The 57,166-nt window shown below is 41.4% G+C and carries 65 protein-coding genes and 1 tRNA gene (1 of these 66 running past the window's edge); 10 read left to right on the top strand and 56 right to left on the bottom strand.

What is annotated here, in order from left to right; translation table 11 throughout:
* The 3 genes from EKM82_RS00480 to msrA form a co-directional block, all read right to left on the bottom strand.
* On the bottom strand, window positions 1-825 hold the 5' portion of the coding sequence (locus EKM82_RS00480) for a YitT family protein (protein ID WP_125766372.1). It extends 54 nt beyond the left edge of the window; only the first 825 of its 879 coding nucleotides appear in the window; it begins with the start codon at window positions 823-825; its stop codon lies beyond the left edge, outside the window.
* Window positions 826-954: 129 nt separating this feature from the next.
* Window positions 955-1,776: a ZIP family metal transporter gene (locus tag EKM82_RS00475; protein WP_125766371.1), complete on the bottom strand. Its 822-nt coding sequence runs from the start codon at window positions 1,774-1,776 to the stop codon at window positions 955-957.
* Between the two features lie 416 nt (window positions 1,777-2,192).
* Entirely contained in the window at window positions 2,193-2,714 is a 522-nt protein-coding gene (gene msrA, locus EKM82_RS00470; protein ID WP_125766370.1) for a peptide-methionine (S)-S-oxide reductase MsrA, read from the bottom strand.
* Between the two features lie 750 nt (window positions 2,715-3,464).
* Here msrA and EKM82_RS11145 point away from each other — a divergent pair.
* Window positions 3,465-3,728 carry a hypothetical protein gene (locus tag EKM82_RS11145; RefSeq protein WP_164508021.1) on the top strand — a complete coding sequence of 88 codons (264 nt, stop codon included), beginning with the start codon at window positions 3,465-3,467 and terminating at the stop codon, window positions 3,726-3,728.
* Here EKM82_RS11145 and EKM82_RS00465 read toward each other — a convergent pair.
* From EKM82_RS00465 to EKM82_RS00445, 5 genes are all read right to left on the bottom strand, one after another.
* The gene (locus tag EKM82_RS00465) at window positions 3,725-4,555 is read right to left on the bottom strand and encodes a metallophosphoesterase (protein ID WP_164508020.1); all 831 of its coding nucleotides are present in this window, start codon (window positions 4,553-4,555) and stop codon (window positions 3,725-3,727) included. The two genes, EKM82_RS11145 and EKM82_RS00465, sit on opposite strands and share 4 nt — an antisense overlap.
* A 111-nt stretch (window positions 4,556-4,666) precedes the next feature.
* Entirely contained in the window at window positions 4,667-5,374 is a 708-nt protein-coding gene (locus EKM82_RS00460) for an endonuclease/exonuclease/phosphatase family protein (RefSeq protein ID WP_125766368.1), read from the bottom strand.
* A 46-nt stretch (window positions 5,375-5,420) separates the two neighbouring features.
* Complete coding sequence (locus tag EKM82_RS00455) at window positions 5,421-6,212, bottom strand: metallophosphoesterase (RefSeq protein ID WP_125766367.1); 792 nt, start codon at window positions 6,210-6,212, stop codon at window positions 5,421-5,423.
* 9 nt (window positions 6,213-6,221) lie between these two features.
* Window positions 6,222-6,911 carry a hypothetical protein gene (locus EKM82_RS00450; protein WP_125766366.1) on the bottom strand — a complete coding sequence of 230 codons (690 nt, stop codon included), beginning with the start codon at window positions 6,909-6,911 and terminating at the stop codon, window positions 6,222-6,224.
* Complete coding sequence (locus EKM82_RS00445; RefSeq protein ID WP_125766365.1) at window positions 6,908-7,213, bottom strand: hypothetical protein; 306 nt, start codon at window positions 7,211-7,213, stop codon at window positions 6,908-6,910. The genes EKM82_RS00450 and EKM82_RS00445 overlap by 4 nt, the downstream gene beginning before the upstream one ends.
* A 182-nt stretch (window positions 7,214-7,395) precedes the next feature.
* On the opposite strand from EKM82_RS00445, the gene EKM82_RS00440 reads away from it, so the two are divergent.
* The gene (locus EKM82_RS00440) at window positions 7,396-8,250 is read left to right on the top strand and encodes a helix-turn-helix domain-containing protein (RefSeq protein WP_125766364.1); all 855 of its coding nucleotides are present in this window, start codon (window positions 7,396-7,398) and stop codon (window positions 8,248-8,250) included.
* Window positions 8,251-9,046: 796 nt separating this feature from the next.
* Here the strand turns inward: EKM82_RS00440 and aspS are convergent.
* Window positions 9,047-10,846 (bottom strand): aspartate--tRNA ligase, encoded by a 1,800-nt coding sequence (aspS, locus tag EKM82_RS00435; RefSeq protein ID WP_125766363.1) that lies wholly within the window; start codon window positions 10,844-10,846, stop codon window positions 9,047-9,049.
* Window positions 10,846-12,147, bottom strand: a complete 1,302-nt coding sequence (hisS, locus tag EKM82_RS00430) for a histidine--tRNA ligase (protein WP_125766362.1) — start codon at window positions 12,145-12,147, stop codon at window positions 10,846-10,848. The genes aspS and hisS overlap by 1 nt, the downstream gene beginning before the upstream one ends.
* A 1,132-nt stretch (window positions 12,148-13,279) precedes the next feature.
* Between hisS and EKM82_RS00425 the strand changes: the two genes are divergently transcribed.
* Entirely contained in the window at window positions 13,280-14,605 is a 1,326-nt protein-coding gene (locus EKM82_RS00425; RefSeq protein WP_125766361.1) for an N-acetylmuramoyl-L-alanine amidase, read from the top strand.
* 364 nt (window positions 14,606-14,969) lie between these two features.
* On the opposite strand, the gene EKM82_RS11140 is transcribed toward EKM82_RS00425, so the two are convergent.
* The 9 genes from EKM82_RS11140 to EKM82_RS00385 form a co-directional block, all read right to left on the bottom strand.
* The gene (locus EKM82_RS11140; RefSeq protein WP_164508019.1) at window positions 14,970-15,119 is read right to left on the bottom strand and encodes a hypothetical protein; all 150 of its coding nucleotides are present in this window, start codon (window positions 15,117-15,119) and stop codon (window positions 14,970-14,972) included.
* Window positions 15,120-15,155: 36 nt separating this feature from the next.
* Window positions 15,156-15,899, bottom strand: coding sequence for an alpha/beta hydrolase (locus EKM82_RS00420; protein WP_225419621.1), 744 nt, complete (start codon window positions 15,897-15,899; stop codon window positions 15,156-15,158).
* A 76-nt stretch (window positions 15,900-15,975) separates the two neighbouring features.
* The gene (locus tag EKM82_RS00415; protein WP_164508018.1) at window positions 15,976-16,611 is read right to left on the bottom strand and encodes an HAD hydrolase-like protein; all 636 of its coding nucleotides are present in this window, start codon (window positions 16,609-16,611) and stop codon (window positions 15,976-15,978) included.
* A complete protein-coding gene (dtd, locus tag EKM82_RS00410; RefSeq protein ID WP_125766359.1) occupies window positions 16,604-17,053 on the bottom strand; it encodes a D-aminoacyl-tRNA deacylase in 450 nt (149 codons plus the stop codon). The genes EKM82_RS00415 and dtd overlap by 8 nt, the downstream gene beginning before the upstream one ends.
* A 30-nt stretch (window positions 17,054-17,083) precedes the next feature.
* Window positions 17,084-19,312: a RelA/SpoT family protein gene (locus tag EKM82_RS00405; protein WP_125766358.1), complete on the bottom strand. Its 2,229-nt coding sequence runs from the start codon at window positions 19,310-19,312 to the stop codon at window positions 17,084-17,086.
* A 58-nt stretch (window positions 19,313-19,370) separates the two neighbouring features.
* Window positions 19,371-19,742, bottom strand: a complete 372-nt coding sequence (locus EKM82_RS00400; protein WP_125766357.1) for a hypothetical protein — start codon at window positions 19,740-19,742, stop codon at window positions 19,371-19,373.
* Window positions 19,743-19,797: 55 nt separating this feature from the next.
* The gene (locus EKM82_RS00395; protein ID WP_125766356.1) at window positions 19,798-20,586 is read right to left on the bottom strand and encodes an RsmE family RNA methyltransferase; all 789 of its coding nucleotides are present in this window, start codon (window positions 20,584-20,586) and stop codon (window positions 19,798-19,800) included.
* On the bottom strand, window positions 20,586-21,494 hold the full coding sequence (locus EKM82_RS00390; RefSeq protein ID WP_125766355.1) for a 50S ribosomal protein L11 methyltransferase: 909 nt from the start codon (window positions 21,492-21,494) through the stop codon (window positions 20,586-20,588). The genes EKM82_RS00395 and EKM82_RS00390 overlap by 1 nt, the downstream gene beginning before the upstream one ends.
* 12 nt (window positions 21,495-21,506) lie before the next feature.
* Complete coding sequence (locus tag EKM82_RS00385; RefSeq protein WP_125766354.1) at window positions 21,507-21,986, bottom strand: DUF3013 family protein; 480 nt, start codon at window positions 21,984-21,986, stop codon at window positions 21,507-21,509.
* 256 nt (window positions 21,987-22,242) lie between these two features.
* Between EKM82_RS00385 and EKM82_RS00380 the strand changes: the two genes are divergently transcribed.
* Both EKM82_RS00380 and EKM82_RS00375 read left to right on the top strand, forming a co-directional pair.
* Window positions 22,243-22,455 (top strand): helix-turn-helix transcriptional regulator, encoded by a 213-nt coding sequence (locus EKM82_RS00380; RefSeq protein WP_404802885.1) that lies wholly within the window; start codon window positions 22,243-22,245, stop codon window positions 22,453-22,455.
* Window positions 22,448-22,798, top strand: a complete 351-nt coding sequence (locus tag EKM82_RS00375) for a hypothetical protein (protein ID WP_125766352.1) — start codon at window positions 22,448-22,450, stop codon at window positions 22,796-22,798. The genes EKM82_RS00380 and EKM82_RS00375 overlap by 8 nt, the downstream gene beginning before the upstream one ends.
* Here the strand turns inward: EKM82_RS00375 and EKM82_RS11135 are convergent.
* Window positions 22,758-22,985, bottom strand: a complete 228-nt coding sequence (locus EKM82_RS11135) for a hypothetical protein (protein WP_164508017.1) — start codon at window positions 22,983-22,985, stop codon at window positions 22,758-22,760. The two genes, EKM82_RS00375 and EKM82_RS11135, sit on opposite strands and share 41 nt — an antisense overlap.
* 638 nt (window positions 22,986-23,623) lie before the next feature.
* Here EKM82_RS11135 and EKM82_RS11130 point away from each other — a divergent pair.
* Complete coding sequence (locus tag EKM82_RS11130) at window positions 23,624-23,800, top strand: hypothetical protein (protein ID WP_164508016.1); 177 nt, start codon at window positions 23,624-23,626, stop codon at window positions 23,798-23,800.
* Window positions 23,801-23,857: 57 nt separating this feature from the next.
* On the opposite strand, the gene EKM82_RS00370 is transcribed toward EKM82_RS11130, so the two are convergent.
* From EKM82_RS00370 to EKM82_RS00350, 5 genes are all read right to left on the bottom strand, one after another.
* Window positions 23,858-24,103 carry a hypothetical protein gene (locus EKM82_RS00370; RefSeq protein WP_125766351.1) on the bottom strand — a complete coding sequence of 82 codons (246 nt, stop codon included), beginning with the start codon at window positions 24,101-24,103 and terminating at the stop codon, window positions 23,858-23,860.
* Between the two features lie 25 nt (window positions 24,104-24,128).
* Window positions 24,129-25,040 carry a DMT family transporter gene (locus tag EKM82_RS00365; protein WP_125766350.1) on the bottom strand — a complete coding sequence of 304 codons (912 nt, stop codon included), beginning with the start codon at window positions 25,038-25,040 and terminating at the stop codon, window positions 24,129-24,131.
* A gap of 12 nt (window positions 25,041-25,052) precedes the next feature.
* Window positions 25,053-28,172, bottom strand: a complete 3,120-nt coding sequence (locus tag EKM82_RS00360) for a metallophosphoesterase (RefSeq protein ID WP_125766349.1) — start codon at window positions 28,170-28,172, stop codon at window positions 25,053-25,055.
* A gap of 176 nt (window positions 28,173-28,348) precedes the next feature.
* Window positions 28,349-28,436 (bottom strand) — tRNA-Ser (locus tag EKM82_RS00355).
* A gap of 66 nt (window positions 28,437-28,502) precedes the next feature.
* Window positions 28,503-29,597: a DNA alkylation repair protein gene (locus EKM82_RS00350; protein WP_125766348.1), complete on the bottom strand. Its 1,095-nt coding sequence runs from the start codon at window positions 29,595-29,597 to the stop codon at window positions 28,503-28,505.
* A gap of 432 nt (window positions 29,598-30,029) precedes the next feature.
* Between EKM82_RS00350 and EKM82_RS00345 the strand changes: the two genes are divergently transcribed.
* Window positions 30,030-30,368, top strand: coding sequence for a VOC family protein (locus tag EKM82_RS00345; protein WP_225419620.1), 339 nt, complete (start codon window positions 30,030-30,032; stop codon window positions 30,366-30,368).
* Here EKM82_RS00345 and EKM82_RS00340 read toward each other — a convergent pair.
* The 3 genes from EKM82_RS00340 to EKM82_RS11125 form a co-directional block, all read right to left on the bottom strand.
* Entirely contained in the window at window positions 30,365-30,940 is a 576-nt protein-coding gene (locus tag EKM82_RS00340; RefSeq protein ID WP_125766346.1) for a bifunctional transcriptional activator/DNA repair enzyme AdaA, read from the bottom strand. The genes EKM82_RS00345 and EKM82_RS00340 overlap by 4 nt on opposite strands.
* Entirely contained in the window at window positions 30,924-31,451 is a 528-nt protein-coding gene (locus tag EKM82_RS00335) for a methylated-DNA--[protein]-cysteine S-methyltransferase (protein WP_125766345.1), read from the bottom strand. Before EKM82_RS00335 ends, EKM82_RS00340 begins: the two co-directional genes overlap by 17 nt.
* A gap of 128 nt (window positions 31,452-31,579) precedes the next feature.
* On the bottom strand, window positions 31,580-31,753 hold the full coding sequence (locus EKM82_RS11125; protein WP_164508015.1) for a hypothetical protein: 174 nt from the start codon (window positions 31,751-31,753) through the stop codon (window positions 31,580-31,582).
* Window positions 31,754-32,382: 629 nt separating this feature from the next.
* Between EKM82_RS11125 and EKM82_RS00330 the strand changes: the two genes are divergently transcribed.
* On the top strand, window positions 32,383-32,898 hold the full coding sequence (locus EKM82_RS00330; RefSeq protein WP_125766344.1) for a hypothetical protein: 516 nt from the start codon (window positions 32,383-32,385) through the stop codon (window positions 32,896-32,898).
* Between the two features lie 67 nt (window positions 32,899-32,965).
* Here the strand turns inward: EKM82_RS00330 and EKM82_RS00325 are convergent, their stop codons facing one another.
* From EKM82_RS00325 to EKM82_RS00280, 10 genes are all read right to left on the bottom strand, one after another.
* The gene (locus EKM82_RS00325; RefSeq protein ID WP_125766343.1) at window positions 32,966-33,271 is read right to left on the bottom strand and encodes a hypothetical protein; all 306 of its coding nucleotides are present in this window, start codon (window positions 33,269-33,271) and stop codon (window positions 32,966-32,968) included.
* Window positions 33,268-33,753: a GNAT family N-acetyltransferase gene (locus EKM82_RS00320; RefSeq protein ID WP_164508014.1), complete on the bottom strand. Its 486-nt coding sequence runs from the start codon at window positions 33,751-33,753 to the stop codon at window positions 33,268-33,270. Before EKM82_RS00320 ends, EKM82_RS00325 begins: the two co-directional genes overlap by 4 nt.
* Window positions 33,754-33,812: 59 nt before the next feature.
* The gene (locus EKM82_RS00315; protein WP_125766341.1) at window positions 33,813-34,571 is read right to left on the bottom strand and encodes a hypothetical protein; all 759 of its coding nucleotides are present in this window, start codon (window positions 34,569-34,571) and stop codon (window positions 33,813-33,815) included.
* Complete coding sequence (locus EKM82_RS00310; RefSeq protein WP_125766340.1) at window positions 34,543-35,115, bottom strand: RNA polymerase sigma factor; 573 nt, start codon at window positions 35,113-35,115, stop codon at window positions 34,543-34,545. Before EKM82_RS00310 ends, EKM82_RS00315 begins: the two co-directional genes overlap by 29 nt.
* A gap of 511 nt (window positions 35,116-35,626) precedes the next feature.
* A complete protein-coding gene (locus EKM82_RS00305) occupies window positions 35,627-36,391 on the bottom strand; it encodes a PH domain-containing protein (RefSeq protein WP_125766339.1) in 765 nt (254 codons plus the stop codon).
* Window positions 36,379-36,906: an RNA polymerase sigma factor gene (locus tag EKM82_RS00300; protein WP_125766338.1), complete on the bottom strand. Its 528-nt coding sequence runs from the start codon at window positions 36,904-36,906 to the stop codon at window positions 36,379-36,381. Before EKM82_RS00300 ends, EKM82_RS00305 begins: the two co-directional genes overlap by 13 nt.
* A gap of 212 nt (window positions 36,907-37,118) precedes the next feature.
* The gene (locus EKM82_RS00295; protein ID WP_125766337.1) at window positions 37,119-37,874 is read right to left on the bottom strand and encodes a PH domain-containing protein; all 756 of its coding nucleotides are present in this window, start codon (window positions 37,872-37,874) and stop codon (window positions 37,119-37,121) included.
* Window positions 37,862-38,389, bottom strand: a complete 528-nt coding sequence (locus tag EKM82_RS00290; protein ID WP_125766336.1) for an RNA polymerase sigma factor — start codon at window positions 38,387-38,389, stop codon at window positions 37,862-37,864. Before EKM82_RS00290 ends, EKM82_RS00295 begins: the two co-directional genes overlap by 13 nt.
* A 343-nt stretch (window positions 38,390-38,732) precedes the next feature.
* Entirely contained in the window at window positions 38,733-39,044 is a 312-nt protein-coding gene (locus tag EKM82_RS00285; protein WP_125766335.1) for a DUF960 domain-containing protein, read from the bottom strand.
* 16 nt (window positions 39,045-39,060) lie between these two features.
* Complete coding sequence (locus tag EKM82_RS00280) at window positions 39,061-39,540, bottom strand: aminoacyl-tRNA deacylase (RefSeq protein WP_125766334.1); 480 nt, start codon at window positions 39,538-39,540, stop codon at window positions 39,061-39,063.
* 66 nt (window positions 39,541-39,606) lie between these two features.
* Here EKM82_RS00280 and EKM82_RS00275 point away from each other — a divergent pair, with 66 nt between their 5' ends.
* Window positions 39,607-39,840: a hypothetical protein gene (locus EKM82_RS00275; RefSeq protein ID WP_125766333.1), complete on the top strand. Its 234-nt coding sequence runs from the start codon at window positions 39,607-39,609 to the stop codon at window positions 39,838-39,840.
* Window positions 39,841-39,922: 82 nt separating this feature from the next.
* Here the strand turns inward: EKM82_RS00275 and EKM82_RS00270 are convergent, their stop codons facing one another.
* The 14 genes from EKM82_RS00270 to EKM82_RS00210 form a co-directional block, all read right to left on the bottom strand.
* The gene (locus tag EKM82_RS00270; RefSeq protein ID WP_125766332.1) at window positions 39,923-40,450 is read right to left on the bottom strand and encodes a hypothetical protein; all 528 of its coding nucleotides are present in this window, start codon (window positions 40,448-40,450) and stop codon (window positions 39,923-39,925) included.
* On the bottom strand, window positions 40,437-41,072 hold the full coding sequence (locus EKM82_RS00265; protein ID WP_125766331.1) for an ATP-binding cassette domain-containing protein: 636 nt from the start codon (window positions 41,070-41,072) through the stop codon (window positions 40,437-40,439). The genes EKM82_RS00270 and EKM82_RS00265 overlap by 14 nt, the downstream gene beginning before the upstream one ends.
* Complete coding sequence (locus EKM82_RS00260; protein WP_125766330.1) at window positions 41,069-41,788, bottom strand: hypothetical protein; 720 nt, start codon at window positions 41,786-41,788, stop codon at window positions 41,069-41,071. Before EKM82_RS00260 ends, EKM82_RS00265 begins: the two co-directional genes overlap by 4 nt.
* Window positions 41,785-42,459 (bottom strand): hypothetical protein, encoded by a 675-nt coding sequence (locus EKM82_RS00255; protein WP_125766329.1) that lies wholly within the window; start codon window positions 42,457-42,459, stop codon window positions 41,785-41,787. The genes EKM82_RS00260 and EKM82_RS00255 overlap by 4 nt, the downstream gene beginning before the upstream one ends.
* On the bottom strand, window positions 42,446-43,249 hold the full coding sequence (locus tag EKM82_RS00250; RefSeq protein ID WP_125766328.1) for a hypothetical protein: 804 nt from the start codon (window positions 43,247-43,249) through the stop codon (window positions 42,446-42,448). Before EKM82_RS00250 ends, EKM82_RS00255 begins: the two co-directional genes overlap by 14 nt.
* A 53-nt stretch (window positions 43,250-43,302) precedes the next feature.
* Window positions 43,303-43,713, bottom strand: coding sequence for a hypothetical protein (locus EKM82_RS00245; protein ID WP_125766327.1), 411 nt, complete (start codon window positions 43,711-43,713; stop codon window positions 43,303-43,305).
* Window positions 43,714-43,751: 38 nt separating this feature from the next.
* On the bottom strand, window positions 43,752-44,840 hold the full coding sequence (locus EKM82_RS00240) for a hypothetical protein (RefSeq protein ID WP_125766326.1): 1,089 nt from the start codon (window positions 44,838-44,840) through the stop codon (window positions 43,752-43,754).
* Window positions 44,818-45,345, bottom strand: coding sequence for a sigma-70 family RNA polymerase sigma factor (locus tag EKM82_RS00235; RefSeq protein ID WP_125766325.1), 528 nt, complete (start codon window positions 45,343-45,345; stop codon window positions 44,818-44,820). Before EKM82_RS00235 ends, EKM82_RS00240 begins: the two co-directional genes overlap by 23 nt.
* Before the next feature lie 242 nt (window positions 45,346-45,587).
* A complete protein-coding gene (locus tag EKM82_RS00230; protein WP_125766324.1) occupies window positions 45,588-46,751 on the bottom strand; it encodes a MalY/PatB family protein in 1,164 nt (387 codons plus the stop codon).
* Entirely contained in the window at window positions 46,748-47,620 is an 873-nt protein-coding gene (locus tag EKM82_RS00225; RefSeq protein ID WP_125766323.1) for a DUF3737 family protein, read from the bottom strand. The genes EKM82_RS00230 and EKM82_RS00225 overlap by 4 nt, the downstream gene beginning before the upstream one ends.
* 254 nt (window positions 47,621-47,874) lie before the next feature.
* Window positions 47,875-48,534: an SDR family oxidoreductase gene (locus tag EKM82_RS00220; RefSeq protein WP_125766322.1), complete on the bottom strand. Its 660-nt coding sequence runs from the start codon at window positions 48,532-48,534 to the stop codon at window positions 47,875-47,877.
* Window positions 48,535-48,687: 153 nt separating this feature from the next.
* Window positions 48,688-48,849 (bottom strand): hypothetical protein, encoded by a 162-nt coding sequence (locus tag EKM82_RS11120; protein ID WP_164508013.1) that lies wholly within the window; start codon window positions 48,847-48,849, stop codon window positions 48,688-48,690.
* A gap of 466 nt (window positions 48,850-49,315) precedes the next feature.
* Window positions 49,316-49,873, bottom strand: a complete 558-nt coding sequence (locus tag EKM82_RS00215; protein WP_125766321.1) for an AAA family ATPase — start codon at window positions 49,871-49,873, stop codon at window positions 49,316-49,318.
* Between the two features lie 85 nt (window positions 49,874-49,958).
* Window positions 49,959-50,648, bottom strand: a complete 690-nt coding sequence (locus tag EKM82_RS00210; protein WP_125766320.1) for a Bax inhibitor-1/YccA family protein — start codon at window positions 50,646-50,648, stop codon at window positions 49,959-49,961.
* 280 nt (window positions 50,649-50,928) lie between these two features.
* Here EKM82_RS00210 and EKM82_RS00205 point away from each other — a divergent pair, with 280 nt between their 5' ends.
* The gene (locus EKM82_RS00205; protein WP_164508012.1) at window positions 50,929-51,351 is read left to right on the top strand and encodes a hypothetical protein; all 423 of its coding nucleotides are present in this window, start codon (window positions 50,929-50,931) and stop codon (window positions 51,349-51,351) included.
* A 162-nt stretch (window positions 51,352-51,513) separates the two neighbouring features.
* Here the strand turns inward: EKM82_RS00205 and EKM82_RS00200 are convergent, their stop codons facing one another.
* The 4 genes from EKM82_RS00200 to lepA are packed head-to-tail and all read right to left on the bottom strand — an operon-like array spanning window position 51,514 to window position 57,076.
* Window positions 51,514-52,050 carry an adenine phosphoribosyltransferase gene (locus EKM82_RS00200; protein WP_125766318.1) on the bottom strand — a complete coding sequence of 179 codons (537 nt, stop codon included), beginning with the start codon at window positions 52,048-52,050 and terminating at the stop codon, window positions 51,514-51,516.
* 10 nt (window positions 52,051-52,060) lie between these two features.
* Window positions 52,061-54,505 carry a single-stranded-DNA-specific exonuclease RecJ gene (recJ, locus tag EKM82_RS00195; protein ID WP_125766317.1) on the bottom strand — a complete coding sequence of 815 codons (2,445 nt, stop codon included), beginning with the start codon at window positions 54,503-54,505 and terminating at the stop codon, window positions 52,061-52,063.
* 19 nt (window positions 54,506-54,524) lie between these two features.
* The gene (locus tag EKM82_RS00190) at window positions 54,525-55,187 is read right to left on the bottom strand and encodes a class A sortase (RefSeq protein ID WP_125766316.1); all 663 of its coding nucleotides are present in this window, start codon (window positions 55,185-55,187) and stop codon (window positions 54,525-54,527) included.
* A gap of 50 nt (window positions 55,188-55,237) precedes the next feature.
* Entirely contained in the window at window positions 55,238-57,076 is a 1,839-nt protein-coding gene (gene lepA / locus EKM82_RS00185) for a translation elongation factor 4 (RefSeq protein ID WP_125766315.1), read from the bottom strand.
* Window positions 57,077-57,166: the final 90 nt, after the last annotated feature.

Here is a 57,166-nt window from a genome sequence, read left to right as displayed (position 1 = left end):
GCTAACGAAAGCGTAAGGATCAGAAGCACGCATCGCGTCTTCCAAATCGTGCATCTCGTAGCGCGAAATAATCGTAAACAAAATCGTTTTCTCTTCGTGCTTGAAGGCACCCTCAGCATCATGAACAATCGTGATCCCCCGCCGCATTGAGCGTTGAATTTCATTGACCACTAACTTCGGTTGGTTGGTCACAATCATCACTTGCAACTTCTGATGACTAGTATAAACCATGTCAATTACCTGACCATTAATGAAGATGCCAATTGCACTATAAAGCGCGTGAACCCAGCCGAAAACAAATCCGGCCGCGGCAATAATGATCAAATTGAAAAAGATATTAATGGTCCCCATACTACGACCGGTTTTCTTACGCAGGACAATCCCAATAATATCCAGACCACCGGTTGAAATATCATTCTTCAAGGCCATGCCGGTTCCAAAACCGTTGATCAAACCACCAAAAATCGCACAGACAATGGGATCAAACGTAATATGAATTGACGGCATCAAATGCATCATGATCGTCGACAACAAAACGGCCACAAACGTAAAGAAGGTAAAATGATGGCCAATTTTGAACCAAGCCAGAATAAACAACGGAATATTTAAGCCAAAGTATAAGATTGGCGTGGTAATGGGAATCGGTGATTTTTCGGTGATACTGGCAATAACCTGAGCCGCACCAGTGATCCCGGAAGAATAAATCTTCCCTGGGGTCCAAAAGAAATTTAAGGCAATTGAAACCGCAATTGCATAAAAAAACGCCATGGTTAACTTCGATAAGTTAGAATGACGTCTCATCATTTTGTCAATATCTGTAAACATTGATGATTGGGTCCTCTCTAAGGTTCATAATGTGCCATTATTGTAACACAATTCGCAAAAGAATAGGCGACAACCGTCAGTTTTTTTACAGGCAACCACCTAAAACTTGGCTAGCTTTCTTAGGCAACTTTAGCCTAAGGCAACGTCGAGAACCATCATCAGAATAAAACCGCTCATCACGCCAAGAATAGCCATGTGACTATGACTAGCGGCCGATTCTTTCGCTTCTGGGATCAATTCTTCAACGACCACGTAAATCATGGCTCCCGCTGCGAAAGCCAGTGCGTAAGGCAGAATTTTGGTCATAGAGCTGACTAATAACGCACCTAGGATTCCGGCGAAGGGCTCGACTAGCCCGGAAGCCTGACCGTAAAAGAAGGCCTTTGCTCGACTAGTACCTCCCTGGCGCATTGGAATTGAAACAGCCGCGCCTTCTGGGAAATTCTGAATCCCGATTCCTAAGGCAACTGACACGGCGGCGGCCAAGGCAATTTTCGGGTCAGCTGCTTGGCTAACTGCGCCAAACGCCACCCCGACGGCCAAACCTTCAGGAATATTGTGTAAGGTAATTGAAAAGACCAGTAAGATCGTCCGCCGCAGATAATCAGGGAACCCCTGTTTACTATCGGCCGCCTGAGTGATCACCAACTTGGGCAACAACAAATCGGCGGCGTACAAAAACAGACCACCAGCCGCAAAACCGATCGCAACGACCAACCAAGGGATACTATCATTTGCTTCGGCTTGGGCAATCGCCGGATCCAACAATGACCAAAAACTGGCCGCAATCATTACCCCTGAAGCAAAACCCAGCATTAAATTCATCACATTCTGATTAATACTTTTAAAGAAAAAAACTAGCGCAGCACCTAATGCCGTCATTAAGTAGGTAAATAGTGTTCCTAACAAGGCTTGTTGCCAGGGCGCTAAACTTACGAAAAACTCGACCATCGATTCCACTCTCCTTAATTCAACTCTATCATATTCAGCGTTGAATTAACAAAGATATTAGCTGCTGGCAATCATTTAATTAGGGAATGCTAAAATATGCGTAGTCTGACTCTGTTCCGGGCTGTCTGAAGTTAAGTTTGAATCTTATTCAAACTTTGATGATTCAGGCAATTGCCGTAGAATCGCCAAAATTGATGTCATATGTGATAAACAAATCATCTAAAAAATGTTTGCCAATCTCTGATTATCAAGAGAAATTGGCAAACATTTTTTATTTGGCGCTATAACTTTTTTCGAATAGTGGGATTCATTTCGAGATTTTTCTTAGATAAAGAACAAGGTTTAAAACGACAAACTAGCCAAGCTAAACTATTGGTTAACAGCTCGTGTGAAATGGCGTCTTTTTATTTAAACTTTTACTTCGACCAATGTTCCTTAATAAACTTTTCCCGACCACCGGCTTCTTCTAATTGCATCCGTAATGGATCTTTGCGGTAGAAGTCTTGATGGTACTCTTCGGCCGGATAAAATGGCTGAGCTGATTCAATTTTTGTGACAATTGGTTCCTTGAAACGACCAGAGGCAGCTAAAGCCGCACGAGAAGCCTCCGCTTGCTGGCGCTGTTCATCATTAGCGACGAAGATCACCGGCCGATAATTATCGCCACGATCTTGGAATTGACCCATAGCATCAGTCGGATCAGTCACCTGCCAATAAATCTGCAGTAATTCGGGATAACTGATTACTTCAGCGTCAAACTCAATCTGGACAGCCTCAGTATGTCCAGTTGTGCCCGAGCAAACTTGCTCATACGTCGGATTGACCACGTGACCGCCAGTGTATCCAGAAGTCACTTTGATAATACCAGGATATTGATCAAAGGGATGAACCATGCACCAGAAACAGCCACCCGCAAAAATTGCACTTTCTTTTTTCATAAAAATGGCCTCCATCTTCGTCTAATTCTTACTTGATAGTCTTTATTAAAGGCGTCTCAACTGGAAAAGTCAATCATTTGAATTTTGCACAATCGATTTATAGTTGACTAGCTAATCTGAATCAGTTGTAGGCAGAATGGCGGACAACTCCGTTGCGGCCGTCGGGTTGTGGAACGTTGCCGGGATTGATTTGAGCTTATTGCTTTGCAACAATCTCAAATACAACCCTTCTTCTAACCGCTAAAGCGGCAAGAAGAATTTGGCGACTTACAACCCAGCGACCTCCACTGCGTTTAGAACTAATTTAGTTCAATGTAAATTTGATTGATTTCAAGTCAAATCTAGTAAAGTTACACGCCAATCACCTAGTAACCACTCAAGTAAATTAACCGCATGAAGCACTACTATTTAGAAAAATAGATGGCAGTATATTAATAAGCCTGTTTGACAATCTTTCTGGAACTAACCAAGAAAGGTGCTAGACAGACTTTTGGTATTACTATTTGTTGAAACAACAATTTGAATCAGATTGCTATACCCTCACTACAATTGCATTAAGCGCTATTAAGGATACAGTGAACCACATCAATTCCAGACGGCGTGGAGGGATCTTGGCGTCAGCCGTCAAATTATTGTTGGTGCTTTAGCACTTACAATAAGACTTGTATCTGAGACAATTTGGTTTGTAATTGGCTCAGATCAATGTCGGCAGCATTCCACGCCAAGCAGCCCGGAACAGAGTCAGAACCAATGCCGTTTTTACACTTATGTCACAACTTCAAGATTTGTATTTCAGATTTGATGCAACAAAGCCTGAAATCGATGCCGGCAGCGTTCCACAACCAGCAAGCCCGCAATGGAGTCAGAACCAATTCCGTTTCATCACTCCACACGGTTTTGTTTTTGAACTTTGACTTGTATTTAGCTTCAATCAACGTCGACAGCACTTTCTACACCAAGCAGTCGGAACAGAGCCAGAACCAATTCTGTTTCAACACCTTCATCAGTTTCTAGTGGTCAGGCTTGATATGTTCAAGCTCGACATGATAATTGTAGACGGGCTGTTTAAAGGTGGCATATTGATTGATGATCGTAGCGAACCGCAACACTGGCACAATGCCACTCTCACTAGTATGACCATCAAGATAAAAATGGCTGTGCCGATCCCAATACAAATGACCAAAATATTGCCGATCATGGGTGATTTCTTCAGTATGAATATGGCCGGCAATAATATCCTTCTGAAAATCACCAGTCGTAGCTGGATACTTCTTTGTTAAGAGGTCATCACTATCATAAGCCCAGTACTCACCTAAGTCCTCGGCAATGCCAGCATGAACAAAGATTTGCTGTTCAGTTTCATAATAGCGTTTTTCATGAAATTCGGCAGTCCACCATGCCATTAATTCAGGATTATCGTTTAAAATGCGCCGCCGCAATTCGTTCTCAAATGCTTCGTTAAGATCATCAAATGTTTGCGGGGTTCCAACTTGATGAGTGGCAGTCATTATTTTTTGCAGTTCAATTGGACTGAAGAAACTGCAGATCGTCGCCCAACCAATTTTCGAGGCATAAGCTGTGGGCGCCAATTCTGGTGTATGTAGCCATTGGTAAAACCACTCATCATGATTGCCAAAAAGAATAATAGTTTTTAAAGTCGGATCAAAATCAAGCTGATATAATTTCTCCAACACCTGCTTAGAGGACGGCCCTTCATCAACATAATCCCCCAGCAAAACTAAGGTCGAATAACTGGTCACAAACCTTAGCGCCCGGTCGAATGCATCATAATTTCCATGAATATCACTCATGGCGTAAAAACTGAACTGATTTACTGACATTTCTTGACCTCCTGTAATCTGAAGATGGCCGTTTGAATAACGAACGACCATGACTAAGCTTAGCAAGCGTACCCTATCGCCAGGATCCATCCCAATTAAAGCAACGGTTTTTTACTCATTGACCACTAAACCGGTTAAGGCATGATCCGAAAGGAAAACATCACTTCGCGAGGTCATCAGCGAAGTGTCGAAAATTTTAGTTTGCTGGTGAGCGTCACCGCGAGGAACAAAAACGAAATCCAATTTGTTGTTAAATAATGAAGTCACTTTTTCGTCGGCTAGCAAATCGCGGTAGCCGGTAATGATTGGTTGCGTCCCGCGGAGCGGATTAAAGTCGCCAGCAATCATTTTAGGCTGCAGTTGGGGCAAATAAGCCTTCAATTGTTGATCAAATTCTTCAGCATGAGCTGGTTGCGGATAATGCACCCCTAAGAACCACTGGCCAGCTAAGCGTAATCCTAATATTTTCGCTGTCTGAGCCACTTTGAAATAGCGGCCGTCCAATTGAGCTTCGACTTCTAGTGACCGCTTGACCGCTGCGACCACCCCAGCATAAGCACGGACGCTGGGCTGAAAGCCGTCAGGATAAACGAACTGATACCGATCGGCCAAGGCAGCCTCGACTTCTGCGAATACCGGACCATATTCTTCAATGAAAAAAACTACCTCAGGATCATTTTGGGCAATTTTCTGCAGGGCAATTTGGGCTCGTTCTGACACTGACAACGCACTCGTCGCCAATTGGGGATGGGCTTTTTCTAGCGGTGGCAAATTAATCGTAATTACTTTCATATTTTTACTAAGCTGCTTGATCATCATTCAGTGATGACACCCTTTCTTGATTGATTAAAGTTTTGAGCTAAATTTAATGAACATATATTTCATCGTGTAAATAAGTTTGCACAGCTGGTGCGGTGGTCCAATCAGTCGCAACAACTTCGAGCTGACCATGATCGAGCAGTAATAAACTACCATCACCATATAAATGGTTCATGAAATTGCCATGAATACTAAACGTATCAATATCAATTAACTGATCAGGTCGGTCGCTCGTCAGCGTGATTTGGCGAACCGGCGTATGGCCGACGATTTGCTTTAAAAAATGCGGATTCGGCGCGTCCAACAACTCGTGCTCATAATCAGCCCAAATCGGACTACCATTCCAATGACGGCCGCCTCGCGCTTGACCAACCCGTTCAGCCAGCATTTTAACCATGCGGAAATCCTGCGCTGTAATTGGTCGGAAATAATCAGTCTCTAAATCATTGCCCCAGCACAGTCCAGCATGGGTGATTAAAAAATCATCAATTTTCAGAGCCACTTGCAAACCTAATTGCAAAAACTGACTGCGAACCCACTCAAAACCACTGGCGATTTGTAAAGAATACGGATGAATGGTCCGGGTCAAATAAGCACTATCATGATTTCCCAGTAAGGTCACAACTTTGAAACCTCGCTGAATCATGGCCTGCTTCCACTGCAATAAATAATTCATTTCAGCCCGATACAGCGTCACTTTTTGTTCCTGATGCCACTCATCAACGTAATCGCCTAATAACACGATTTGCTGGCACTTCAAGGCCACCGCTTTTTCGGCGACAATTGGCAAAATAATTCGGTTCTTCAAATGGGTATCCCCCACAAGTAAGGTCCGCATACAAAACTCCTAACTATCAGCAGTTAGCTCAGATCGATTGGGAACTAACGGACTGATTTTTAAACTATATTTAGACTTCAGAATATTAATTGCCCATTGATCATGTTGCTGCTGCTCGACATCCTGCTCTGTTCGTGGCAGTGTTTGGATCATTGTCAAATCATGATTCAACTCAGCAAGTTTAACGATTGTCGCCAAATCATGCTCGCGCAACTTAATGAAGTAACTGCGCTGACTAAGATTGGTAGTGGAATTCAATAATGTACAAATCTGCAAAACGACTTGGGGCATTGCTTGCTGTTGTAATGCCGCCAGTTGTTTTTGAGAACTATCTTTGACGATTCCCTGCAAATAAACAACCGCCGTCAGTATCTGTTGTAGCCGCTGCTGAATTTTATCAGCAACAATAGATCCAACCAAATCGACCGGTCCTGATTGCGTATAAGGGTCAAAGTCTGGGGCTGTTTCCGTAGCCAAACTGATCCCCTCTTGAGCAAAATGTTGGCGAATGTATTCCCGATCCTGACTACGATACTCAACACTGGCCTGCAACAACCATTGAAAAAGGGTATCCGTGGTGATTAAGGTGACGATGGCCTTCAACTGTTTAATCACTGGCTGACCAAATTGATCAACTCGATCAGCATAAGCTGCCATCGCCATTTGTTGGGCCACTTCCCAATAGGCCAACTGACTCATGACCTTGCCTCTAAACCGGACTGCACATAATTAGTAATCGTCGAAATTTTCTCAGTGGGCCAAATCGCCAATTTTTCACCGCGACTTTTGGGCATAAAGATAAATAAGGCCCGGGCACCAACTCTTAAACGCTCAATACTATAAATCGGTTTAAGCTGCTGCTCTTCAATTGGCTTGTTTAACTCCTCAACGTCACAAAGATAATTCCGTTCGTGGGCCAGGTGCAAAAAATAGTGTTCGCCGGTAACTGTGGTTAATAAATAATCACCAAAACAGGCCCTGTTCAACCATTTCAAGTTCATTCGGTTGCGCCTCCTTAATTATTTTGAATTTGCTAAATTAAATACTGGATAAAATTATTCTTGACAGGATTATTTTACTATAGATTTGGTGTCGATCGTTATGCCATGAACTGACATTTTTTACTTCTTTCGTGATACAATAATGTCAATATTTTTGACGCTAATTTGAAAGGAAGCTCGTGATGAAATACCAAATCAATGCGACAGTTATCAGTACCCGCCTGCGAGCACTGCGCTTGGCCAAGCACCTCACTCAGCAAGAAGTGGCCCAGAAAATTCATTTAGGCAATGGCATCAGTCGCAACTCGGTCTCTGACTGGGAAAGCAATAGCGAATATGCTGCCAACCGACTCCCTAGCTTGCCTCAACTAATTGATCTTTGTAATTTATACGAGGTTGATTTGGATTATGTTTTAGGTGCAACTGATTTGTCTTCCCAAGACAAACAAACCATGGCGCAAACATTGCACCTTGGCGAGAAACAGCTCAATCAATTAGCTGCCAAGCCCCAGACTGCCGTGCTGATTGATCATTTAGTAGCTGACCCGCTATTGAAGGATGTCGTCCAAGGCACGAAACGCCTGAGTCAAAATCAACTCATCGCTGACGTAATCAACACCTGTCTGGCACCAAAATTTGCCAAAAAAATCCGTGGCTACTTTGAAGATTATTATTTTAACGTCTTACCACTGGACCTGAGTGAAGCTTCTTTTCAAGCCTATCTTGCTGAGAAAATAACCCTTAAAAAAATGAAGCAACCAACAACATTTCTCAAAACAAATTTTCTCAGTGATGGTCAGTTATTTGTCCGCAATCAATTTGATGAGTTTGATCAACTGCCGAATTGTCAGCAATACGAGGCGATTATCAGTAGCATTGCCGCAATTGTCTATGACTATAGTGTTAGTGCTAAAGTCGTTATTTTGGCCAAGCAACAATTAACCGACAAATTTGGGCAAATCTTGGATCACACCATCAACCAATTAACGGCTGAATACCACGATAGAATCCAGGCGCAATTACACAAAAGCGAGTAGTTGGTTAACAACAGTATTACTGATTTAAGCTAAGATTGAGTGCAGAAACGGAATCGGTTCTGCACTTCATTCCGGGCTTGCTGGTTATGGAACGCGGCCGACGCTGATTGAAGCCTTTCTATCGAAAGTCTCCAATACAGGTCTTATCGTAAGTGCTAAAGCACTAACGATAATTTGGCGGCTGACAACCACGCCCTCCATTCCGTCTGGAGTCGATTTACTGCGCTCAATCATTGCTAGAATTTAAGGCTGTGTATGTGGGATAACTCAACTAAATTTGAATTGTTGTCATATTGGATAGTGGACTCAAATAGTTTGATTGCAGTTGTCAGGTTTACTAAGATAACTTGTCAATAAGGTATGTTCATTATCCTAAACAAATAGTCTTACAAATACTGTCTTGAAATGCTAACAAAAATAAAGTGCACTACCTTAACTCCAGACGGAATGGAGGGATCTTGTCGTCAGCCGCCAAATTGTTCTTGGCGGTTTACCGCCTAGTACAAGACCTGTATCTGAGACAATTTGATTTTTAATTGGCTCAGATCAGCGTCGGCCGCGTTCCACGACAAGCAGCCCGGAATGCAGTCAGAACTAATTCTGTTTGATACTCTTATCAACTAGTTATCTGGTACCAGAGTTTACTACATTTTCGTATGCTAAAATTTACCATCCTAAATTAAGTCCTATCCAAATCATTTCAGTAAATTTAACGACAAAAAAAGCGGACAATTCTATTCGAATTTGTCCGCTTTTTGCTACCAAGATTAATCAGGTAGTTAGTTTCAAATTTAAATTACTTGTTGGCGTCAGCATCTTCGGCTGCTTTTTCAGCGCTGGCATCAACGTCCAAACCCAATTCAGCCAACTGGTTGGCTGCGACCCGTGAAGGTGCGGCCGTCATTGGTTCAGTGGCTTTGGAATTCTTAGGAAAGGCAATCACGTCACGAATATTGTCGCGCCCAGATAATAACATTGCGAACCGATCCAAGCCAATTGCTAAACCGCCAAGTGGTGGGAAGCCATAATTCATGGCATCCAATAAGAAACCAAATTGTGCTTGAGCCCGTTCAGGTATGAAGTCCAAAGCTTTCAACATCTTCTCTTGGATTTCCCGATCATGAATACGAATTGAACCGCCACCTAATTCATAACCGTTCAACACAATATCATAGCTTTGGGCATGAGCCGCATGAGGATTAGTATCTAATAAGTGAACGTCCTCTTCATTTGGCATCGTGAATGGATGGTGAGCGGCGATCCAGTGTTGGTCGCCTTCGTCATATTCGAATAATGGCCAATCAACAACCCAAGTGAAAGCAAATTGATTGTCAGGAATCAGATCTAATTCCTTAGCCAAGAAGGTCCGCAAGTAACCTAAGCTGTCAGCAACAACTTTCTTACTTGCAGCCACAAACAGGATCAAATCGCCATCTTTAGCCGCTAATTTTTCAAGTAAAGTTGCACTGTCATCCTTTAAGAATTTAGCCACGGGACCTGCAACAGTTCCGTCTTCAACTTTGACCCAAGCCAAACCCTTAGCGCCAAAACGCTTGATGTAATCTTGCATGGCTTCGATTTTCTTACGAGAATACTTAGCAGCTGCTTGTGGGGCGACAATCGCCTTCACTTGACCACCGTCAGCAATCGCTTGTTCAAAGACTTTGAAACTGCTGTCTTTAAAGTAGTCACTTAAATCTTGAAGTTCCATCCCATAACGTAAATCGGGTTTATCAGAGCCAAAACGAGCTTGGGCGTCATCCCAAGTAATTCGTGGGAATGGCAACTTCACGTCGATGCCCTTTTCATCGTGCATGACTTGGGCAATTAAACCTTCTGTCAACGTTTGAATTTGAGTGGCATCGAGGAAACTGGTTTCAATATCAATTTGGGTAAATTCAGGCTGACGATCACCACGTAAATCTTCATCACGGAAGCAACGCGCAATCTGATAATAACGATCAAAACCAGAACTCATTAATAATTCCTTGAATAATTGTGGTGATTGCGGTAACGCATAGAAGCTACCTGGATAAACCCGTGATGGTACCAAGTAATCGCGGGCACCTTCAGGCGTTGATTTCGTTAAATCAGGCGTTTCGATTTCAATGAAATCATTATCATCTAAGAAATGATGGGCCGACTTCATAATTTGAGCCCGAGTGCGAATAGCTTTCATCATTTCCGGACGACGCAAATCCAAATAACGATACTTCAATTTCGTATCTTCAGAGGCATTAACGTTGTCTTCAATATCAAATGGTGGTGTTTTTGCTTTATTGAGAATCTTAATTTCAGTTACTTCAACTTCGACTTTACCAGTCTTCATATTAGGATTGATGGCTTTTTCACCACGAGCGGCAACTTTACCATGAACACTGATGACATATTCACTCCGCAATTCTTCAGCAACTGCTAAAGCATCGCCATTAATTGCTTGACTGAAAACCAATTGAACGATACCTTCGCGATCACGAAGATCAACGAAAATCAAGTTACCTAAATCGCGGCGTTTTTGCACCCAGCCAGCCAAGTCAATTTCTTGACCTAAATATTTCTCATCTACTAAACCACTATAAGTCGTGCGTTTAATCATTATTGTTTGCCCCCAAATTGCTGCATTAATTGTTGATAAACTGCTTGAAAATCATTTTCCAAATCAGTTAACTTGACTTGCACCTGTTCGCCAGTAGCTAGGTCCTTGACTGGCACTTCACCACTAGCCAATTCGCTTTCGCCAACGGTAATCACGAAGCGAGCGTCCAAGCGGGTTGCTGATTTGAACTGTCCCTTGATTTTACGATCCAAATAATCTTGATCGGCGCTAAAGCCACAACGCCGAATCTCTTGCAAAATCCGTAAAGCTGGCACTTGCACATCATCGCCAACTTTAGCTAAGTAAAAGTCCAATTTTGGTTGAACTGGCATTTGGTCTTGGTCTAAAAGTAATAATAAACGCTCAACACCAATGCCGAAACCAATTCCTGGCTCAGCAGGACCGCCAAATTCTTCAACCAAACCATCGTAACGGCCACCAGCAATGACCGTCATTTCTGAATTATTGAAGGCTGGTGATTTGACCATAATTTCAAAAATCGTATCAGTATAATAATCCAAGCCCCGAACCATCGTGGAATCAACTTCATAATCAATTCCTAAACCAGCTAGCCCCGCTTTAACGGCTGCAAAATGTGCCTGAGATTCCGGTGTCAAATAGTCAATAATGCTTGGTGCATCAGCGACTAATTCTTGATCATGAGCATCTTTGCTATCTAAAATTCGTAGGGGATTCGTTTGCAAGCGTCGCTGGGAGTCTTCGCTTAATTGATCAGCTAATGGCGTTAAATAATCAACCAAAGCTTGATGATATTTCTCACGCGTCTCACTATCACCTAAACTATTGATAGCTAATTTCAAGCCGGATAATTTTAAGCTCCGCAAGAATTCTAAAGCCATGCTAATAACTTCAACATCTAAAGCTGGTGAACTAGCACCGAAGGCTTCAACCCCAATTTGATGGAATTGACGTAAACGACCTGATTGTGGTCGCTCATAACGGAACATTGGCCCGTGATAATAAACTTTGTAAGGCTTCACTTGTTCTGGCCCAAATAACTTATTTTCAACATAAGCCCGAACAACCCCGGCAGTTCCTTCTGGACGTAAGGCAATGTGGCGGCCACCTTTATCATCGAAATCATACATTTCCTTGGAAACGACATCTGAACTTTCACCAGATGAGCGTTCAAAAACATCATATGATTCGAAAATTGGCGTCCGAATTTCATGAAAATCATAAGTTGAGAAAATTTCTTGGGCCTTATTTTCAACGTACTGCCATTGATGCGATTCAGCTGGCAGAATATCTGCAGTTCCTTTTGGCTTTTGATAACGCATGTAAGCACTTCCTTTTATCAAAATAAAAAACACCCCTATCGTTGTTTTCGATAAGGGTGCTCACGGCACGGTACCACCTTAATTAATACTCATTGGATAACGTCTTATGGACGGAGCTATTGCTAGCTCAACCTCAAAATGGTCATTTCACTTGGTCTAACCTCTCAGCGCTGGTCAGTCTCTGTAATAAGCTACTTCTCATTTATCATCGGTTTTTGTATTCTTCTTAAATGTACACGGCAGTTTTCTGAAAGTCAAGGGAAAATCGTTACTAACAGTGAATTGCTGTGACTGACGACAGTATTTTAGATTTTCGAATTATTGTTCCCACTTCGTACTAAACGTACTAAAGAATGGATATTAAAACAGAATGGCGTCTGACTCTGTTCCAGGCTGCTTGGCGTGGAACGCGGCCAACACTGATTGATGCCAATTACAAATCAAATTGTCATCAATACAGGTCTTGTTCTAAGTGGCCCAGCCACTAAGAACAATTTGGCGGCTGACGCCAAGATCCTTCCACGCCGTCTGGAGCTAATTTAGTTTACTACACTTTGTTTATGCTTAAGGCAATTATAGCGGGATAGGTCTACTCAATTAGTCTATTAATACATTATAAACAACAAGAATAAAAATTTGGCGTGAAAAAATACCTTGTTTAATAATTGCTGAAATCCAGAAAACTTGTCAATCAAGCTATTAGTTTACATCAATCTGCTTTTCTACCAGTGGTACTGAATTGAACTACTTCATCTAGGCAGGGGCCCAGCGATTGGCGTCAATGGTGAAATTATTCTTGCCGCTTTAGCGGTTAGAATAAGGCTTGTATTTGAGATTGTTGCGCAGCAATAAGCTCAGATCGATGTCCACCATGTTCCACGCCCTCTAAATCGCTGGGCCCCTGCCGTTCTCAACTAAGGAGCGACTTAATTCCATTCAGGTTTGAACGCTAAACCGTTTAAAACCAAAAAATTCGTCAAAAATTTCGATTCTACGAAGGAATAATTATTAAAAGTTACCAGTTTTACCGACCTATTTACCCTATTATGACTAGTTACGTGGTAAAATTAATTCAGTTATTGACCATTTTTTTAGCGTCAAGTTAATTTAGGAATTTAAAGGACTGAATAGGATGAAACCATTTTTACATAAAGTCTGGCGTTGGCGCATTTTAATTATTGTGGTCCTGGCAATTATGACCTCAATCGGAGCCACCTTTGTTTTGGCAAATAGTAATCAGGTTGTGGTTCAAGCAAACGTTTTAAATATTCGTAAGGGCCCTGGCTTGGCTTATGATGTGACTGCTCAAGTGAATAAAGGCCAACGATTGACCGTGATTGGCGAACGCAATGAGTGGTATGAGGTTCGTCTCAGCAATACCGAAGTTGGTTGGGTGGCCAGTTGGCTGATCAAGAATACGGAAGTCAGTGCTACCAGCAACCAGATTGGTTTGGTCAATGCTGGCGCGACGCCGATTTATGCCAGCAAGGGGCAAACCACCAATCCTCTGGCTCAATTAAATGCAGGCGATAAAATAGCTGTTTTGTATCAAGAAGATGGCTGGTATCAAATTAAGCATGATGATTCGGTGGCTTGGATCGCCCAAGATAAGGTTAAATTAACTGACCAAGTCGAAAGTGATGCGAAGACTACTAACACTGGCAATTCAAATGCCACTAATAGTTCTGACCAAGTCGTTGTCGTCGATTCTGACGGCACCCCACTACGCGCGGAGCCAAATGCTTCCGCTAGTGTCGTCACTACGCTGAATGCTAAAGACACGCTGACTTATGTCAAAACGGTCAATCAATGGTATCAAGTCAAGGCCAGCAATGGTCAAACTGGCTACGTTGCTAGTTGGCTCGTTGCCCTTGCCGATAAAAAGACGCAAGACGACACGATGCCAAAAATTGCTTCTAATTTAGCTGAGGCGACGATCGTGCTTGACCCTGGTCATGGTGGCAGCGATACTGGTGCCCTTTCAGGCAGTAATCAATATGAAAAGACCTACACGCTGGCGGTCGCTCAAAAAGTCGCCACTAAGTTACGGGCGGCTGGTGCCAACGTTGTCCTAACTCGCAGTAATGATTCCTTCGTTGATTTAGCACCGCGGGCCCAAGCCTCCAACAAATTAAAGGCCGATGCCTTCATCAGTTTGCATTTTGACTCCAGCGAAAATGCCAATGAAGCCTCTGGCGTGACAACTTACTACTATCACAATAATCGCGATAAGAAATTAGCCGATTTAATCAGCCAGCAACTTAGCAATTTACCACTTGATAATCGTGGCGTTGAATTTGGCAACTTCCAAGTGCTCCGTGATAATGAGCGCCCTGCTGTTTTACTAGAACTTGGCTATATCAACACCAAGAAAGATTTCAGTTACATTCAGCAAAATGATTATCAGAACAAGGTAGCTAGCGATGTGGTTAATGCACTGACGTCCTACTTTAAATAAATCTAGGATCAAATTAACCAGACGAACTACCATAATCGAAAAATAATTGTCGTTAATGAAAGCGTAATTCATTTAACGTAATGTTTAGAAGTAGTAAAAATAGACCCATGGTGGTCTATTTTTATACAAAAAAACGGTGTGAGCATCTCTACTAAGAATAGAATCGTCACATCGTTTTTGCTATTTAAATATTATTCCTGATTGAATTAACCCAATGAATCTTGCTAGTATTGCCTCAACTTACAACCAACAATTAAATGTACCATTTTAACTCCAGACGGAATGGAGGGAGCTTGGCGTCAGCCACATTCCACGACAAGCAACCTAGAATGCAGTCAGACACAATTCTGTTTCAATAGCTTTACTAAGATTTATTTTTCCCATGATGATGCCAAATCAAACCAGCGATCCCAACCAAGGCGGTGATTGTTACCCAGCTTGGTACGTCAATATTGATTCGTAATCCTTGGAAATCATTATCAGGATCTTTACTAATTTCAAAATGTTTAGCCATTTTAATTTCTCCTCTAATTATTATTAACCAACGACTTTAATTGATTTGTTGTAACCACTTTAATAATTCCGTTGCAATCCAATCTTGCTGGACTTGATTGCTAATAATTGCCGCTTGATCGCCTTTTTGCTGGCCATAATCACCAAAGCCGGCATGATTTCCGCCTTTAATCGTGGCAAATTGGGCTGTTTTCGGTAAATATTTACGGGCCACTTGCCATTTATCTTGATTCAAAACACCATCACGACTGGCGGTTAATGACAGCACTGGCAATTTGGTCTGGTCCAAGCGCCCTCGCTCATCGGGATAACTAGCTAAAAAGAAAACGCCTTGCAATTGGGCGCCAGTCTGTTGCTTGGCGAAGCGGCTAGCCATGACACCGCCTAAAGAATGGCCGCCAATCACATAACTGCTGCCATGGTCCTGCTGCAAATAACTTTGGGCCCGATTACCACCCAGAACGGCCAAATCTAAGGGGAACCGTGCAATATAAACGGTATGACCACCAGCAGCAACTTGCTGGGCCGACTTGCTGTAACTGGCCGGTTCAACAAAGGCACCAGGATAAAAAATCACCAGCGGTTGTTGTGGCTGCTTGGCTTTAAACAATAAGCCCTGTTTAACCGATGTTTCCGCTTTAGTTTGCGCGACTTGTTGGGCTTGAGGAGCTGGTTGATAAATCTGGGCCTGCAATGCCAACCAACCACCTATAATGATGAGTACCAAGCCTAGTAAAATCGCCAGGATGATTTTCGTACGCTTTTTTAAAGTTCGCTGCAAGAGTCCACCTCCAAATTAATTCACTTAAAAAAGTTCAGCTAATCCAACAACACTGTGAATTATCTGAACTTCTCATTTAAATCGTTTCTGATAGGATATAGTGAATATCCGTTAAGCGATTGATTGACCAAGTCGCTTGGGGCGCATCATAAAGATGATCCACATTGAAATAAATCGTCGGAATTTTAGCATTGACGCCAGCCAGAATATCAAGGCGCCGATCACCAACCATCGCTGTCTCTTGGGGATCGAGCTGATAACGCTCAAGCAAGGCCAGAATCGCGCTGGGATCAGGTTTCCGGGGAAAATCATCACTGGCCGTAATACCACCAGTAAAATACTGAACCAAATCATCATGTTGGAGAAACTCTTGGGCTTGCTGATCACGATGCGTGTCCAATAAATTCATGCCACCACGCTGGCAAATTAAAGCCAGAATTTCCTGAGCACCAGGATATGGTTGCGGCTGTAACTGTCGGGCATGTTCATAACGATGATAAGTCGCACTGAAATCATGTTGGTCGACATCATAAATTCGTTGCACGTAATCGGTCACAAAGCGAACTGACTTTAACTTCATCATCCGATACAAATCCACATTGGTTAACTCGGTAATGCCAAAATCCTGCGCCGTCTGCTGCAATGCATCTAACATCACTGGATACGTGTCATATAAAGTGCCATCAAAATCCCAAATCAAATTTTTAAGCATGCGGCAACTCCAAATTAATCGTGACTGGACCATCATTGACCGCCGTAATTTGCATATCAGCACCAAACTCACCGGTGGCCACTGGCTGACCTAATTCATTTGTCAACGCTCGATTAAACTCTTGATACAGTTGTTCCGCCAATGCTGGTTGAGCAGCATCTTGGAAGCTAGGTCGATTACCCTTACGCGTGTCAGCATACAATGTAAATTGGGAAATTGACAAAATATGGCCGTTAATTTGTGCTAGGCTCAAATTCATTTTGCCATCTGTATCTTCGAAAATTCGCATTTTAACAATTTTTTGCGCCATTTTTCTGACAATTATGGCGTCGTCATCAGGAGCAATCCCTACGAAAAGTAATAACCCCTGCTGAATGGCGCCGATTTCTTGACCGGCCACTGTTACTTGTGCTGACTTTACTCGTTGTAATGTAACTCGCATACTAGCTCCCTCTACCTCAAATTATCAATCTTAACCTTGGGCCCGCTTGACCTCATAAACATCAGGAATATTCTTCAAACTATCAATGATTTTATCCAAATGTTGGGCATTGCGAACACCAACAGTTACATAAATATTGGCCATCTTATTATGATCCACCCGGCCATTAACGTTATTTAAATTCTTACTACCAGCATTCAGAGTCTGCAAAACATCGTTCAACAAACCACTGCGATTGTAACCAAAAATTTCCAAATTAGCCAAATAAGATTGTGACGTGTCTTCCACTTCATCCCATTCGACTTCAATCAGTCGGGCCGACTCTTGCTCATTAGCAATATTCGGACAATCAGCACGATGGATCGTCACACCACGGCCCTTGGTCACATAACCAACGATTGGATCGCCAGGAACGGGGTTACAACATTTGGCCAAGCGAATCAATAGATTGTCGACGCCTTGAATCACCACGCCGCCCTCATGTTGGATCTTCAGTTTTTCCGTTGTTTCTTTACTTGGTTTAGTTGGTGATTTCGTGGTGGTTGAGAGAATTTCTTCAGCGCGCTGTTTCTGCTCGGCTTCTTCTTTCTCTTTACGTTCCCGTTCAGTTAAGCGATTAGCGACCACTTGACTGGAGATTTCACCATAGCCAATCGCACCCAGTAATTCATCTTCAGTGCTGAAATTAAACCGCGACAAACCAACCGCCATGTGTTCCTTGTCCATGAACTGCTTGGGACTGTAACCAGCGTCCAGCAACTGTTTCTCTAACTGTGCCTGACCACGTTCAATATTAATATCTTTTTCTTTTTGCTTATAAAAACGGCGAATCTTATTGCGCGCCCGACTTGTATAAGCAATCGCCGTCCAGTCTTTACTTGGTGAAGCTGAACTGGAAGTCATCATCTCGACAATGTCGCCGTTTTTCAATTGATAATTAAGCGGCACAATCTTTCCATTAACCTTGGCACCGACTGTGTGATTACCAACTTCAGTGTGCACTAAATAAGCAAAGTCGATTGGCACTGAACCCTTCGGTAACTCGTAGACATCGCCACGTGGGGTGAACACATAAACCCGGTCACTGAAAATATCGCCTTTGACGCTTTCCATAAAGTCTTTGGCATCAACGGATTCATCCTGGATTTCCAAAATTTCCCGAAAAATATCCAATTTCTGACCAGAAGCATCCAAATGAACCTGATCATGAACGCCTTCCTTGTAAGCCCAGTGTGCCGCCACACCATATTCAGCGACTTCATGCATTTCTTGCGTCCGAATCTGAACTTCAAGGGGCTTGCCTTGGGGGCCAATCACCGTGGTATGCAAAGATTGATAGCCATTAGCTTTGGGCATGGCAATATAATCTTTGAAGCGACCAGGTAATGGCTTCCACTTGGTATGAATTGCCCCTAAAACCGCATAACAATCCTTAATCGAGTCAACGACCACGCGAATCGCTAACAAATCATAAAGCTCACTGAATTGTTTATGCTGATCACGCATTTTCTTATAAATCGAATAAATATGTTTCGGCCGACCGTAAATTTCATAATTCAAATGCAAGTCGGCAATCGACGCTTTGATTTCGACAATCGCTTCGGAAATGTAGCTCTCACGCTCGCCACGTTTAGAATTCATCAAATGCACGATCCGATAATATTGTTGGGGATTCAAGTAATGGAGGGAAATATCTTCCAATTCCCATTTGATCCGACTAATACCTAAGCGATCCGCTAAAGGTGCATAGATCTCCAAAGTCTCATCAGCGATCCGCCGTTGTTTATCAGGCCGTAAATGCTGTAACGTCCGCATATTATTCAAGCGATCCGCCAGTTTGACCATGATCACGCGTAAATCTTTGGCCATGGCCAATAACATTTTACGGTGATTCTCGGCCAACTGTTCCTGATGGGACTTATATTTGATCTTACCAAGCTTGGTGACACCATCAACAATGATCGCCACATCTTTACCGAAGAGTTCCTCAACATCACCTAGCGTGACATTGGTGTCCTCAACCACATCATGCAAATAACCAGAGGCCACCGTCTCTGGATCCATATGTAACTCTGCTAAAATACCGGCAACCTGAATTGGATGAACAATATAAGGTTCCCCAGATTGACGCTTCTGATCACGATGAACGTAAGCAGCGAAATCATAAGCTTTCTGAATAAACGCTAAATGATCAGCGTTCATGTATTCATGGCAAATTTGCCAAACTTCATCTTGAGTTAAAATTCGTTCTTTCGACATGATTTCATCCCTAACTTAGATATCAACTGCCAAGTTTTCAAGGCGCAACTAACAGTAACTAGGCGCCAAAGGAGCGCTTAGATTTCACTGGTTGTTCGTGCTGCGCAGGTACCACTAAATAAAAAATCAAGCTCAACACCAATAAGACCCCGGCCAACCAATAATTGTATTTCGCAAAGCGCCACCAAATACTAGCCGTGAAAACCACTGGGAATAAAAAAATCCACCAGATTGGTAAGGCTTGCCGCTTGATGATGGCAGCAAAAACGGCGGTCAAAATTGGGTCAATAATTAAAAATAGCCATAAAATTCGGCGTGCTTTGGAAATGCCAATTAACGTTGAAAGTAATGGTAGGCCAAAGCAAGCAACCAATGTTGTCACTAAAATAATAATAATTGTTTTTGGAAAATATTTACCCAGTTTTGTCATGATCCACACCTATTCTTGTGATAATAAAATGCCTAACGAACAGTCCTGGCATTGCTTACTTTGTAAAAGCTTCAACCTCAATAGCATAACTTAAACTACTTAGAAAATAAAGCGGTGCCGTCTCTGTTCGCAAAATTCGTGGTCCTAAACCAATACAGTGAACGCCTTGTTGTTGCAACTGCTCCACTTCAGCAACTGTCAAGCCACCTTCAGGACCGAAAATTGTACGAACGACTGGTTGCTGCTCAATGGTTTGTTCAGTGTACAAGGCTTGTTGCAAACTGCTTAATTGCCGACCTAATTCAGTGTCACGCTGACCTTTAACCACTTCTTCATAAGCCACTAAATTATGAGTGCCTGCTGGTAATGACTTCAGCAGATTGGGCCAATATAACACTTCCGGAATTTGGCGGCGGTGGGATTGTTCAGCAGCACTCGTCGCGATTTGTTGCAAGCGCGCTAATTTCTTGCCGACTTGTTCCGGCCGCCAACGCATAATTGAACGCTGCCCAGCAAAGAAAATTATTTTACTGGCACCTAATTCAGTTGCCTTTTGAACAATTAATTCAGTTTTTTCTCGTTTGGGGAGCCCACAAATAACCTCCGCCTGAACTGGTAATTCGGTGTTGACCAAAGGTGTCTCAGCGAGCTGCACCGTAAACGATTTCTCTTCAGTCGTAATAGTTTTGATCTCGCCGCAAAATCCTTGCTGATCAGTCCCGACGATTTCTAGCTCATCACCAGCCTTTTGGCGCAGAACTTGGATCACATGCTGATAGTGATCCGCCGTTAATGTAACCAGTTGCCCGGCTGTTAATGTTTGCTCGACAAAAACCAATTGCATTAGTCAGCCACCTCGCTTTGGCGTTGAGCACGGAAACAATACCAATGATTCTGACTAATGGTCAAAGTAATTGCAAAACCAGCCGCCACTAATGCCTGTTTCATTTTCTCAGCTTGCTCAGCAATAATACCCGTATAAATAATCTGGCCCTGAGGCAACAAATGAGCATCTAGTTGAGGAATTAGCGGCAATAAAGCTTCGGGCAACATGTTCGCAACAATTAGGTTGGCTTGGGCGCGAACAGGTTCCAGCAAACTCCCCTGATGTAATTCAATTGCCTTGTCGGCCTGATTGAAAGCCAAATTATCTCGGGTATAAGTCAACGATGGCTGATCAATTTCGGTGGCCACAATCCGGCCAGCGCCTAATTTCCAAGCCAACAAACTGAGAATTCCCGAACCTGTTCCCACATCAAAAACCGCCATGTGCGGCCGAAGCGTTAATTCCAAAGCCGCAGCCGCCAATTGACTAGTAGTATGAGCACCAGTCCCAAAAGACTTGCCGGGATTTAAATAGACAACCTGTTCAGTAGCCGACGCTGGCTGATACTTTTGCCATTGGGGCACGATGGTGAGATAGCGACTAAGCTGAATCGGCTGGTAAAAGTCTTGCCAACTTGTTTGCCAATCAGCCTCATTAATGTCCTTAGTAGCGATAGGTAAATCTGACTTGAGCAAACCAGCCGTCGCCAATTTGGCCAGTTGCTGGCGTAAAGCTGTCATGAAGTTAGCTAAATCGCGAGACGCAGGTAAATAAGCAATCACTGCTTGCCAACCAGCCGCCAATTGGAAATCAGTCGTCTCCTGGTCAGCAATTTGGACGCCACCAGTTCCTAAATCTTCAAAAACATTTGCAATAATTTCAACTTGATCATTTGTGCAATCAACCCGTACTTGCCACCAGTCCATTAGCGCGACTCCTTAATATTTTGGATAAGTAAAATAACCTGCTGCCCCAGCTAATTTTGCTTCTTGGACGGCTTGTTCGAAATCAGTTTGTGACCAATTGATTTGGAAAGTGGCCACGGTCATTTCTGGGTCGAGGAAATCAAGGAAATCGTTCATGCTGTCATCTAATAAAGTTTCTAAATAATTGAATAATCCCGTTAAAGTTGCTTGTTCGATTCCTTGGCGACCATTGAAGGGAATAATTTGTAAATAATTCTCCGCGTATTCGGAGCCATCAACTTTTTTCTGGTCATAAATTAATAAGGCGTCATCGTAAGTCACTTCTTGGTCCGCCGTGCCGCCCTCTTGATTTTCAATTTCCAGATCATTGGTTTGGCCAACCATGGTAATTTCCAATTCAAAAGAACGAATATCACCATCCCAATTAATGTTCAAATCTCCAGCAAAATCCATTTGATCAATGCGATTTTCCATAAAAGTTAACATATCCATTATAAAAGCCTCCAATTGGTATTTTTTCTAATTAGTCTGACAAGTTAATATTTTTAGCGATAGTTTTATTATGACACAGAACCAGTAACCACGCCACTGACAGTCAAGTTAGTTAAAGTGAAAATTAAGAATTCTGCTTAAGATCGCCCCCATTAACGAACACTTCATTTAGTAATCGCCTCTTGACAAAATGTCATCACTTATTTACATTTAAAGAGTAATCACGTCATTACTTGTCACTAGGAGTACAATCATGATCAAAAATCGCATCAAAGTTTTACGGGCCACTAAGGACTGGACGCAAGCTGATTTAGCGGCGGCCGTTGGTATTTCTCGACAAGCGGTCATTTCAATTGAGAAATATAAATACACGCCTTCATTAGCTTTGGCCTTTCGAATTGCGTCGGCCTTTAACCAGTCAATTGAACAAGTTTTTATTTACGAGGAGGAACTTGAGAAAAATGATTAGTCCCATTTTTTTATCTAGTTTAGGTTTAATTTTTGTTTTAATTTGGTGGTTAACTTTTCGCTACGAAACCAAATGGCGCGAAGCCTACCATAATGATGAGCGCTGGCAGTTGGTCGTTAGTTCGGCTGAACGGCAAACCCTCATGATCATTACGCTACTTTCAGCAGTCGTGTTAGTGCTGGCGTTGCTATGGGGCACTGACTTTGGCATGGTTTTCTACCAAACTCGCTTACAACTACAACCGCTATTATTTACGATTTTATTCTTTTGGGCACTAAGCCTGCCCTACTTAATTGTGATCATCAAGTGGCTGTGTCTGCGTCATTATAATCACAAATATTAAAAAAGTGACTGCACTGGTGATTGTGCTGAAACGGAACAGTGTCTGACTCCATTGCGGGCTTGCTGGTTGTGGAACGCTGCCGGCATCGATTTGAACCAATTACAGACCGAATTGTTTCAAATACGAGCCTTTGTCTAATTGCTAAAGCAATAAGACAAATTTGGCGGCTGACAACCACGCCCTCCATTCCGTCTGGAATTGAGTTAGTTCACTTCATTCTTGTTAGTGCTTAAGGCAGTGTTAGTGGGATTCATTAACTCAATTCAATTAGTAATCATAATTGAACAGCAAAAAGCGGTGTGACAGCTTTATTATCAGCAGAGATTGTCACACTGATTTTGTCTCACCACAATCTGATTTGGCCAATAGTGGTGCTCAGTTTTGTTAGTTTCATCTGGTGGTGGCGGCGCAATTGGCGTCAGCCATGAAATTATTCTTAGAGTGTGATGAGCAGCGATTTTTCGGCGTAGAGTAACTGCAAATAATTGCTTGAGCTGGTGTAACCAGATCGAGCAATTATTTCAGTTAATCATAGCCGTTTGCTGCTCTGAACGCGTTTGCCGCTTCAGCGGTTAGAATAAGGCTTGTATCTGAGATTGTTGCTGAAAGCAATAAGCTCAGATCAATGCCCATGGCGTTCCACGCCCCTCAAATTGCGCCGCCACCACCTCTTCAAATTGGGAAAACTTTGTCCTAAGCTAATAAGCTCAAATCAACAGCCCGAGGTTTTACGCCCACAAAATCACTGGGGCCCCTGCCGCGCTCAACTAGGGCGCGACTTAGATCAAATCAAAAAAATTTAAAATTACAGAAAGGAATGCAATCATGCCAACATTTAAAATTGGTGATTTAGTACAACTGCCACAGAAAACTTGGCAAAACATCATCGCAGTAATTGTTTTCTACGATGCCAAACACGACCGTTATCTGGTTCGCATTGGCGGCAGCCAACAAGTTTATTTTACGGCGGCTGAATTGGCCCCTTATCCTAAAACCAAGTAATAAAAGGCGCCCTGACTATTCGTTGATCGAATAATTAAGGCGCTTTTTTTATCATTATTATGAAAATGAATTAAAGAATGACTGAATCGCCATTTTGACTTCGACAAAGAAATTACGGTAAGTCATTGCTTGTTCTGGACTTACTCGAAGCAAAACCCAGTAAACCGCGTAAAGTACGACAGGAATCATGATAATGGTGATAATCGTGTCCCTGATTCGCTGGTTGCGAACTTGAATATAAGCGTCATGCCATTTAGGCTCATGCCGCCGGTTATAATAAAACGAATAATTGTGATATGCCAAAATTTTTCTCCCCCAATAAACTCACTTACTCTAAACGCTCATGCCCGACTGAAACCGTCTGTGGCCATTTGATCGATACCCAGATGCTCAGAAAAATTAGAGCCGTCCCAACAACGAAGCCCCAACTAATTGCCTCACCTAAGAACAACCAGCCTAATAAAGTGCCAACAATTGGTTGAAATAAGAAAAACAGTCCAGCAGTATTGCTATCCATTAATTGCAGGCCCTTATTCCAAAAGGCGAAACCTAACGACGTTGAAATTGCGCCTAAATATAAAATACTCAAGAACACATGAGGCTGCGTAAAATGAATGGCCATAATCACACTATGGTCCTTAATCAAGACCCATGGCGTTAGGCAGATAACGGCCACCACCGCTGCCAAAAAAGTAATCTGCAGCACATCATATTTCTGATCGACCATTTGAATAATCACTGACATTAAGGCCCAAGTCAATGCCGCGATTACTAACAGCAACGTTCCGGCCAAAATATGCTTGCCTTTGAATTGCACCCCAACAATGACTAACACGCCAATTCCCGAAAGAACCAAGCCAATCAAGTCGCCATGAGACGGCCGTTTTTTCAAGAGCCACCAACTAAACAGCACCATAAAAGTTGGCGTGGCCGCCGTAATAACCGAACCTAATTGTGCTGATGAGAGCCAAGTCCCAGTTTCTTGGGTCACGATGGAAATCGTGCTGCCAATTAGCCCAATCAGAAAAATCAGAAATAAATTATGCCGATCCCAATGCCATTTAATGCGGCTGGCCAAACAAATGATCAATAAGACAATGACCCCACTTAGATACCGCAGCCAGACCAATTCCACTGGCGGAATTTCGGTGACAATTGATTTCACAACTACAAACATGCCACCCCAAACACTGGCAGCCACACTTAATAATACTGCCCCTAAAACTTTACGCTTATCCACGATCGTACCTCATTATTTATCTTGCTGTATTCTTTGTCTATCAACGTGGTTATATTTAACTGCATACTTATCAGAAATACTTTGTCGTTCATTTGATGGTAAGTCAATGAAATATAAATAGCGTGCAATCATAAACTGTACCATATTTTTCACCAACAAATTACCCTTCAAACTATCGTAAAAATCTTTGATAAGACCACCTTTGGGATTTGTATAAAGAATTTCCAACACAGTTCCAGATATTGTTAATTTTACAGCTGTATTAGTTGTTATTTTAAACAATTCTCTGTAAGTTACTTCTAATTCTTTATTTCCAGTATCCCGAATAAGTTTTTCAACAATCGTTAAGCATACCATTTCGCAGAAAGAAAAAACTAATTGGCCGGAAATTTTCTTCAATTCCACATCCGTCAAATCTTTTTCAGGATTATCTTGCTTAATTTTATCAGTAACAAACTTTACTAAATCATCACGTTCACTGTTAATAATCTCAAGAAGTTTTGATCCGGCGCGTAAGGATACCTTATAAGCCGCTTCTAGCAACTCAAGTTTTTGACTTGCAACAATTGTTCCGGAATAATCCTTGAGAACTTGACCAATAATTTCGGAGATTCTTGCTGCCTTATCAAGTTCCACAAGCTCTATACTCCGCTCCTTTAATGAAACCTTGGAAGTGTTTTTCTTATTATTTTGAGTATCATCAAATCTATCCTGCTGTTCATTATAAACAAGCCGATTTTCCTCAAAACTATGATTATCTTTTAAAACGAGTATTGGTAATTCCGTGATTAGATTATTTATTTGTCCTACATCATTTTCAAGATTAAGTTCTTCGTTATTTGGCAATAATTTTTGTGCTTGTTTTATAACTTCATCAAGTATGAAGGAATCCTTCGAATGATGGATTAAGAATATCAGTATATTTGCATTTATCTCTTTATTAGAATTCTCAATCAAGTTAGAAATTTCTGATTTCGTTATCTCTGGTGTAACAGTTATATTAGCGGATAAATAAAAAGCAATGAAATAGAAATTAATGTATTCGTATGAAAAGCAATATTCATTTTCTGAGAACTTCTTAATGATATTGCTTTGAATCAGTATATCCTGAAATTGACTCAACTTGTTCTGAGCAGGTGAAATAGCATATTTTTTGGTATATCTTGTGTGGAAATCACACCAAAAGTCATATTCAAAGAGTTGTTTATCAGCTTTAAAAAGTTCATAGGCTAATTGGGACAAATAATTGAAAAGTGTATTAGTTTTTTCCTGAGATACACCGATTCGTATTAAAGCAGCAGTAATCAACACCTCGTAATAATATCCATTAGTTTGCTTTCTAAAAGCATCTTTTGATGCACCACTACTTAAACTTTGTAGAATTATCAAAATATAAATAGGTACCTGCGGAACATAACTTGATCCCAATACATCTGTAACTTCCGTTTGAAGTTGATCTATTTGAATTGATCTTTTTTGACTACTTTGTTCAAACTGGTGGTATCCAGCGTCACCAACTACCAACCACTTATTTATTAATTCCTCCCGTTTTTTCCGGCCAAAGTTTTTCAGAGAATATTCACTTATACTATTCGCGCCAAATATGTCTGAAAAGGTCACGATGTCAAGACTATTTTCAGGACGAAATTCTGACATAATCACAACGATACCAAATCTTTTTTGAATTAACTGAATTAAGTTTCGCTTTCCCTCCAAATTCAAATTAAGTAATTGCCAATCATCAATAAGAATGATCTTACGCTTAGTTGGCATTTGACGATAACGTTCAAAAAATTTTTCATCATAATTTGAAATAAAAGTTTTTCTTAACCAAGTATCGAAATTTTTGATATCACTTAATTTTGGTAGTCTACGCACAAACAATGGGGTTAAACCTGAGATCGATGACTGTTCAAAAATCTTTTTCAAAAAGGAAGTTTTTCCACTTTCTCTCTCTCCTTGAACAAACCAGACCTTCTCAGTTCCATCTACTAATTTTGCAACCTGCAGCTTGGAGTCAATTCGTCCTTTTATGCTCTCATTCTGTCCTTTTTCCTCCAGTTCAGGGAAAATAAATACATCATCTAACTCTAAATTCTTTTTTCTAGGATGAACAATTGGTGATCCGATGTCATGTAAAAATTCAGAAAAGTTACGCGATATATCAAAATTATCATCTCTAAAATTTAGATTATCTTTTTTAGTCTTTATTTTGATTTGAGACTTCTCATCACTTCCAAAATACCCCTCATCAACAATCCAAGAAAAAATTGTTGGTTTAAGAATTACACATTGCTCAGAACACTCAAGTTCGTATAACCCGAATTTACTGGTATATTGATTATTATTTTCCTGTAATGCACCCGCTTCAGAATATGCTATATCATTCTGGTCATAAATAACTTCTCTCTCAGTCTCAACATGCTCGTGACCTGTAATAATCCAATTAGAGTTTAACTCAATCTTTTCACGAACCTGTCTGCTATTATCAGGTGAATACCAATTGAGTGGATGGTGCATCAAAGAAACGTTGAAATTAACATCACGGTCATAATTTATTATTTTTAAATAATCTTTAGGTATAGTCATACTTCCACTTGATTCAGATATTGTTGAATCCCATGAAGAATTAATCGCATTAATTCTTAATTCACTTTTTCCATCAATTTGATAATCAAGGACAGAAACCAACTCGTTAGAATTAATCATTTTTAAATTAGTTTGAAAATTCGAAAAATTATTAATAAAGTCGTTAAAGTTTTCTTGTACATTTGAAATTAGAGATAAAGTCTCCGTGTCTATATCACAATCATATGTATCTTTTAATAATCTATTCCGAACAAACTGCGGCTTTTCAAAATCAGCATCATGATTTCCAGGAATAAACCATATATCAAGCTGATGACACTCGTTCTTTAATGAATTAATTAATTCATTAAAAAATAATTCAGCAATTTCATATTGTACAATCGTACCGCTAAAAGCTATGTCCCCACTAACCAGAATCAAAACCGCATCACTTTGAAATATCCTTGAATTCATTGCGGTTTTAATTGAATCAAGTTTATCAAATATTGGATCATCTATAGATGTAAAGTGAATATCGGATAAATTAAAGATCTTCAAGGTCATTTTTCTATCTCCCTAAACTACTATTTTTTATACCCAACAACTCACATAAGTTTAAAATTTAATACTGATTTAGCTGCAATACTATTGACTATTCTATATCTACAAAAGTGCAAAATAAAAATTCCACATCATTAAAGACAATGGAATTAAAAATAAACTTATATGTCAAAATAGAAAGGAGAGTACAGGATTTGAACCTGCGCGCCGGTATTAGCCGGTTCGCCGGATTTCGAGTCCGGTGCATTACCACTCTGCCAACTCTCCAAATGGTACTTAGATAGTATAGCACAAATACCATTTCTGACAAGCTTTCATTGAGGTTATTCGGAATCAGATGGTTAAGTTGATTTGAATTGTCGCGGTGGGTTCTGTATTCACCAACAACTCCACCAAATGATCACCAGCATAGAGTTTTCTGGTAGTCAGTTGTTGCCACTTAATCTTGAATTGACCTTGATACAGCTGACCGGGTTTTAAATTAAGGCGTTTTATAAAGAAGTCCTTCGCTGAAGTTTGGCCATTCTGACGCACGTAATGGATGCGGTAACCTAGATAAAGAGGCACAACTGTTTTGGCACCAGTTGCTTGGAGTTGATAATTGAATTCACTAGCAGTTTCTAGGGCCGCCTTCTTTTGACGCACCGTTAATTTAGCGGTTGTCAATTGCTCGGCAGCAGTTGGTTGATAGCCAAGTAATTGCAGAACTTCAGGTTGACCTTGCTTAAAAAGCGTCCGCAACCCGCGCTGAAGCACCCAATTACCAGTCTCACTTTCATTCCAATGTTGCTGACAAAAGTCCAAGACCAATTGGGGATGATCTTTACTAATATCATTGAGATTATTGGCAACACTTTTCTGGACGTAAACTTCAGAATCGTTTAATAACCGAGTTAAAACTGGCATTACCGGCTGAGGATCGGCGACGAATTGTTGCAAGCGAATGCCCCACGGTAGCCGTGGCCGCATGCCTTCACTGGCTAAACGTCGCTGATCAACTTGCTGACTGTAGGACCAAGCCACCATTTGGGCGCTGGTCGCTTCAGGATACTTAACTAAAAAAGGCCGAATGGCGAACTCGGCGCTAGAATATTGGGTCAACAAAGCTAGTGTTGCCATTGAGGTGTCCCAATCAGCCAAGCCGTAAGTCGCCACATAATTAGGCAAGACAATTGCAGCTAAGCCGTGAAATTGAGGACCGATTTGGCGCAAAATAGTTGCGGCCGCTGAGAAATCTGCAGGCAGTTGTTGATGCAAACTCACCGTGATTTGGTCACGACGTTCCATTAATTTTAAATCAGCCCAGTTAGGTACGAGACAATCATTTATAAATTGTTGTTCGGAAAAAGTTGGCTCAACGCGGTTAATCGCTTGAGCCAATTCAGTTAAAAAGTCGATTGAATATAAATCTTTTAAAAGTGTTGCCATGAAAATAACTCCTAATCAGTTTATTATTTGGCGAATTGATAGCTCTGGATCAAAAGTTGTTCAATATCAGTTAAGGAAATACTGTCATCTAAGAAATTTTTGCCCAGTGCTGCTTGTCCATGTGGTAACCCGGATAATAACCTGGTTGTTTTGTTAAAGTGGCTAAATCAGCGACGGCCACACGAAAATCAAGAATTTCAATCAATTCTTGACTCGTCCCTGCTAGCTTAGCTGCCGGGAACCACTTGACGATGATTGAAAATAGCTGTTAATTGCATATTCATAACTTCTTTCTCAATGGCGCTAGGCCCATTTTAACAAATAGAACTGAGGTTGACGGTTAGAAATTGCAAAATTTACTGGCTGGCGCTATGATTTTGATAATTAAACATATTGAAAGAGGTTTTAAAATTGATCAGTAAATCAAGAGTAATGTTATACGTGAACGATGTGGATCGGATGACCGAATTTTGGACTGAAGAATTACAAACCACGATTGTAGAAACAATGGCCTTACCAGCCGGCTTTCATGGCCAAGTGATCAAAATTTCTGATGAATTTGAATTGGTGCTCTTTCCTAAAGAATTTGCTCAGAAATATTCACCAGAAGTGCCGACGACCACACCTTCATTAATGTTTTACAGCAATCGTTTCGAGCAAATGCACAAAATGATCAGTACTGCCGGTGAAATTACTGATAATAACGGCACTGCTACTTTCAATTTCCATGATCCTGAAGGGAATTATTTCGTTATGGCTAAAGTTGATTAAACTGACAAAAATTGTTGGCGATATTGCCGTGGTGTTAACCCAATTTGTTGGCGAAAAATCTTAATAAAATACGCTGGATTAGCCCAACCTACTTGGCGACCAATACTCGCAATTGTTGAATTTGTCGTTGCCAATAACAATTGCGCTCGTTCAAGTCGGATTTGGGTTAATTTTTGTTGCGGTGTTTGGCCGGTCAATTGTTGATAAACATGCCGTAAATAAGATTCTGAACCATGAACCTGTTTGGCTAATTCGTTTAAATCCAGCTTTTCCGCATAATGATGCTGCAAAACTTGATCAATCTCCAGCACCCACGTTTGATTGGAAACTAATTCAGCAGTGGGTCGACAACGTTTGCACGGCCGAAACCCAGCTGCCAAAGCCGCGTTCGGATCAGCAAAAATCCGAATATGTTCTCGCTTCGGTAAGCGCGATGCACAAGATGGCCGACAAAAAATCAGAGTACTGGTGACGCCATACCAGAATTGGTCATCAGCCTGCCGATCATTGGCAACGATTGCCTGCCACTGTTGGTCAGTCGGCCGGATTAATTGATTACTTGATGCGACCATGAGCCAACACTTTCTGGTCAAAGCCTTCGTGAGCTAACAGCGCAACTTTGCGGTCCAAGCCACCAGCATAGCCGGTTAAACTACCATCGCTTCCAACCACTCGATGACAAGGAATAATAATCGAGATGGGATTATGACCAACTGCCCCACCAACAGCTCGTGGGGAAACTGGGTGCTGACTAACCGCGCTCATTTTTTTCGCGATTTCGCCATAAGTGAGCACCTGCCCCTGGGGAATTTGCGCTAATACTGTCAACACCTGTTGTCGAAATGGCGTCACTTCTGGGGCCAGCTGCAATTGTGCAATTTGGGGATTGTCGCCAGCAAAATAAGCAGTCAGCCAATTTTTGGTCTGTTGTAAGATTTGGTTTTCCCCACTGGTAATTTGATCAAGATCATATTGACTGCCCTGATATTTCTGGCCGACAAACCAGAGACCAACCAACTGGTCAGCGCGCGCTAACAGGATGACTGGGCCTAATGGCGATTGATAAGTTGTTTGTAATAGCATGACCACACCTCCGCTAATGTATCGTTATCATAGCACTAATTAAGTTGGAAAAGTATCACTATCTGGCTTTTTAATTTTGGCCATGTGTTGCAACTGAATTAAATCGAACTTTAAATCGAGTTCAAAAACTAGCAAACATGCTGAAACTGACTAGCGTCTGACTCCATTGCGGGCTCTTTGGTTGTGGAACGCTGCCGGCATCGGTTGAAGCCAATTAAAAACCAAATTGTCTCCAACGCGAGCCTTTGTCTAACCGCTAAAGCGGCAAGACAAATTTGGCGGCTGACAACCACGCCCTCCATTCCGTCTGGAGTTGAGGTGGTTCACTTCAACTTTGTTTAGTGTTAAGGCATTGTAGTAGGATTAATCAACTTATCTGAATTGTTATCATGCTTGAATAATAGTATCAAAAGAGCTCGTTCGACATTTCCCTGGTTTCATCCAGAAAGGTTGTCAAACGAGCTCATTAGTCTATAATGATCTTTTTTCTAAATAGTGGTGCTCAGTTCTGTTAGTTTCATCTAGTGGTTGCTGGCGATTAACTTTTAACTTTGCTTGCATTGCCTTGAAATCAAACAAATCTACAGTGGATTAGGTTAGCTCAAAACGCAGTGGAGGCCGCCGGGTTGTCAGCCGCCAGATTCTTCTTGCTGCTTTAGCAGCTAGAAGAAGACTTGTATTTGAGATTGTTGCGTCAGCAATAAGCTCAAATCAACGTCGGCAGCGTTCCACAACCCGCCGGCCGCAACGGAGTTGTCCACCGTTCAGCCTATTACCAGTTTAGATTTAAATCGCCCTGCAACCACCTCCTCAATTGGGGAAGACTGGACATCAGTCAAACGACAAGCTTAACTCAAAACAGAACGAAAAGTTTCAGCTAACCTGTTATAATAATAGCTATTAACACCGTGAAGAAAATGAGGTTTTGAGAATGGATAAGGGTAAAGGGTGCGGCGGTTGCCTAGGCATATTTATTATTTTGTTAGTCCTGGGCATGCTGATCAAGTATTGGTATATCATTTTAGCCGTGGCGTTGATCGTGGTGGCAGTGGTAATTTATCAAAACCAGCAAAAGAAACAGAAAGCCGCTGAACAAGCAGCAGCTGAGGCCGAGCGCACGGCTGATGATCGCCGGATCATTAAATTAAAAAGTTTTAAAAAGATGTTGGACCAGTCATTGATCACGGCGGCCGAGTATGATCATTATAAAGCCCTGATTCTCAATGCTGATGCAGCTTTGCTGAACAGCGATCATGTTTTAGGAACGCTGACCGAACAAAATGGGTTAAATGATATAGAGCGAATTAAGCGGCTCTATAAATTCAAGCAGCTACTTGATGACAAGGCGATTACCCCTGATGAGTATCAACATTACAAAGAAAAATTACTGAATAGTGATGACCAACCTCAGGATTTACCTGACTCTCAAGATCCCTTAGAATTTTAAAAAGCAACCAATAAAAATCTCCCGCCAGCACGAGCATACTGACAGGAGATTTTTTAGTCGAGCGACACTATTTTTCTGTTTTATCCCAGGAAACTTGTTTGTTAGGAATCACAGATTTCAAGAATTGTTGCAGTAAAAAAATCAGTTGAAACAAGCTGGCCAGAATCAACACCAAACTAGCCACGAAAATCACTGGTTGTGCTGGCTGAATGCTGCCTAATAAAATGCCAATGCCTGTTAAGGTGGTGGCTAGTAATAAGTAAACCCTTGCTAACTGGCGTTTCTGATGATGAGCTTGAATACCGGCGCCAATCATCGCACCAATCGCAAGCAACAGTAAAACAATCATCGTCACTGTAATTAAGCTAGTCATTCATCAGCACTCCTTTTTTTCTCAAAGTAAGTAATGGTCATCCCCGGCTGTAATTCAATTCGTTGGCCGGTTTGTTGGAAGCCGGCCCGTTGATAAAAGTGCATTAGCTTTGACTCTTGGGCAATGGTATCCACTTGCCAACAAGTCACCGCCGAATCTTGTTCCTGAACTGCCTGAATCATCTTTAAAGCGTAACCACGGCCTTGAAATTTTGGCAAAATCAACAGTGGTGAAATACGCTTTGTTTGGGCGTCTTGAGGATCATCATGAACACAAATCAGCCCGACACGCCGCTGATCAATCACGTAGAAATAATAATGACGATCAGGCTGTTGCCATTTCCAAGTCAAAGTTGCCAGCGACTCACAATATGGGTCTGTTTGATCATCATGGTAACGCTGATATAAGTCCGCAAAAGCAAACTGATACATTTGCTGAACTGCTGGTAAATCATTTTCTAAAACTGCTGCTAAATTAGCCATTAATGCCATCTCCAAGCACAGATTAACATTATTCAATGACTAATGCCAACTGAGTTTGATTACCAATTAAAAAGTGCGCCTAAGAGTGACATCAGGAACATGATGCCAATAAAGACTGGTAAACCGACAAACAATATTTTTGAGGCCAAATCAGTATTACTGAAAATATAATCGAATTTGTTCGGCCGAACTACCCGATCAGTGATTTGCACGTGAGCCATCGCGGGAATCGTCAATAAATTCCGTTTAAATAATAAACCATTCTCATTCGTCAAAAATTCAGTGAAGACATGTTTATCATCAGTCTCAAAGTCCAGTGAGTAATAGGTGAAATATTCACGTTGCCAGAAATGTTCATTTCCCGGTACACTAATTTTGCGCTCAGCCAATTTAACGGCTTGTAATTGGTCATAGTTATAAGAGAAATATTGTTTAGGATTATCAAGAAATTCAATCACGATAAAGAAAATAATCCGCTGATTGGTGAATACCATTAAGCGATTGCCTCGCAAACTGGTTTGATCGTGAATATACTGTTTCGTCTCTTCAGTCTGCGGCGCATACATGCCCATAATGCCACCGGTCGCCATTTGACTATTTTCTTCATTGGTCATCGGCAATAAATTAATAATTTTCTCATCAGGTTGCAGAAGTTGTTGCACTTCATCAAGAATATGGCGCATGGTCAGGTACATTGCCACAGTCCGTTGTTGCTTGCGTTTTTGCATCTCCGTTGACAAATGGCTATTGATCGGTTTGTTTGGTAGACCATTGAAAGAATTCACGACTTCAATAAAGGGATTGGTAAAGATTGCCATGTTTCAGCGCCTCCTTTTGAATTTTCAACCGGCCCCGGGATAGATTCTTATAAACCGTGGCTGGCTTAATGTGCAATTGCTTGGCAATTTCGGCCGGAAATTGACCATCAACAAAATACAACTGAAAAATTGCCCGTTCCTGATCGTTCAAAGGCCTAAATAAAGTTGCCCAATCTGGCTCCGTGGGTTCTTCTTCCGCAGCCGTATTCAATGTGGTCGGCATGGCGACATCCTGCTTAATACCGGCTAAACCCTTGATATAATCCAGCGTTTGATTTTTAACGACCGTGCCCAACCAACTTTTAAAAGTACCCTTGTCGGCATCATACAAGTCAATTTTCTGCCAAATCTGATAGTAGGATCGATTCTCAATGTCTAACGTGTAGCCGCGCAAATATTCACCTTGCAAATAGTGCCAAACCACTTGGCGAATAAAGTCACCATACTGATCGATCAACGCGGACAGGGCCGCTTCTTGATGTTGTGCCAAGGCTGCCACTAATTCCTCATCAGTCACTTCAGCCACCTCCCAATTTATGCTCATGTACTTACAACCTATAATACGACTTTTGTCAGCGATTTCTGACCGAAAATGAAAAATAGTTATTTTTAATGCAAGCCGAATGAAATCTTAGCTGCGATGTAATTTAAGTTACTACCGAGTTAAGGTCAGTATTACTATTTGGAAACCAAATTATGATAAATTAAAAAGTCTATTTGAAAATTTCCCAGAAGAACCGGGAACTTTCAAACAGACTATTTTTATTGAACTATTCAATTTTAACTTCAACTTTAATGGCCATGATTTGCCCCACTACTCTGTCACAATCATTAACTACAATGATGAGTTCTAACTTAACTCCAGACGGAATGGCGGGATCTTGTCGTCAGCGGCGAAATTATTGTTAGTGCTTTAGGACTTACAATAAGCCTCGAATTGAAGACTTTTGAAAAAAGGCTTCAATCAATGTCGGCAGCGTTCCACGACAAGCAGCCCGTAATGCAGTCAGAACCAATTATGTTTAACGTATTAACTAAAAAAGATTTTAGTTCAGTCAGTGTAGCAGAGTCATGATCCACGTGGCAACTGCCGCAATAAAACACCAAGCCGTGATACCAAAGCCAACCCACAGGAAGACCTTGAATGAAAACGAGAAATTACTAAAAATATAATCTAAGCGATTAACGCGGCTAGCCTTATTTCCCACTTCAATATGCTGCATCCCTGGAATCGTCAACAAATTTTGCTTGAATAATTCACCGTTTTCTTTGGTCAAAAATTCGGTAAAAATATGACGGTCTGTGGTTTCAAAGTCTAAAGTATAAGACCCATAAGTGTGAGTCTTTCCGACATGTTCTAAATCGGCAGAACGAAAGTATTTGCTCTTAAGTTTAATGCTCTTGATACTTTCATATGAATACGAAAAATACTGATTAGGATCGTCCATAAACTCAATCACAATGAAGAAAATAATGCGGCGGTCAGTGAAAATCATCAGGCGGTTCCCGCGCAAACTAGACTGAGAGTCGCGATACCATTTGGTGGCTTCGCTATCTGGCGCGTACATGCCCATAATGCCGTCGGTAGCGTAACCGCTATTGGCCTCGTTGGTCATCGGCAACATATTAATAATTTTTTCACCGTCACCTAATAATTGTGTGACCTGATCAAGAACTTGACGCATTGAAATGTATAGTGCCACTTCCCGCTTACGGAATAGTTGCTTTAATTCATCCGACAGATAGGCTGGTGCCGGCTGTTCCGGCAAACCATTGTAAGAATTAATCACGTTAATAAAAGGATTCGTTAGGATTGCCATGCTTGTTGACCACCTTTCTGAATTTTCTGTCGTGCTCGTGAGAGATTTTTATAAACAGCCGTTGGTTTCATTTTCAACTGCTGAGCTATTTCCATGGGATACAAACCATCCACGAAGAAAAGTTTAAAAACAGTCAGCTGCTGCCCAGATAACTGCTGCAAATAAGGTTGCCAATCAATTTCTGGTTCAGGTTCATCGGCGGCTAAATAATCCGCGGCCAAATCCAAGTCTTGAAAAGTTCCCTTGAGGCCTTTCTTATAGTCCAAGGCTTGATGCTTAGCAATGGTACCCACCCAAGCTTCGAAATTGCCTTTGGCGGCATCATAAGTGTCAATTTTTGCCCAAATTTTATAATAACAACGGTTTTCAATATCCTGCGTGTACCCACGCTCATAGCCGCCGCGAAGATAACGCCAAATTACTTGTCGAATTAAATCACCGTACTGATCAATTAATGCATCAAGACCCGCCTCATCATGGGCGCGCAATTGTGCGAGTAACTCTTCATTATCCACTTGATCACCCCTTTATTACCCTTACAATACATACTACGCCAGCTGTTCATCAAACTTGACTCTTTCTGATAAAAAATTTACAAATAATTACCTGCAGTCAAGTCCGCTAAAACAAAAAAGATACGTTGCCATTCTCAGCAACGTATCTTTTACATATTCTGTATTGTTCTAATTTAAATTCTGACAGATTTATTGTTTAGCGCTTGTTATATTTATAAACCTAACAGCCAATTAATAAAAGCGCCTAATAAATTTCCCCCCACTAAAATAGTGGCGACAATCACGGCGATTTTATAAGATAAGGACGCATTACTGAACATTTGGTCAAATACCGTGAAACGTTTAACTTTGTCACCAATTTGAATGTCCTTCATTCCCGGAATGGTCAGCAAGTTACGTTTGAACAGCTCACCATTTTCTTGAGTTAAGAATTCAGTGAAGACATGTTTATCAGTCGTCTCAAAGTCAAAAGAGTAATAGCCATAATATTGTGGTTTACCCAAATGCTTTGGGTCTTCCGCCCGCACACGTTTAGCCGCCAGTTTGACGTATTTGATTTTCGAATATTCATATGAGAAATATTGTTTAGGATCGTCGATAAATTCAATCACAATAAAGAAAATAATGCGGCGATCAGTGAAAACCATCAGCCGATTACCCCGCAAGCTCGACTGGGCATCACGATAATCCTTCGTTGTCTCACTTTGCGGCGCATACATTCCGAAAACACCATCAGTCGCATAACCACTATTAGCTTCATTGGTCATTGGTAACAAATTAATGATCTGCTCACCAGGTGCCAGCAACTGGTTCACTTGGTCTAAAACCTGATGCATGGTAATAAACAACGCCACTTCTCGTTGCCGCCGAATCTCGGCCAACGTATCACTTTCTCGAGGTAACGGACGCGTTGGTAACCCATTCAAGGAATTGACCACATCAATAAATGGATTGGTTAAGATTGCCATAGTTGCGGACCACCTTTCTGAAGTTTTTGCCGCGCTCGCGAGAGATTCTTATAAACAGTCGCTGGTTTCATGTTTAATTCCTTAGCAATTTCTACCGGATAAAGGCCATCAACGAAAAACAGTTTAAATACTTGCTGCATTGAGCCTGATAATTGTTGTAAGTACGGTTCCCAATCAATTTCTTCATCAATAGCCGTCGTGGCCACATACTCTGGTAATAAATCCAAATCTTGGTAAGCACCACTTAGTCCACGCTTATAATCTAGGGTTTGATTTTTAACGATCGTCCCTAGCCAAGCAGCAAAATTACCCTTCTCTGGATCAAATTGATCGATATTAGCCCAAATTCGATAATAGGCCCGATTTTCAATATCTCTGGTGTAGCCCCGTTCGTAATCACTGCGCAAATAACGCCAGACAATTTGCCGAACCAACTGGCCATATTGTTCCATTAAAGCAACTAAACCAGCCTCATCATGAGCGCGCAACTGGGCAATTAAGCGGTCATCAGTCACCAACCCACCTCCATCTTTTACCCTACACCCTATACTACTCGTCAAATGCTCACAATCTGACAAAATTTGAAAATAATTTTAAAATAAGTCGGTCTTTCAAGGCAGACGTAATCTTCCCGGTTGATCTGACTTTTCTTTTTACTAAGCGGATCGGTACAAGGTACATCAGCAGAACTTCCATAGATAATCTATTTTAAAAAAACAAATAACCTGATTAACAATCTCAAGTTTGCACAAGAGCAATTGTTAATCAGGTTCTGTTAGTTATTGGCTGCTATTTTTAAAGTGGTGCTGGATTAAACTACTGCATCAGGCAGGAACAGCTTAAATCAATTTAACGACGCTATTCCACATCAGATGGCAATAAAATCGTCTGACTGCGACCATCATCATAAGCCAAAACTGTATTAGGATAGCTGGCATCGTAAGGAATGGGCGTATCAAATGTAATCTCAGTAGCTAATTTTTCCGTGCTAAAAGTAATTTCAACTTTGTTATCAGCATTAGGTGCCAAATCAAAGGTCAAGACATTATTTAACGGAAAAACACCCTGTAGATTCTGATCAATAATTGTCCAGAAGCGGTCAATCAAAGCATCGGGCAATTTTGAGGCTACGGCAATCGTAGCAAAGCGTTGATTCGAATTTTGAAACATGGACAACAACCTTTCTTTACGGGTCAACCACTAAATCGGCAACTTTACCATCAACAAATTTAATTAGTGGTTCTGGGGCAATTTTGACAGAGCGGCCTAATTTACCAGCCGACACCGCAATCGTTTCTGCTTTCAGCGCCTGCTGATCGAAATAAATCGGGAAATCGTGACGTTCATGAATACCGACCGGCGTATTAGCACCATGGACATAACCAGTCGTTTTTTCCAATTCTTTTTGTGGCAACATTCGCACGCGTTTATTGCCAGAGACTTGCGCCAATTTGCGTTCATCCAAATGTTGATCAATTGGGATCACACCGACGATCGGACCAGTTTTATCACCATGAAGCACGAGGGTTTTATAGACCCGATGATATTCGGCATCGGTTCCCTGCTGTTCACCTAATTTGAATTCCAAAGATTCATAAGGAATCTTCGCCTGATCAAGAATTTTTTCCACCAAAGTTTTATTTAATTTAGCTTTACGTTTTGACATTTTAGCACCTTAATTCTAGCATTTTTTAAAACAGCTCACTATAATAATGAACAAGAGGTGAGCAACTTGTTTTCATTTAAACGTAAAAAATCAACTGAGTCACAGGAATTTGACTTTGCCAAGATGATGGCGAATGTGCGTGAAGATCCCAAACACCTTGAGCAAGTCCAAGCTCACTATAAAGAATATTATCATCAATATCCGAAAAAATCGAACCCGGTGATTGATTCAAGTGCAAAGTCAGCCAAGCCGACGCAACATTCAAATGATAATTCTAGTGTAAACAGTTCTGTAAAATAAAATCAACTCGAAAGTGACTTTCGAGTTGATTTTTTATTATTTTTAAAGAATTGCTTGCTATTAGATTCGCTGACACCAATACTTAGCCTAATTCTTGATTAAGAAACAGTTCGTATTTAACTAAAGATTGCTTCTGTGGCACCATGAAAATAATTCTTGGTACTGACTGTGCTCGTTGCCAGTTAGTCACGGTTGTCTGAAAAGACATTTGAAATAACTGTTGCTCACCTAGTTTAATCTGATTCAAGTGGACTGGTTGTTGATTAATCCCCACAACATGGGCAATGGCTGATAATCCATAAGGCACTTCCAAGCGAACATTTTCCCAGAAAGCCAAATTAGCTGGGCGATCACCATAAGCTAATTTAGTTTGTTGATCAATCGTAAATAACACCCTAACTTTCACTAAATTGCCTTGATGTTTAATCGTTGGCCGATTAAAGCTAAACTTCAACGCTGGCGTTTGATACTCGCGATTTACGTAAACTCGTTTCTCTTGGATCGATTGATTACTACCAGCATTAACTGTTTGATAGCGCCAGGTCACACCAACACCAAGTGCGACAATGATTAGGCTAATGACCACTATTTTCCAGTTAGGCCGTCTCATCAAGCTTACCTCCGGATAAATGATAACCCTGCGTTGCCACACTCTCAACAAATTCATGATCATGAGACGCAATTAAAAAGGTCGTTCCTCGGGACTGATAATCACGAATAATATTAATCAATTCGTTTTTACTTTCATCATCTAAAGCATTCGTTGGTTCATCCAAGATGACCAGCGGCGGTTGACCTAACAACGCTTGAGCAATTCCTAATTTCTCTTTCATCCCGAGAGAAAATTTACGAACGGGTAAATTCGCAGCCTTGTTTAATTTAAAAATCTGCAATAAATTCAAAATTTCAGCTTGATCAACTTCTGGAATTAACATCGCTAATAATTGTAAATTCCTCAAAGCTGAAAATTCCTCGATTAAACTGGGGTTCTCAATTAATAGACCTGTCCTTAGCGGATATGGTTGCTGTGGCGTCACAATCTGATTATTGACGCTTAGTTCCCCAGTACAATGAACCAAGCCTAAAATCGCCTTTAATAATACGGTTTTACCGGCGCCATTCTCACCAGTTAACGTGGTAATTGAGCCTTGTTTAACACTCATTGTAATCCCATCAAGAATCTTGCCTTGTTTAACTGTCTTACTTAAATGGTTTGCATCAATCAAATTCATCCTAATCCCTCCCAGCTAAATTGCTGTAAATCAATCACAAAATAACCAGTGACCAGCACCAACAGCCAACAAATTAAGCTCGGCCAAACTTGCCACTGGTTGGCATCTTCTAAACGACTTAGCATCGTCAAATTCAAAAAGTTTCCTGGAATAATGACAAAAACCGTGAGCACTAAAATAAAAATTTCGATAATCATCCCCGCGTATCGATTGAACATGACTAAGATATTATCCAGAAAAAGTAAACTTAAGTTGGCACCGAAAATAATCGGCAATAAATACCATTCTTGGCCAATTATCGGCTGCTTAAGCAAGACCGTGCTGAGTAACATCACTAAACTCAATTGCCCCGAAGTGAATAAACTGTAACTCATCATTAGCCAGCAATTGGTCAAAGTAAATTGCCAACGCTGATACCCAAGACCATGCAACAAGCGATTACTACGTTGATTTAACCATGGTAAACCATCGCCAAATAAAATAATTGGCATTATTAGGATGACTAACCAGTTAATCGGTAACGAGATACGCCGGGCTGCCAAATCAGCTGCTGACGTCCCTAAAAATAAGACTTGGCACAAATTAACGTGTGGATTTAAGCGTATTTGCCAAGCGCTGCCAAAAATAATCAACCAACTGATCAATAGCCACAGTAAAATCTGCCACTTCAGGGCAGTTAATAACTGCCAAAACTGATATTTAAAAAGTTGTCTCATTGGCCTACCGTTCTTTCTGCTAAGGCAAAATTCAGACAAACACAAAAATCAATTAATAATAACAATAAACCTGTTAACAAGCCCCATTGCCGCCAAGTTCGTGGTGCCGTCATGATCAATAGTAAGCTGATCCGTTTACTAATCAACAACCAGAAATCAAGTCCGATGAAACCAAAGACCAGCATAAATGAAACTGGTTTTGAGTGAGTCAAGCGGCAAATCATCACCAGCATAAAGCTTAAAAAAAGTTGTCCTAATAATAAATAAATAAAACCAAACCACACCGGCCAACTAACTAGCATTATTTTGCCAGAACAATTAAGGCCAATAAATGTGCCTAAGACAAAACACCCAGTCAAGGTTAATTGGGCCAAAATGATGTTGGCAATGTCTTGCTTGACCCAAACATCATTTGTCCGAGTCGCACCATAATCAGTTAGTCGATGTTGAAAATTGTGCAACGTGAGGAATAAGGAAATAGGAAAATAAATAATGAGTAAATTAAATCGTTCAAAAATTAGCCCTTGTAATTGACTGCCCGTGGCAGCTCTTTGAGTTTGGCGCCAACACAAACCAGCTAATAACAGCGTTAAAAGTACCAATATTAACCTTAGTTTTTTTTGCCACCACAGTTGATAAAATTGTTGTCGCCAAACCTCACCAATATGCATGACGTCGGCCCCCGGTATAACTGAGCACCATGATCACTACTATTAACAAGCATGTTTCAATCAAGACAACCCCTAAGCTCAAATTTGCATTCGCACTTTCGCGAAGAAAATCACTGGGGACATAACTAATTTGATTACCAAGTGGCAAAACCTGATTACTAATCAGCAGCCCCATTTGTAATAGTAAGGACGCTGAGACCGCCAGAAATCGCTGGCGGACATAAAAACTGATTGCCCCAGCAAAAGCTGAAAAAAGGCCAGCCCAAACAGATGCTAAGAGAATTGATAATAATGCGTGCACTAGCGGGTGCTGGTAATAAAGCGGTACTAGCAACGTGTTCAGATTGATCACCAAAATATTACTGTTCAAAAATTCATCTGGCCGATTATTAGGCAATATTAAGAAAAACGCCAATAGATTGACTAGTAGACTAATGAAAATAGTCGCAGCACCCAGTCCGGCAATTAATAGCAGATAACGCCGGATTGTTTTATTTAAGCCGATGCGATTAGTGATTTGTTCAAAAAAATGTGTTTTTAAATCATTAGCCAGCAAAGTAACGCCGGGTAATGACGCTAATAAAGGTAGCAGAATAAAGAAAACAACTGGGGTCAGATTAAATTGGTCGATTGAAAGCCACGACGTATATGGTGAATCATAAAACCGTCCAGAACGCTGTTGAATTGTCCAAAATGATTGCCAGAATTGACCACCACTGATTATCAGTGCTACCAACAAGCTACTAGTAACTAAGCGCCAATTGATCCTTTGCCAAAGAAAACTTCTCATGATGAATTCACCTCCAAAAAAAGCGCGGGTCCATAACCCGCGCTTAACGTAATCTAGCGTACACTATCAGGACTCCAAACCCCTTTTGCATAACCATTATTCCAACTACGAGAGTTAATTCTTACGGAAACACCCGACCCGTGATTCTCAACGGCGTTATTCCACAAAAAAGTTTCATCACCTTGATAACTTTTATAGCTATGGCCACTTGATGCATCAGTTCCATCCTGTAATGCTGCCCAAATAGTATGATAGCCAATATCTGTTGAAGTTGTCTTATTATAATACGATGTTCGATTCGTTTTATTTCTTGACGGTGTCGCATCATTAGGACTCCAAACTCGGTATTCATTACTCCATGAAGTATCGGTATGGTTATCCGCACTCACAATCATTGCACTTCCAGTACCTATCGTAATTCCTAAGGCAATCATAGTCGTTGCTAGTATTCTTTTTTTTATCATTTTTCTATCTCTCCATTTTTAATCTTTTCGGAATATATTTACCTATCTATCAACAAGTTTGTATTCATTTTGAATTGACCAACAGTGATTCGCTGATTAGCTACACCAGGAAGCATTAATTTGAAAATAATCGTCTGATTTTTAGCCAACTCAGCACCTGAACTAAGATGCGTTGAAAAGACTGATTCATAAGTTAATGTCGTGATGGAACCGTTGGTTTCACGTTTAATCTGTTGCCCACTGACGCCCAGATTTAGCTCTCCAACTTTCTGATCATTCTGATAAACAGTTGCCTCAGAAAGCCAGGCAGCTGCATAATATTGCTGTAACTCAGCTTTAGAAAACTGGGTACGATCAAAACTAACTTGATAGCGAACAACCATTGAATTGGTAGTTTGCTGGATTTGAATTAGTTTAGCAGTCAAAGACGGCTTATTTGAAGTAATTGTTAAATTCGGTTCATTCGTCTGCACGTCAGCAAATCGTAAAAGTACCAGCGGTAAACTTACTTTTTCTCGACTACCATTCAAGTGTCCAATGCTAATGGCCAGTTGACTTGATTGTTTTAAATCAACACCTGTGACATAGAACGCCAATATTGATCGATAATGGCCAATAGCAACTTGTTGAATATTTTGTTCAACATCATTAATTGGTTGACCATTAACTGCCAGTTCTAAACGCTGTTGTCGTAATCCAGTGGGACTAATTTTGGCACCAGTATAATCAACTACAACCGCGGCCACACCTGCTGAAGTCAGTGCCCCTTTCACCTGAATGGTTAATCCGGTAATTCTTTTCGTGGGCAAATCAAGGGTCTGATACTGATTTAACTTAGTAGGATCACCTAACAGTTCATTCATTGTTGGGTCAAAATGCGGTGTTTGCCGGCTGTCGTGATCAAGTAATTGTTGAATGCTGGGAACAATGCCACCAGCTTGAATGAGAACAGGTGTCGTCCGTGTCGCAAATAATAGCAATGCTGCCGCAACACTAAGTAATACTAATCGACGTCTTCGCTTAATTTTTTCTTTTCTACCTGCGATAATTCCTAACTTGATTGCTTGACTAACATCATCCTTGGGCACAAGAATTTTCTCGGACTCATCTTTCCAATCGATATTCACGATAAACTGCACCCCGCTCTCTTAGCATTTTGCGACCTCTAGTTAAACGACTCCGAACGGTACCAGCTGGTATTCGCAGAACTCGGGCAATTTCTTCAACTTCTAAATCGTTAAAATAAAACAAAATTAGTACTACCCGAAAATTTTCTGGAATCATTGCTAAATCACTCATCAAATCAGCGTGAAGGTCAGTTAAGGTTGAATCACCAGTTATCTCTGGAACGAAAGGAATTGTATTAGTCTGTTGGCGATAAACTTTCTGGGCAACATTAATTAGAATTCGAATTAACCAGGTATCAAAATACTGGGGCTGACGTAGTTTACCAATGCTTAATAACGCCCGCAATGATGTCTCCTGAACCACATCAAGCGCGTCCGCTTGTGTATGAACATAGAGATAAGCAGTTTTATAAAGTTTGGTCTGTCGGGCAATAAGTAACTTCGAAAGTGCCTCTTGATCACCGGCGCGCGCTGCTAGAATCAAGTCAGCATCTTCCATCATCATTTCCTCCTTTCGACTCACACCTATTAGTGTTTTTATCTTGTTAAAAAGCTCCCAAAAATTAAAATAAATATATTTTTTTAAATAAATTGAATATTTAACGGTTTTTAAGTAAACGGTATCATTTTTTATTATAAAGGATTTATCATAGAAAACTATTTTATTTTTGCATTTGTTATTCGGTACTCAAAAAAGGCGAAATCTCATCAGGAGATTACGCCTTTTTTTAAAACCAATATATTCAATCAATCTTTATCTTTAATGCCCGTTTTTAATCTTTCCAAGCCATCACGGACCATACTTGCCGGACAAGCAATATTCATGCGCAAGAAATGATCACCATTGCCGCCGTAGATACTGCCTGCCGAAAGTATCAAACCAGTCTTGGCTCGCAATTTAGCAGCTAATTCGTCAGCGGGTAATTTCAGGGCCGAGCAATCCAACCAAACCAAATAAGTTGCCTGACTAGCGACTAGTTTGATTTCCGGTAAATTAGCTGCCAGAAAAGTCGCCACTTGCTGATAATTTTGACGTAGTTGGTCTTTTAGGGCCGCCAACCACGCGTGTCCCTGGGTATAGGCTGCAATTGTGCCGGGAAGTGCCAATAAATTCGGCTCCGCCACTTCATCAGTATTTAAGCCCCGAATAACTTGGTCCCGCAACGCCGCATTAGGCACAATTGCTGTCGCTGCATGCAAAGCTGCCACGTTAAAAGTCTTACTTGGTGAAACTAAAGAAACAGTTTGATAATCTGCCGCATCAGCTAACGAAAACAGCGACCGATAATCAGGACCGTGTAAAACCAAGTCGCCATGAATTTCATCGCTGATCAAGGTAACATGATGTTCAGCGCAAAGGTCGCGGATCTTCAGTAATTCAGCTTCAGTCCAGACTTTGCCCACAGGATTATGAGGATTACATAAAATCATCAAGGTTGTCAGTGGCTTAGCTAATTGCGCCGCTAAATCCTTAAAATCGATTTGATACTGACCATTCTGATAAACTAAATCACTGGACAAGACGTGACGGCCATTATTAACGATTGAATTATAAAAGATATTATAAACCGGTGCCTGAACTAAGACGTTGTCGCCAACATGACTTAAACGCCGGACACTGGCCGACAAAGCTGGCACTACCCCGGTTGTGAAAATCAGCCAGTCAGGTTTTGCCGTAGCCTGATGTTCCTGTTGATACCAGTCGATCACGGCTTGGTAGTAGTCATCATGAGGTTCTTCGTAACCAAAAATACCAGTTTGAATCTTAGCCATCATTGCTGCTTTAATTTCTGGGGCCGTCTGAAAGTCCATATCGGCAATCCACATTGGTAATTCATTGGGCTGAACCGCCCATTTGATTGAATCAGTATGCCGCCGCTGCGGAATCGTTGTGAAATCATATTTGGTCATGATGCTTGTACCTCCGATTTCTGATCTGCTGTTAAAATAATTTTTGTTTGACTCGGATCTATTTTCTGGGGATCCATAATTAAGTGACCGATCTTTTCAGCACGGATCACACCACTAATAGGATTTTTAACACTGGTGATTTCCGAATGAATATCGGCGTCAATCTCAGAGCAATATTCAAAGGCCAAGTCTGTCTGCAACAACCGACAATTTTTCATGACCAAATGATCAATATAACAGAGCCCTTGGTCGCTTTCAATCGTGCAATTAATCAGCGTGAGATTCTTGGTATTCCAACCCAGATATTCACCATTGATCGTTGAATCGTAAATCGTCACGTTCTCACAATTCCAGAAGGCATCTTTGGCGACAAAAGTTGAATTGTGAACTTCAACATTCTTCGCCCCATCGAAAACATAATTGCCGACCACCGTTAAATGATCAGCGACAATATCCTGACTATTCATCCCGAAATAATCGCCGTGAACTTGGACGTCATTTAACTTAATTTGTTGGCAATTCCACAGTGTTTCTTCTGCGTCAGCAAAATAAACGTGCTTTAAATCGATTTCTGAACTGCGCCGAAATTGTTTGGGCGCCTGAATCGTGCTGTCGGTAATGGCAATATCATGAGTGTACCAAATACCAGAACGGGCCATCGTTTCAAAAATGGTTTGCTTAACGCGCACATGTTGACTATACCAAAGTGGGTATTTCCATTTAAAAATAGATTTTTCTAAATCAATCTGGCGACTTTCCTTTAATGGTGACTCGCCTTGACCGAAAGTGGTATTAATAATTTGAGCATTTTTCTCACCAAATAGTGAACGCTCACCTTCAAATAATTGATCTTGATAAACTGTTGTCATTTTTTCATCCTTATCTAAATAGCTACAAAATACAAGTAATCACTAATGTCAGCTACGATTAATTTTAATAACTTAATGTTAGTCCCCTGTGACTGATATGTCTAATACCTATTGCCAATAACAGTTAATAAGTAAAATTTATGGCTCCCACATTGGTAGCCTGACCAAATAAATAACTCGCTGACTAATCTCTAGGTCAACGAGTTATTATTTTTCAAACTAAACCGAAGTTGTGGCCGAAATTATTAAATAGATTAAACCCGCCACTCTTGCGCGCTAAGTTGTTCTAAAGCCATACTAATTGGCGTCTCACCATCAGTCACGGTTAACTCTAATTGCTTTAATTCTGGGCGGTGAATCAACTCAGCCAGTAAACTAGCAACATTCTCACGGCTGACCTGTTGTTGTAACCCCGATTTAGCTGCATTCAGCGTGATTTTGCCACTGCCAGATTCGTTCGTTAAACTAACCGGTCTGATCAAGAGATAGTTTAAATCCGTTCGGTGCAACAGCCACTCGTCGGCATAATGCTTAGCAATAAAGTAGTTCTCCAAACTGCCAGCCCACTTATCTGGTTGATCAGCATTAACCGAGCTAACGAGTAAGTAACGCTTAGTGTCACTCTTTTCAGCTGCTTGCATGGTTTTAACGGCGCCATTTAAATCAACTCTTAATAAGTCTTTACCCGCAGAACCAGCCGCAAAAATAATCGCTTCTTGGCCAGCAAAGGCAGTTGCCATTTTCTCAACTGACCAAGTTAAATTAAATAACACATATTGCACATTAGCAGCTTTAACAATGGCTTGTTCCGCAGGCTGACGAACCCCTACCGTCACCTGATCACCTTTTGCTGCCAATTTTTCCACCAAATGGCGGCCGATTTGACCATTAGCACCAACTACGAAAACCTTCATCCAAACTCCTCCTTCACGCTATTCGATTTCATTAAGACATCTTCAGTGTAACTTACCGACTGACAAAAGTTTAGCAAAAACCCTTCAACACTTATTTACCTATACAAAACCGGGTTGGTCTCAAGTTAAAATTGATCAGTCTAGTAAAGGTGTTTAGTCAGAATTGGTTCTGACTCCATTACGGGCTTGCTGGTTGTGGAACGCTGCCGGCATCGATTTGAACCAATTGAAAACCGCAATTGTTTCAAATACGAGCCTTTGTCTAATTGCTAAAGCAATAAGACAAATTTGGCGGCTGACAACCACGCCCTCCATTCCGTCTGGAGTTGAGTTGGTGCACTTTATCTTTATTAGTGTTTAAGGCAGTGATAGCAGGATTCAGCGACTCAATTTAATCAGTAATAGTAGTTGAACAGTAACCAAAAAAAGGCGTGACAACCTCCTTCTAATTAGAGATTGTCACACCGCTTTTGTTTTACCACAATCTGATTCGGCCAAATAGTGGCGCTCAGTTTTGTTAGTTTCATCAGGTAGTGGCAGCGCAATTGGCGTCAGCCATGAAATTATTCTTGCCGCTTTAGCGGTTAGAATAAGGCTTGTATCTGAGATTGTTGCGAAGCAATGAGCTCAGATCAATGCCCATGGCGTTCCACGCCCCTCAAATTGCGCCGCCACCACCTCCCCAAACTTGGGGAAGACTTGACGCCCTCTTAATCGCTGGGCCACTGCCGCTCCCAACTAGGTACGACCAAGAGTGAACTACAGCTTCAATGCACAATCTTCATGGTTCACGCAATCTATTTAATAAAGCCTCTGGTGCGGTTACCAACTGTTGCAATACGCGCGCTTTATCAGCTTGATGAAGCAGCAATAATGGTTGATTAGGGGCAATTTTTTGATGCAGATCACGGACATACTGGTTGTGCGTCTGCGGGTAATGCCAGATGAATTTCAGAAAGTCCCAATAATCGCGGTCAAAATGTTCTTCAAAATTTGGTGCCATTTCTGGACGATTATGACCATTGTGGCGGACCTGCAATGAACGGCCGATCACTCGTTTTATTGCGACTGTTCGTGAAACCTGAAACCAAATGGTTAAATCAGCCTGAGCCATTCTTGGCGCCATTGTCTGGGAATAATTACCATCAATTACCCAGTTGTCATGCTGAGCCATGAAATCCGTTTGAATTTGCAGTAATTTCGCGCGCGCCGCGTCACTATAATCCATTTGGTGCCAATAGTAATCTAAAGACAAGACTGGCCAATTTGTCTGTTTAGCCAGTGCCTTAGCAAAAGTCGACTTGCCACTACCAGGCGAACCAATTAAAGCAATCTTCATCACGATTAACCCCTTTCTTTCCTTCGCAACAAAAAACCACGCACCTAAGGCGTGGTTTAGTCCTTGATCAATTGCCGATTTTCGCTTAATTGTTTCGTGAGAAAATCCGTAAAATTGATAAGAAAATATTAATAAAGTCAAGATACAATTCCAAGGCACCCCAGATAGCTAAGTTATCCACGGGAATTCCGCCTTGTTCAGTTGCTTGTTGATACATAACCTTCAGCTTTTGATTGTCCCAAGCGGTTAACGCAATGAAGACGATCAAAGTACCATAAGACAAAATATATTCCATAGTCGATGAATGCATGAAAATGTTAATCACTGTTGCCGCTAAAATACCAATCAAGGCCATCATCGCAATTTGACCGCTGCGAGCCAACGACTTTGTGGTCAAACGGCCATAGATTGCCATGGTCACGAAAACCACCACTGCCGTTAAAAAGGCGGCTGTAATTGAACCTAAATCATATACCCAAGGAATAATCGTGAAGGTCAATCCTTGTAGTACTGAATAAAGTACAAAATAGCTGATCATTTTGGCTTTAGACATCATTTGGGCCCGACTTAGCGCCAGTACCAATGCCAACTCACCGCCAAAGACAACCCACATCAACCAAGAATGTTGACTTAAAATAGTGATGACTTGGCTTGCCCACAGATAATTAAGTAAAAATGCTACCCCTGCGGAAATTGCAACGCCAATTGCCATGAAGAGATAAACTTGATTAAAGAATCGTTTCAAGCCTTGATCCTGAACTACCTCTGTTTGCATATAGGAGCCCTCCAATAATTATTGAGTTAATAAATCCCAATCTTCGGCTAATAGTATACCATACCTCTGAATATTTCCCTATCAAACTTTAGCACGATTTTAAGAAAAATAATCCGATTTCGTGAATAAGTTATCAGAATCAGAATTCGCTTTCAACATTTTCTGACTTAAGTAAACAAATCTGGCCATTAATTCACACAAATTTAGCGAAACCGGTTACACTTACTAGATATAAGTGCTATACTAGTCGGATAAGAAAAAAATTATTAACGTATTGTGAGTGCGATTAGTTATTATGTTGAAGTTCATCAAACAACACGGCTATCTTTGCTTTGTTGTTCTCATTATTGGTTTATTAGCAGGCGGCTATATTTATAAACAAAACCTTTTGGATTTACCGATCATTCGTGTTAGTCAAAAGCAACAACAATTAGTGCGTCACGAGAAAAACGAGAATCAATTAACAGCATTTGAAGCTTATGTGGATCATAAAATGTCGATTCATTTCACCATGGAGCAAGTCCAAACAGCAGCAATTTACTTAGTCAGTGCCTGCCTGGTCGTGTTAATCTTACAACCACTGGTGGTTTACCTGATTTATCAAAATCGACCAGCGGATCGGATCAAGCGGCAAAGTGGCAAGCATTACAATATCGTGCGCATTGATCGCGACGTTGACCCCCACTTTAAAAGCTGGTCGTAATTCCGAAACGCTTTAAGCTGACATCCCATTAATCAATGTCAATACCAATAACCCTTCGCCAATTGAAGGGTTATTTTTGTTGCTCGCGCGAACTTATTTGCCAGCCACTATCTGAATCTGAGTAACAAAAAAAGTTTGAGAAAATTCTCAAACTTTAGCAAATTAGCTACCGCTATATTGTAATAACGTGAATAAATCGTAATCCTTAATCTTGTCGCGACCGTGAAGATCTGTTAACTCGATTAAGAAAGCTGTGCCAACCACGATACCACCTAATTGTTCAACCAACTTGATGGTTGCAGCAATCGTGCCACCAGTTGCCAACAAATCATCAACAACTAATACTCGTTGGCCGGGTTTAACGGCATCTTTGTGCATAAATAACTGTGCTTCGCCATATTCCAGGTCGTAAGAAACTGAAATTGTTTCCCGAGGTAACTTACCTTTTTTCCGAGCTGGGGCAAAGCCAATTCCTAGACGATCAGCTACAGGACAGCCGACAATAAAGCCTCGTGCTTCTGGGCCACAAATCATTTCGGCACCATGTTCTTTAGCAAATTCAGTAATACGATCAGTTGCTGCAGAATAAGCAGCACCATCGGCCATTAATGGGGAAATATCGCGGAAAACGATCCCTGGCTCTGGAAAATCGGGGACCGACGCAATATAATCATGAAAATCAATCTCTTTTTTGACCATGTTCGACATCCTATCTATCTTTTTGACTTGTTTTAAGAAACGTTTCTACTTGGTTCAAACTGCCCATCGCTAACTGGCGGTAACTTTGCTGTAACGCCTGTTGCCGCCGGAAAGTTGCAGAATTAAGTAACGGTGTTTTCGGCGCTTGGCGATTCGCCGTTAAACGTTCCTTATCCATTTTAACAAAATTCAATTCAGAAAACACCTGTATTCCAAAATGAAGTTGCGCATCCGTCACTTGACAGTGCTCAGCAAACTGTGACAGTTGCGGTTTCGCAATTGCCGTTTGTTGGTAAATTTCTTTCAAAATTAGTCGCAGCTGTGGTACCTGCAATTGCAAGCGTTCTTGCCGTTGAGGCGACGTATAAAATAGCAGATATAAGGACTGACTATTTAACACGTCCAAATAACTGGTCAACTGGCGCGCATTCAACGGCAAATCAATAAAGAGTGTCGCTCGTTGCTCGCTCACCGTCGTCAATTGTTCTGGCCGGGTCAAAATTGTGGTGCTGGTCATTTTCTGACCTAATTGTTGAGCCAAATGACTATCGAAACAAATATAGTTCCAATCTTGCTGCAACAACTGCGGCTTAAATGCCTGCCGCCGCAAATCAGTCACCTGATACTCGCGCTCAGCCCAATGCCAATTCGTTTGTGGCAACTTTGTTAAGGCGGCTGCTAACGGCGAAACACTGGTCGGTGGCGTAGATTCAGGAGCCTTTTCGGTTGGCGCAGTAGTTGTTGGCGCCGATGAAGCCTGACCAGTTGCATTAGCCAATCCTTGGGCGTCGATAAAAGTAATCTGAACCTTAGTCTTATTCTGCCAAACATTTAAACCTAAAGTTCCGGCCACTTTTAAGGCCGATTGCTGATTTAATTGTGCAGCTTGGTCACCATGACGGAAGCCAATCAACTCGACGCCATCGTTTAAACGACCCTTTAAGGTTTGGCCAGTTTTACCAATGGCTTGCCAACTTTGCCAAGGAAATTGATCAAATTCAAAGACTGGTTCAGGATTCTGCTCACCAAAAGGGCCTAAGTAACGTTGCAAATCGTTGACTAAGGCTGGCGTTAATTGGGGCAATTGTTGGGCGGTCAATTGATAATCCACCGTTAAAGCGGCACTTGCGGTTACCTCAGCTTGATGAGCTTTACTTTCAGCAACTAAATGCTCGCGGAGACCATTAATTTCTACGCTGGGCAAGGTTAACCCAACAGCCCCAGCATGACCACCAAACTTAGTAAAATGGTCCCGGTAATTATTTAAAGCCTGAAATAAATCGAACTCACCCACTGAACGACCTGAACCCTTAGCCGATTGTGTTTCCGGATCAATGCTTAAAACCAAGGTTGGACAATGATATTGATCAACGAGCCGACTAGCGACAATGCCGAGCACACCTTCAGCCCAGCCCTCACCTGCAACTACTAAAGCCGCTGGTTCGGGGGTCGTAACCGTGGCAGCGGCCGCTTGGGCAACTTCCTTGACCAAGTTCTGCCGTTCACCGTTGACTTGTTCAACTTGTTGGGCAATTTTATTGGCTTCGGTCTCATCATAGGTAGTCAACAATTCAACAGCCGGTCGCGCACTAGCAACACGCCCTAAAGAATTCAAGCGTGGTACCAGTCCAAAACTGACTTCACGGGTTGTTAAATGATTCAAATCGATTTTTGCCTGTTGAGCTAGTGCTAATAAGCCTATGCGTGGATCTTGGGCCATTTGCTGTAATCCGGCCGCCACAATAATGCGATTATCGGCAACAATCGGCATAATATCACCAATTGTACCAATCGCCGCTAAATCAATTAATTCTTGGGGTAAATCGCCTAACAAGCCCCAAGCCAAATAAAAGGCCACCCCGGCACCAGAGTAGTAGCCAAACTCGCAAGTTGACGCTGGATGCCGCGGATGAATAATGGCCGTGGCTTCAGGAAGTTGCTCCGGCAAATCATGATGGTCAGTAATAATCACATCTAAACCATGACTTTGCGCGTAAGCCACCTCAGCAACCCCAGTAATCCCGTTATCAACTGTAATCAATAATTGATAACCCTGGTCAACAAACTCATGATAACGATCCATGTTAGGCCCGTAACCATCAGTGAAACGACTGGGCACATAGTAATCAACCTCAATTCCCAGACTCATAAAAGCCTCATGAAGAATTGAGACACTAGTCACCCCGTCGGCATCGTAATCACCATAAATGATGATTTTTTCTTCATTTTCAATGGCTTGCTCAGTGCGAGCCACAGCCCGATCCATATCATGGAAATGATCAGGCGTGGTTAATTGAGCCAAATCAACCGTCAAAAACTGTTTGATGGCCGCGCTTGTTTTAAAACCGCGATTAACCATAATAGCGACGATAATTGGGGGTAAATCCAATGTCGTCGCAATTTCATCAATCGTTGCTTGTTCAATTTTTTGTGGTTCTTGCCATTGTGCTTGCAACTAAAAAAACTCCAAACAATTATGAATTAAAAACAGCTAATGATTTCTTAGTTGCCTTTTGGACTTTCACTAACTCACCTTGAACTGACCAACGATTAGCCCCGCCGTCAGCGCAAGTGATTAAGGTGATCATTTTCTTTCCAGGCACATCATCGATAATGCTGACTTGTGTTGGATCAATGACTTTTTTGACATCAATTTGGTAAGTGTAAACTTTCTTCAAATCAGTAATATAAATTTTCTCGCCTAGGCTGGTATCCGCAATTGGTGAGAATAGAATGCCCTTATTAGTCATATAATGACCCGCCAAAGCATAGTTACCTTGGCCCATGGTTTGATCAGCCTTCATGGTGCCGGCACCAGTCGAAAGCGCCGTATCGCTTAACCCCTTAAGAATTGGTAAATACAAATTAACCGCCGGAATCGCGATTTTCCCCAGGGTGCCAACGTCATCACGATTGAGCGTGGCGGCAGCAACTTGTTTGGCGTCAATACTTTTGACCTTACTGAAATCAAACTCGCCTTTCACCTTGCGACTTTTCGCAATCGTGGTCTTGGTTACTTGAGCATTGCGATTCTGACCCAACCAACCAACGGTAAAATCTTTAATTTGCTGGTTAAAAATCAGCGCTAGCGCCACCAACAGTAATAGAATATAGCCAGTTATTCGTAGTTTTTTCATGAGTTGCCCCCCTCTGGACTCAATCATTGGTTGCCGAATTACAACTAATCTTATTTTCCTTTAATATCTTCGTCGTTTAATTTCAAAACGGTCATAAAGGCTTCTTGTGGAATTTCAACGTTACCAACGGCTTTCATCCGCTTCTTACCAGCTTTTTGTTTTTCCAACAACTTACGTTTACGAGTAATATCGCCGCCGTAACACTTGGCCAAAACATTTTTGCGATACGCCTTAATTGTGGCTCGGGAAATAACCTTATTGCCAATCGCAGCTTGAATCGGCACTTCAAATTGCTGCCGAGGAATAACTTCTTTTAATTTAGAAACAATTAAGCGGCCCCGATCAGCGGCAAAATCACGATGGACAATGAAGCTTAACGCATCTACTGGTTCGCCATTCAACAAAATATCCATCTTGATCAAGTCACTGGCACGATAGTCACTGATTTCATAATCAAGTGAAGCATAGCCGCGTGTGCTGGACTTCAGGTCATCAAAGAAATCGTAAATAATTTCTGACAATGGCAATTGATAAATGACGTTAACGCGATAAGTATCAAGATAATCCATGGTGACGAATTCCCCGCGTTTACGCTGAGCCAATTCCATGACGGCACCAACATAATCATTTGGCACCATAATTTCTGCTTTAACATAAGGTTCGCGAATTTCTTTAATTAGAGATGGATCAGGTAACTGCGCTGGGTTATCGATCACCTTTTCAGTGCCATCGGTCATTTCAATGTGATAATCAACTGAAGGCGCAGTCATAATCAAATCCAAATCAAATTCGCGTTCCAACCGTTCTTGGATCACATCCATATGCAACAAGCCTAAGAATCCGCAACGGAAACCAAAGCCTAAAGCCTGCGATGTTTCTGGCTCAAATTCTAAGGCAGCATCATTCAAGCGCAATTTTTCTAGGGATTCGCGTAAATCATTATATTTCGCATTATCAACAGGATACATCCCGGAATAAACCATCGGCTGGATTTTACGATAGCCAGGTAATGGCTGATCAGCGGGTGTTTCCGCAGAAGTAATCGTATCACCAACGTCAGTTTCTTGCACGGATTTAATTGACGCTGTTAAATAGCCAACATCGCCAGCCATTAAATAGTCACGTTGCACGGCTTTAGGCGACATTACCCCGACTTCGGTCACTTCATACTCGTGGCCATGACTCATTAATTTAATGCGGTCACCGGGCTTCACAACACCATCAACGACGCGGACACTTAATACCACGCCACGATAACTGTCATAAACGGAATCGAAAATCAACGCTTTTAAAGGTGCGGTTAAATCACCAGTCGGCGCTGGAACATCGGTCACAATTCGTTCCAATAATTCAGGAATCCCCGTGCCAACTTTAGCACTAGTCAACACGGCTTCACTGGCGTCAATACCGATCATATCTTCAATTTCTTTTTTAACTTTATCTGGATCGGCCGATGGCAAATCAATTTTATTGATTACTGGTAAAATTTCCAAATCATTATCTAAGGCCAAATAAACATTAGCCAATGTCTGGGCTTCAACGCCTTGAGCGGCATCAACCACCAGAACTGCCCCTTCACAGGCTGCCAAAGAACGTGAGACTTCATAAGAAAAGTCCACGTGTCCCGGCGTATCAATTAAATGGAAAATGTAGGTTTGGCCATCTTTAGCTTGGTAATGCAATTCCACCGCATTTAACTTAATGGTAATGCCACGTTCCCGTTCCAAGTCCATATTATCCAAAAGCTGGGCCTGCATCTCCCGCGGCGCCACACTATCAGTTAATTCCAGAATGCGATCGGCAATCGTCGATTTACCATGATCAATATGGGCCACAATTGAGAAATTACGAATATGTTTTTGTCGTTCCTTTAGTTCTTCAAGATTCATTTATTTACACCCAATCCATCGAAATTGAAACAAAAAGTCATTTCAAACTAGTTTTATTATACCAGATTTCATACACTGGCGTTGGTCTCA

Source organism: Lapidilactobacillus wuchangensis (genome assembly GCF_003946645.1).
In the GTDB taxonomy this organism is placed as follows: domain Bacteria; phylum Bacillota; class Bacilli; order Lactobacillales; family Lactobacillaceae; genus Lapidilactobacillus; species Lapidilactobacillus wuchangensis.
This window is presented reverse-complemented; position numbering and strand designations above follow the sequence as displayed.

Coding starts and splice junctions, on each gene's coding strand:
- EKM82_RS00220 (WP_125766322.1), bottom strand. CDS start 48,534: ATGAAGGTTTTCGTAGTTGGTGCTAATGGTCAAATCGGCCGCCATTTG.
- EKM82_RS11135 (WP_164508017.1), bottom strand. CDS start 22,985: ATGGAGGGCGTGGTTGTCAGCCGCCAAATTTGTCTTATTGCTTTAGCA.
- EKM82_RS00230 (WP_125766324.1), bottom strand. CDS start 46,751: ATGACCAAATATGATTTCACAACGATTCCGCAGCGGCGGCATACTGAT.
- EKM82_RS00285 (WP_125766335.1), bottom strand. CDS start 39,044: ATGTTTCAAAATTCGAATCAACGCTTTGCTACGATTGCCGTAGCCTCA.
- EKM82_RS00260 (WP_125766330.1), bottom strand. CDS start 41,788: ATGAGACAACTTTTTAAATATCAGTTTTGGCAGTTATTAACTGCCCTG.
- EKM82_RS00320 (WP_164508014.1), bottom strand. CDS start 33,753: ATGGCTAATTTAGCAGCAGTTTTAGAAAATGATTTACCAGCAGTTCAG.
- EKM82_RS00345 (WP_225419620.1), top strand. CDS start 30,030: ATGTTATACGTGAACGATGTGGATCGGATGACCGAATTTTGGACTGAA.
- EKM82_RS00295 (WP_125766337.1), bottom strand. CDS start 37,874: ATGGCAATCTTAACCAATCCATTTATTGATGTGGTCAATTCCTTGAAT.
- EKM82_RS00245 (WP_125766327.1), bottom strand. CDS start 43,713: ATGATAAAAAAAAGAATACTAGCAACGACTATGATTGCCTTAGGAATT.
- EKM82_RS11130 (WP_164508016.1), top strand. CDS start 23,624: ATGCCAACATTTAAAATTGGTGATTTAGTACAACTGCCACAGAAAACT.
- lepA (WP_125766315.1), bottom strand. CDS start 57,076: ATGAATCTTGAAGAACTAAAGGAACGACAAAAACATATTCGTAATTTC.
- EKM82_RS00425 (WP_125766361.1), top strand. CDS start 13,280: ATGAAACCATTTTTACATAAAGTCTGGCGTTGGCGCATTTTAATTATT.
- EKM82_RS00325 (WP_125766343.1), bottom strand. CDS start 33,271: ATGACTAGCTTAATTACAGTGACGATGATTGTTTTACTGTTGCTTGCG.
- EKM82_RS00280 (WP_125766334.1), bottom strand. CDS start 39,540: ATGTCAAAACGTAAAGCTAAATTAAATAAAACTTTGGTGGAAAAAATT.
- EKM82_RS00400 (WP_125766357.1), bottom strand. CDS start 19,742: ATGACAAAACTGGGTAAATATTTTCCAAAAACAATTATTATTATTTTA.
- EKM82_RS00440 (WP_125766364.1), top strand. CDS start 7,396: ATGAAATACCAAATCAATGCGACAGTTATCAGTACCCGCCTGCGAGCA.
- EKM82_RS00460 (WP_125766368.1), bottom strand. CDS start 5,374: ATGATGATCAAGCAGCTTAGTAAAAATATGAAAGTAATTACGATTAAT.
- EKM82_RS00375 (WP_125766352.1), top strand. CDS start 22,448: ATGATTAGTCCCATTTTTTTATCTAGTTTAGGTTTAATTTTTGTTTTA.
- EKM82_RS00315 (WP_125766341.1), bottom strand. CDS start 34,571: ATGGCAATCTTTACCAATCCCTTTATTGAAGTCGTGAATTCTTTCAAT.
- EKM82_RS00385 (WP_125766354.1), bottom strand. CDS start 21,986: ATGGATATGTTAACTTTTATGGAAAATCGCATTGATCAAATGGATTTT.
- EKM82_RS11145 (WP_164508021.1), top strand. CDS start 3,465: ATGCCGTTTTTACACTTATGTCACAACTTCAAGATTTGTATTTCAGAT.
- EKM82_RS00340 (WP_125766346.1), bottom strand. CDS start 30,940: ATGGTCGCATCAAGTAATCAATTAATCCGGCCGACTGACCAACAGTGG.
- aspS (WP_125766363.1), bottom strand. CDS start 10,846: ATGATTAAACGCACGACTTATAGTGGTTTAGTAGATGAGAAATATTTA.
- EKM82_RS00390 (WP_125766355.1), bottom strand. CDS start 21,494: ATGGACTGGTGGCAAGTACGGGTTGATTGCACAAATGATCAAGTTGAA.
- EKM82_RS11140 (WP_164508019.1), bottom strand. CDS start 15,119: ATGGCTAAACATTTTGAAATTAGTAAAGATCCTGATAATGATTTCCAA.
- EKM82_RS00200 (WP_125766318.1), bottom strand. CDS start 52,050: ATGGTCAAAAAAGAGATTGATTTTCATGATTATATTGCGTCGGTCCCC.
- EKM82_RS00455 (WP_125766367.1), bottom strand. CDS start 6,212: ATGCGGACCTTACTTGTGGGGGATACCCATTTGAAGAACCGAATTATT.
- msrA (WP_125766370.1), bottom strand. CDS start 2,714: ATGAAAAAAGAAAGTGCAATTTTTGCGGGTGGCTGTTTCTGGTGCATG.
- EKM82_RS11125 (WP_164508015.1), bottom strand. CDS start 31,753: ATGGAGGGCGTGGTTGTCAGCCGCCAAATTTGTCTTGCCGCTTTAGCG.
- hisS (WP_125766362.1), bottom strand. CDS start 12,147: ATGCGTTATCAAAAGCCAAAAGGAACTGCAGATATTCTGCCAGCTGAA.
- dtd (WP_125766359.1), bottom strand. CDS start 17,053: ATGCGAGTTACATTACAACGAGTAAAGTCAGCACAAGTAACAGTGGCC.
- EKM82_RS00330 (WP_125766344.1), top strand. CDS start 32,383: ATGGATAAGGGTAAAGGGTGCGGCGGTTGCCTAGGCATATTTATTATT.
- EKM82_RS00475 (WP_125766371.1), bottom strand. CDS start 1,776: ATGGTCGAGTTTTTCGTAAGTTTAGCGCCCTGGCAACAAGCCTTGTTA.
- EKM82_RS00190 (WP_125766316.1), bottom strand. CDS start 55,187: ATGAAAAAACTACGAATAACTGGCTATATTCTATTACTGTTGGTGGCG.
- EKM82_RS00415 (WP_164508018.1), bottom strand. CDS start 16,611: ATGCTTAAAAATTTGATTTGGGATTTTGATGGCACTTTATATGACACG.
- EKM82_RS00225 (WP_125766323.1), bottom strand. CDS start 47,620: ATGACAACAGTTTATCAAGATCAATTATTTGAAGGTGAGCGTTCACTA.
- EKM82_RS00445 (WP_125766365.1), bottom strand. CDS start 7,213: ATGAACTTGAAATGGTTGAACAGGGCCTGTTTTGGTGATTATTTATTA.
- EKM82_RS00465 (WP_164508020.1), bottom strand. CDS start 4,555: ATGTCAGTAAATCAGTTCAGTTTTTACGCCATGAGTGATATTCATGGA.
- EKM82_RS00305 (WP_125766339.1), bottom strand. CDS start 36,391: ATGGCAATCCTAACGAATCCTTTTATTAACGTGATTAATTCTTACAAT.
- EKM82_RS11120 (WP_164508013.1), bottom strand. CDS start 48,849: ATGGAGGGCGTGGTTGTCAGCCGCCAAATTTGTCTTATTGCTTTAGCA.
- EKM82_RS00215 (WP_125766321.1), bottom strand. CDS start 49,873: ATGAAGATTGCTTTAATTGGTTCGCCTGGTAGTGGCAAGTCGACTTTT.
- EKM82_RS00235 (WP_125766325.1), bottom strand. CDS start 45,345: ATGATGATGGAAGATGCTGACTTGATTCTAGCAGCGCGCGCCGGTGAT.
- EKM82_RS00360 (WP_125766349.1), bottom strand. CDS start 28,172: ATGACCTTGAAGATCTTTAATTTATCCGATATTCACTTTACATCTATA.
- EKM82_RS00255 (WP_125766329.1), bottom strand. CDS start 42,459: ATGCATATTGGTGAGGTTTGGCGACAACAATTTTATCAACTGTGGTGG.
- EKM82_RS00395 (WP_125766356.1), bottom strand. CDS start 20,586: ATGCAATTGGTTTTTGTCGAGCAAACATTAACAGCCGGGCAACTGGTT.
- EKM82_RS00310 (WP_125766340.1), bottom strand. CDS start 35,115: ATGAGCATAAATTGGGAGGTGGCTGAAGTGACTGATGAGGAATTAGTG.
- EKM82_RS00450 (WP_125766366.1), bottom strand. CDS start 6,911: ATGAGTCAGTTGGCCTATTGGGAAGTGGCCCAACAAATGGCGATGGCA.
- EKM82_RS00335 (WP_125766345.1), bottom strand. CDS start 31,451: ATGCTATTACAAACAACTTATCAATCGCCATTAGGCCCAGTCATCCTG.
- EKM82_RS00405 (WP_125766358.1), bottom strand. CDS start 19,312: ATGTCGAAAGAACGAATTTTAACTCAAGATGAAGTTTGGCAAATTTGC.
- EKM82_RS00350 (WP_125766348.1), bottom strand. CDS start 29,597: ATGGCAACACTTTTAAAAGATTTATATTCAATCGACTTTTTAACTGAA.
- EKM82_RS00250 (WP_125766328.1), bottom strand. CDS start 43,249: ATGAGAAGTTTTCTTTGGCAAAGGATCAATTGGCGCTTAGTTACTAGT.
- EKM82_RS00210 (WP_125766320.1), bottom strand. CDS start 50,648: ATGCAAACAGAGGTAGTTCAGGATCAAGGCTTGAAACGATTCTTTAAT.
- EKM82_RS00270 (WP_125766332.1), bottom strand. CDS start 40,450: ATGAGACGGCCTAACTGGAAAATAGTGGTCATTAGCCTAATCATTGTC.
- EKM82_RS00265 (WP_125766331.1), bottom strand. CDS start 41,072: ATGAATTTGATTGATGCAAACCATTTAAGTAAGACAGTTAAACAAGGC.